Annotated in this window: 55 protein-coding genes and 1 pseudogene (1 of these 56 running past the window's edge); 24 read left to right on the plus strand and 32 right to left on the minus strand. The window is 71.9% G+C overall.

Annotated features, from left to right (window positions below; genetic code table 11):
• Positions 1-238: 238 nt before the first annotated feature.
• Entirely contained in the window at positions 239-949 is a 711-nt protein-coding gene (locus AQI94_RS19940; RefSeq protein WP_031049109.1) for a dienelactone hydrolase family protein, read from the minus strand.
• A gap of 178 nt (positions 950-1127) precedes the next feature.
• Between AQI94_RS19940 and AQI94_RS19945 the strand changes: the two genes are divergently transcribed.
• Both AQI94_RS19945 and AQI94_RS19950 read left to right on the plus strand, forming a co-directional pair.
• On the plus strand, positions 1128-1520 hold the full coding sequence (locus tag AQI94_RS19945; protein ID WP_031049107.1) for a VOC family protein: 393 nt from the start codon (positions 1128-1130) through the stop codon (positions 1518-1520).
• A gap of 42 nt (positions 1521-1562) precedes the next feature.
• Positions 1563-2627, plus strand: coding sequence for an adenosine deaminase (locus tag AQI94_RS19950; RefSeq protein WP_031049105.1), 1065 nt, complete (start codon positions 1563-1565; stop codon positions 2625-2627).
• On the opposite strand, the gene AQI94_RS19955 is transcribed toward AQI94_RS19950, so the two are convergent.
• From AQI94_RS19955 to AQI94_RS19965, 3 genes are all read right to left on the minus strand, one after another.
• The gene (locus AQI94_RS19955; protein WP_031049104.1) at positions 2615-3124 is read right to left on the minus strand and encodes a mycothiol transferase; all 510 of its coding nucleotides are present in this window, start codon (positions 3122-3124) and stop codon (positions 2615-2617) included. The two genes, AQI94_RS19950 and AQI94_RS19955, sit on opposite strands and share 13 nt — an antisense overlap.
• Before the next feature lie 80 nt (positions 3125-3204).
• Entirely contained in the window at positions 3205-4728 is a 1524-nt protein-coding gene (locus tag AQI94_RS19960) for a carotenoid oxygenase family protein (protein ID WP_031049098.1), read from the minus strand.
• A 130-nt stretch (positions 4729-4858) separates the two neighbouring features.
• Complete coding sequence (locus tag AQI94_RS19965) at positions 4859-5737, minus strand: LysR family transcriptional regulator (RefSeq protein ID WP_031049096.1); 879 nt, start codon at positions 5735-5737, stop codon at positions 4859-4861.
• 124 nt (positions 5738-5861) lie between these two features.
• Here AQI94_RS19965 and mgrA point away from each other — a divergent pair, with 124 nt between their 5' ends.
• Positions 5862-6857, plus strand: a complete 996-nt coding sequence (gene mgrA, locus AQI94_RS19970) for an L-glyceraldehyde 3-phosphate reductase (RefSeq protein ID WP_031049093.1) — start codon at positions 5862-5864, stop codon at positions 6855-6857.
• A 120-nt stretch (positions 6858-6977) separates the two neighbouring features.
• Here mgrA and AQI94_RS19975 read toward each other — a convergent pair whose 3' ends face one another.
• Positions 6978-7262 carry a DUF1905 domain-containing protein gene (locus AQI94_RS19975; RefSeq protein WP_031049091.1) on the minus strand — a complete coding sequence of 95 codons (285 nt, stop codon included), beginning with the start codon at positions 7260-7262 and terminating at the stop codon, positions 6978-6980.
• 72 nt (positions 7263-7334) lie between these two features.
• A complete protein-coding gene (locus AQI94_RS19980; protein WP_031049089.1) occupies positions 7335-7718 on the minus strand; it encodes a nuclear transport factor 2 family protein in 384 nt (127 codons plus the stop codon).
• Positions 7719-8049: 331 nt separating this feature from the next.
• Between AQI94_RS19980 and AQI94_RS19985 the strand changes: the two genes are divergently transcribed.
• The 4 genes from AQI94_RS19985 to AQI94_RS20000 all read left to right on the plus strand — a co-directional run bounded on the left by AQI94_RS19985 (position 8050) and on the right by AQI94_RS20000 (position 12392).
• Positions 8050-8460, plus strand: a complete 411-nt coding sequence (locus AQI94_RS19985; protein WP_031049088.1) for a hypothetical protein — start codon at positions 8050-8052, stop codon at positions 8458-8460.
• 78 nt (positions 8461-8538) lie between these two features.
• The gene (locus tag AQI94_RS19990; protein WP_031049086.1) at positions 8539-10872 is read left to right on the plus strand and encodes an ABC transporter ATP-binding protein/permease; all 2334 of its coding nucleotides are present in this window, start codon (positions 8539-8541) and stop codon (positions 10870-10872) included.
• A 7-nt stretch (positions 10873-10879) separates the two neighbouring features.
• Entirely contained in the window at positions 10880-11425 is a 546-nt protein-coding gene (locus AQI94_RS19995) for a hypothetical protein (protein ID WP_062229851.1), read from the plus strand.
• Entirely contained in the window at positions 11415-12392 is a 978-nt protein-coding gene (locus AQI94_RS20000) for a serine/threonine-protein kinase (RefSeq protein ID WP_062229852.1), read from the plus strand. The genes AQI94_RS19995 and AQI94_RS20000 overlap by 11 nt, the downstream gene beginning before the upstream one ends.
• A gap of 228 nt (positions 12393-12620) precedes the next feature.
• Here the strand turns inward: AQI94_RS20000 and AQI94_RS20005 are convergent, their stop codons facing one another.
• Complete coding sequence (locus AQI94_RS20005; protein ID WP_031053949.1) at positions 12621-13889, minus strand: streptophobe family protein; 1269 nt, start codon at positions 13887-13889, stop codon at positions 12621-12623.
• Positions 13890-14060: 171 nt separating this feature from the next.
• Between AQI94_RS20005 and AQI94_RS20010 the strand changes: the two genes are divergently transcribed.
• Together AQI94_RS20010 and AQI94_RS20015 are read left to right on the plus strand one after the other, a co-directional pair.
• Positions 14061-15284: a DUF6777 domain-containing protein gene (locus AQI94_RS20010; protein ID WP_062229853.1), complete on the plus strand. Its 1224-nt coding sequence runs from the start codon at positions 14061-14063 to the stop codon at positions 15282-15284.
• An 87-nt stretch (positions 15285-15371) separates the two neighbouring features.
• Complete coding sequence (locus tag AQI94_RS20015) at positions 15372-15833, plus strand: ATP-binding protein (protein WP_031039687.1); 462 nt, start codon at positions 15372-15374, stop codon at positions 15831-15833.
• Positions 15834-15949: 116 nt separating this feature from the next.
• On the opposite strand, the gene AQI94_RS20020 is transcribed toward AQI94_RS20015, so the two are convergent.
• Positions 15950-16846, minus strand: a complete 897-nt coding sequence (locus tag AQI94_RS20020; protein WP_031039689.1) for an RNA polymerase sigma factor SigF — start codon at positions 16844-16846, stop codon at positions 15950-15952.
• A 218-nt stretch (positions 16847-17064) separates the two neighbouring features.
• On the minus strand, positions 17065-17844 hold the full coding sequence (locus tag AQI94_RS20025; protein ID WP_031039691.1) for a class I SAM-dependent methyltransferase: 780 nt from the start codon (positions 17842-17844) through the stop codon (positions 17065-17067).
• Positions 17845-17931: 87 nt separating this feature from the next.
• Here AQI94_RS20025 and AQI94_RS46410 point away from each other — a divergent pair, with 87 nt between their 5' ends.
• On the plus strand, positions 17932-18369 hold the full coding sequence (locus tag AQI94_RS46410; protein WP_031039695.1) for a helix-turn-helix domain-containing protein: 438 nt from the start codon (positions 17932-17934) through the stop codon (positions 18367-18369).
• Between the two features lie 18 nt (positions 18370-18387).
• On the opposite strand, the gene AQI94_RS20035 is transcribed toward AQI94_RS46410, so the two are convergent.
• The 3 genes from AQI94_RS20035 to AQI94_RS20045 all read right to left on the minus strand — a co-directional run bounded on the left by AQI94_RS20035 (position 18388) and on the right by AQI94_RS20045 (position 20935).
• Entirely contained in the window at positions 18388-18990 is a 603-nt protein-coding gene (locus tag AQI94_RS20035; protein WP_031039697.1) for a ClpP family protease, read from the minus strand.
• Position 18991: 1 nt separating this feature from the next.
• A complete protein-coding gene (locus tag AQI94_RS20040) occupies positions 18992-19615 on the minus strand; it encodes a ClpP family protease (protein WP_031039700.1) in 624 nt (207 codons plus the stop codon).
• Positions 19616-19738: 123 nt separating this feature from the next.
• The gene (locus AQI94_RS20045; protein ID WP_031039704.1) at positions 19739-20935 is read right to left on the minus strand and encodes an epoxide hydrolase family protein; all 1197 of its coding nucleotides are present in this window, start codon (positions 20933-20935) and stop codon (positions 19739-19741) included.
• A 123-nt stretch (positions 20936-21058) separates the two neighbouring features.
• Here AQI94_RS20045 and AQI94_RS20050 point away from each other — a divergent pair, with 123 nt between their 5' ends.
• Positions 21059-21541 (plus strand): VOC family protein, encoded by a 483-nt coding sequence (locus AQI94_RS20050; protein ID WP_031039706.1) that lies wholly within the window; start codon positions 21059-21061, stop codon positions 21539-21541.
• A 3-nt stretch (positions 21542-21544) separates the two neighbouring features.
• On the opposite strand, the gene AQI94_RS20055 is transcribed toward AQI94_RS20050, so the two are convergent.
• From AQI94_RS20055 to AQI94_RS20065, 3 genes are all read right to left on the minus strand, one after another.
• On the minus strand, positions 21545-22453 hold the full coding sequence (locus AQI94_RS20055) for an SGNH/GDSL hydrolase family protein (protein WP_031039708.1): 909 nt from the start codon (positions 22451-22453) through the stop codon (positions 21545-21547).
• 82 nt (positions 22454-22535) lie between these two features.
• Positions 22536-24197: a hybrid sensor histidine kinase/response regulator gene (locus AQI94_RS20060; protein ID WP_031039711.1), complete on the minus strand. Its 1662-nt coding sequence runs from the start codon at positions 24195-24197 to the stop codon at positions 22536-22538.
• Between the two features lie 70 nt (positions 24198-24267).
• Entirely contained in the window at positions 24268-24942 is a 675-nt protein-coding gene (locus tag AQI94_RS20065) for a response regulator transcription factor (protein WP_031039715.1), read from the minus strand.
• A gap of 239 nt (positions 24943-25181) precedes the next feature.
• Between AQI94_RS20065 and AQI94_RS20070 the strand changes: the two genes are divergently transcribed.
• Complete coding sequence (locus AQI94_RS20070) at positions 25182-25565, plus strand: STAS domain-containing protein (protein WP_031039718.1); 384 nt, start codon at positions 25182-25184, stop codon at positions 25563-25565.
• A 10-nt stretch (positions 25566-25575) separates the two neighbouring features.
• Here AQI94_RS20070 and AQI94_RS42915 read toward each other — a convergent pair.
• Positions 25576-25755, minus strand: a pseudogene (locus AQI94_RS42915) (SAM-dependent methyltransferase); the annotation flags it as partial.
• Between the two features lie 264 nt (positions 25756-26019).
• Here AQI94_RS42915 and AQI94_RS20080 point away from each other — a divergent pair.
• A complete protein-coding gene (locus tag AQI94_RS20080; protein WP_051831945.1) occupies positions 26020-26820 on the plus strand; it encodes a VOC family protein in 801 nt (266 codons plus the stop codon).
• On the opposite strand, the gene AQI94_RS20085 is transcribed toward AQI94_RS20080, so the two are convergent.
• Entirely contained in the window at positions 26817-27602 is a 786-nt protein-coding gene (locus tag AQI94_RS20085; protein ID WP_031039724.1) for a class I SAM-dependent methyltransferase, read from the minus strand. The two genes, AQI94_RS20080 and AQI94_RS20085, sit on opposite strands and share 4 nt — an antisense overlap.
• Before the next feature lie 74 nt (positions 27603-27676).
• On the opposite strand from AQI94_RS20085, the gene AQI94_RS20090 reads away from it, so the two are divergent.
• Positions 27677-28285 (plus strand): TetR/AcrR family transcriptional regulator, encoded by a 609-nt coding sequence (locus tag AQI94_RS20090; RefSeq protein WP_031039726.1) that lies wholly within the window; start codon positions 27677-27679, stop codon positions 28283-28285.
• Positions 28282-28980 (plus strand): ribonuclease H family protein, encoded by a 699-nt coding sequence (locus tag AQI94_RS20095; protein WP_031039727.1) that lies wholly within the window; start codon positions 28282-28284, stop codon positions 28978-28980. The genes AQI94_RS20090 and AQI94_RS20095 overlap by 4 nt, the downstream gene beginning before the upstream one ends.
• A gap of 21 nt (positions 28981-29001) precedes the next feature.
• Here the strand turns inward: AQI94_RS20095 and AQI94_RS20100 are convergent, their stop codons facing one another.
• From AQI94_RS20100 to melC1, 3 genes are all read right to left on the minus strand, one after another.
• Positions 29002-29454: an SRPBCC family protein gene (locus AQI94_RS20100; RefSeq protein ID WP_031039729.1), complete on the minus strand. Its 453-nt coding sequence runs from the start codon at positions 29452-29454 to the stop codon at positions 29002-29004.
• A gap of 82 nt (positions 29455-29536) precedes the next feature.
• Positions 29537-30361, minus strand: a complete 825-nt coding sequence (gene melC2, locus AQI94_RS20105; RefSeq protein ID WP_031039731.1) for a tyrosinase MelC2 — start codon at positions 30359-30361, stop codon at positions 29537-29539.
• Between the two features lie 32 nt (positions 30362-30393).
• On the minus strand, positions 30394-30738 hold the full coding sequence (melC1, locus tag AQI94_RS20110; protein WP_031039732.1) for an apotyrosinase chaperone MelC1: 345 nt from the start codon (positions 30736-30738) through the stop codon (positions 30394-30396).
• Positions 30739-31078: 340 nt separating this feature from the next.
• On the opposite strand from melC1, the gene AQI94_RS20115 reads away from it, so the two are divergent.
• The 3 genes from AQI94_RS20115 to AQI94_RS20125 all read left to right on the plus strand — a co-directional run bounded on the left by AQI94_RS20115 (position 31079) and on the right by AQI94_RS20125 (position 34444).
• A complete protein-coding gene (locus AQI94_RS20115) occupies positions 31079-32290 on the plus strand; it encodes an FAD-dependent monooxygenase (RefSeq protein WP_031039733.1) in 1212 nt (403 codons plus the stop codon).
• A gap of 94 nt (positions 32291-32384) precedes the next feature.
• Positions 32385-33863, plus strand: coding sequence for an MFS transporter (locus AQI94_RS20120; protein ID WP_031039735.1), 1479 nt, complete (start codon positions 32385-32387; stop codon positions 33861-33863).
• A complete protein-coding gene (locus tag AQI94_RS20125; RefSeq protein ID WP_031039739.1) occupies positions 33860-34444 on the plus strand; it encodes a TetR/AcrR family transcriptional regulator in 585 nt (194 codons plus the stop codon). Before AQI94_RS20120 ends, AQI94_RS20125 begins: the two co-directional genes overlap by 4 nt.
• Here the strand turns inward: AQI94_RS20125 and AQI94_RS20130 are convergent.
• Positions 34441-36138, minus strand: coding sequence for a cholesterol oxidase substrate-binding domain-containing protein (locus tag AQI94_RS20130; protein ID WP_031039741.1), 1698 nt, complete (start codon positions 36136-36138; stop codon positions 34441-34443). The two genes, AQI94_RS20125 and AQI94_RS20130, sit on opposite strands and share 4 nt — an antisense overlap.
• Before the next feature lie 151 nt (positions 36139-36289).
• On the opposite strand from AQI94_RS20130, the gene AQI94_RS20135 reads away from it, so the two are divergent.
• Both AQI94_RS20135 and AQI94_RS20140 read left to right on the plus strand, forming a co-directional pair.
• Positions 36290-37273, plus strand: a complete 984-nt coding sequence (locus AQI94_RS20135) for an aldo/keto reductase (RefSeq protein WP_031039744.1) — start codon at positions 36290-36292, stop codon at positions 37271-37273.
• A gap of 83 nt (positions 37274-37356) precedes the next feature.
• The gene (locus tag AQI94_RS20140; protein ID WP_031039749.1) at positions 37357-37842 is read left to right on the plus strand and encodes a DUF6328 family protein; all 486 of its coding nucleotides are present in this window, start codon (positions 37357-37359) and stop codon (positions 37840-37842) included.
• Here the strand turns inward: AQI94_RS20140 and AQI94_RS20145 are convergent.
• From AQI94_RS20145 to AQI94_RS20160, 4 genes are all read right to left on the minus strand, one after another.
• Complete coding sequence (locus AQI94_RS20145; protein ID WP_031039753.1) at positions 37763-38455, minus strand: DUF2238 domain-containing protein; 693 nt, start codon at positions 38453-38455, stop codon at positions 37763-37765. The two genes, AQI94_RS20140 and AQI94_RS20145, sit on opposite strands and share 80 nt — an antisense overlap.
• Before the next feature lie 95 nt (positions 38456-38550).
• Complete coding sequence (locus tag AQI94_RS20150; RefSeq protein ID WP_031039757.1) at positions 38551-38988, minus strand: SsgA family sporulation/cell division regulator; 438 nt, start codon at positions 38986-38988, stop codon at positions 38551-38553.
• Positions 38989-39049: 61 nt separating this feature from the next.
• The gene (locus tag AQI94_RS20155) at positions 39050-40114 is read right to left on the minus strand and encodes a hypothetical protein (RefSeq protein WP_031039762.1); all 1065 of its coding nucleotides are present in this window, start codon (positions 40112-40114) and stop codon (positions 39050-39052) included.
• Between the two features lie 94 nt (positions 40115-40208).
• Positions 40209-41180: an LLM class F420-dependent oxidoreductase gene (locus tag AQI94_RS20160; RefSeq protein ID WP_031039765.1), complete on the minus strand. Its 972-nt coding sequence runs from the start codon at positions 41178-41180 to the stop codon at positions 40209-40211.
• Positions 41181-41266: 86 nt separating this feature from the next.
• On the opposite strand from AQI94_RS20160, the gene AQI94_RS20165 reads away from it, so the two are divergent.
• Entirely contained in the window at positions 41267-42694 is a 1428-nt protein-coding gene (locus tag AQI94_RS20165) for a serine hydrolase domain-containing protein (protein ID WP_031039768.1), read from the plus strand.
• On the opposite strand, the gene AQI94_RS20170 is transcribed toward AQI94_RS20165, so the two are convergent.
• The 7 genes from AQI94_RS20170 to AQI94_RS20200 all read right to left on the minus strand — a co-directional run bounded on the left by AQI94_RS20170 (position 42686) and on the right by AQI94_RS20200 (position 51095).
• Positions 42686-44326 (minus strand): serine/threonine-protein kinase, encoded by a 1641-nt coding sequence (locus AQI94_RS20170; protein WP_031039772.1) that lies wholly within the window; start codon positions 44324-44326, stop codon positions 42686-42688. The genes AQI94_RS20165 and AQI94_RS20170 overlap by 9 nt on opposite strands.
• Positions 44327-44478: 152 nt before the next feature.
• On the minus strand, positions 44479-45441 hold the full coding sequence (locus tag AQI94_RS20175) for a threonine/serine dehydratase (RefSeq protein ID WP_031039776.1): 963 nt from the start codon (positions 45439-45441) through the stop codon (positions 44479-44481).
• A 69-nt stretch (positions 45442-45510) separates the two neighbouring features.
• Positions 45511-46485 (minus strand): polyprenyl synthetase family protein, encoded by a 975-nt coding sequence (locus AQI94_RS20180; protein WP_062229854.1) that lies wholly within the window; start codon positions 46483-46485, stop codon positions 45511-45513.
• Positions 46482-47522 carry a tetratricopeptide repeat protein gene (locus AQI94_RS20185; protein ID WP_031059566.1) on the minus strand — a complete coding sequence of 347 codons (1041 nt, stop codon included), beginning with the start codon at positions 47520-47522 and terminating at the stop codon, positions 46482-46484. Before AQI94_RS20185 ends, AQI94_RS20180 begins: the two co-directional genes overlap by 4 nt.
• 171 nt (positions 47523-47693) lie before the next feature.
• Complete coding sequence (locus AQI94_RS20190; protein WP_031059568.1) at positions 47694-48371, minus strand: AIM24 family protein; 678 nt, start codon at positions 48369-48371, stop codon at positions 47694-47696.
• A 70-nt stretch (positions 48372-48441) separates the two neighbouring features.
• The gene (locus AQI94_RS20195) at positions 48442-49827 is read right to left on the minus strand and encodes a CAP domain-containing protein (RefSeq protein ID WP_031059571.1); all 1386 of its coding nucleotides are present in this window, start codon (positions 49825-49827) and stop codon (positions 48442-48444) included.
• Between the two features lie 68 nt (positions 49828-49895).
• Entirely contained in the window at positions 49896-51095 is a 1200-nt protein-coding gene (locus AQI94_RS20200; RefSeq protein WP_031059573.1) for a serine hydrolase domain-containing protein, read from the minus strand.
• Between the two features lie 176 nt (positions 51096-51271).
• Here AQI94_RS20200 and AQI94_RS20205 point away from each other — a divergent pair, with 176 nt between their 5' ends.
• The 3 genes in view from AQI94_RS20205 to AQI94_RS20215 are tightly spaced (at most 29 nt apart) and all read left to right on the plus strand, a layout consistent with a single transcriptional unit that may run on beyond the window.
• Positions 51272-52450: an ROK family transcriptional regulator gene (locus AQI94_RS20205; RefSeq protein ID WP_031059575.1), complete on the plus strand. Its 1179-nt coding sequence runs from the start codon at positions 51272-51274 to the stop codon at positions 52448-52450.
• A 29-nt stretch (positions 52451-52479) separates the two neighbouring features.
• Entirely contained in the window at positions 52480-54258 is a 1779-nt protein-coding gene (locus AQI94_RS20210) for an alpha-galactosidase D (RefSeq protein WP_031059578.1), read from the plus strand.
• A gap of 20 nt (positions 54259-54278) precedes the next feature.
• Positions 54279-55146 carry the start of a glycosyl hydrolase family 95 catalytic domain-containing protein gene (locus tag AQI94_RS20215; protein WP_031059581.1) on the plus strand. The gene runs 1475 nt beyond the window's last position, so only the first 868 of its 2343 coding nucleotides appear in the window; the start codon lies at positions 54279-54281; its stop codon lies off the right edge, out of view.

A 55146-nucleotide genomic window follows, 5' to 3' on the forward strand; every position in this document is an offset into this window, starting at 1 on the left:
CCCGCACGTCCCCCGGGCCGACGTCCGGAAAGCGGGCCGCACGGCGGATCATGCCGACGACCCCGTGGGACTGACCCGCCCCCTCGACACGGTCCTCGGCCGGGTCGTCGTCGCCCTTCCCGACCAGACCCCGCCGTCCCCCGCCGTCCGCGCACCGCGACCCACGGCGCGGCCCCCGCCACCTCGCGGTCGACCGCGCCGGATCCGGCTCACCCGTGCCGACAGATTCCCCCGCGCCTCACCCCAGCCGCGCGTGCAGGAAGGGCACCGTCCGCTCCCAGGCGCGGGTGGCCGACTCGGCGTCGTGGACCTCGGGGCGGCCGTCGTTGAAGAAGGCGTGGTTCGCCGGGTACAGGTGCAGGTCCGGGGTGATGCCGGACTGCTCGCGCACGGTCTCGCGCAGGGCCTGCAGGCTTTCCGCCGGGATGGTCTCGTCGAGCTCGCCGTAGTGGCCGAGGATCTCCGCCTTCAGGTTCGAGAAGTCGGGCAGCTCGCCCTGGATCACGCCGTAGAACGGCACCGCGGCACTCACCCGCGGGTCCGCCGCCGCCAGGTACAGGACGAATCCGCCGCCCATGCAGAAGCCGACCGCGCCCACGGTGTCCGAGGTGACCTCGTCCAGCGACAGCAGGTGGTCGACCGCGCCGGCCAGCAGCTCCACGCCCCGCGAGACCGGCAGCGCCTGCATCATCCGCAGGGCCTCGGCGCTCTCGTGGGCGACATTGCCGCCGTACAGGTCGGGAGCGAGCGCGACGAAGCCCTCCGCCGCCAGCCGGTCGGCGACGTCGGCGATGTGGTCGGTCAGCCCCCACCACTCCTGGATCACGATGACCCCCGGCCCGCTCCCGGACGGCGGCAGCGCCAGATAGCCGTGCGCGGTGGTGCCGCCGCTCGGGAAGGTGACGTTCTGGTGGGCGGGTGCTCCGGTCGACTTCGGCAGTTCGGCCATGGTGCTCGACTCCTGTGCGGTCCGGTGGACGGGGGGCGCCGGAGCCATGACCCCGGCGGTGATCACCAGCCTGCCACGCGCCGTACGGCCCGCCGACACAGGCCCCGGGGACCGGACTGGCGCCCTCGACGTTTTACGTATAACCTCTCCCGTCAACCACCCGTCCCGAGAGGTTCCGATGAGACGCGTCGCCCTGGTCACCCTCGTCGTCGACGACTACGACGAGGCGATCCGCTTCTACACCGAAGCCCTCGGCTTCCGGCTCGTCGAGGACGCCCCCCGCCCCGACGGCTCCCGCTGGGTCGTCGTGCGGCCGGACGAGCGCGAGGCCGGCACCGACCTGCTGCTCGCCCGCGCCAAGGACGAGGCCCAGCAGGGCCGGGTGGGGAACCAGACCGGCGGCCGCGTCGGCTTCTTCCTGCACACCGACGACTTCGCCCGCGACCACGCCCGCATGCTCGCCGCGGGCGTGACCTTCCTGGAGGAGCCCCGCCACGAGCCCTACGGCTCGGTCGCCGTCTTCCAGGACCTCTACGGAAACCGCTGGGATTTGCTCCAGCCCGCCGACTGACCCTCCCGCCACCCTGCTCGACGTTCGAAGAAAGACCTCGCCATGACCGCTACGCGCGTAGACGCCGACCTGATCCGCCGCCTCCCCAAGGCCGTCCTGCACGACCACCTCGACGGCGGCCTGCGCCCCGCCACCGTGGTGGAGCTCGCGGCCGAGGTCGGCCACACCCTGCCCACCACCGACCCGGACGAGCTCGCCGCCTGGTACTTCGACGCCGCCAACTCCGGCGACCTGGTGCGCTACATAGCCACCTTCGAGCACACCCTCGCCGTCATGCAGACCCGCGAGGGCCTGCTGCGCACGGCCGAGGAGTACGTCCTGGACCTGGCCGCGGACGGGGTCGTGTACGGCGAGGTGCGCTACGCCCCCGAGCTGAACACCAACGGCGGGCTGGCCATGGCCGAGGTCGTCGAGACCGTCCAGGAGGGCCTGGCCGCCGGTATGGCGAAGGCCGCCGCCGCGGGCACCCCGGTGCGGGTCGGCACCCTGCTGTGCGGGATGCGGATGTTCGACCGGGTGCGCGAGGCCGCCGACCTGGCCGTGGCCTTCCGCGACGCCGGTGTCGTCGGCTTCGACATCGCGGGCGCCGAGGACGGCTTCCCGGCCGCCGACCACCTGGCCGCCTTCGAGCACCTGCGCCGCGAGAGCGTGCCCTTCACCATCCACGCCGGTGAGGCCCACGGGCTGCCGAGCATCCACCAGGCAGTGCAGGTGTGCGGGGCCCAGCGGCTGGGCCACGGTGTGCGGATCACCGAGGACATCGTCGAGGGCAAGCTCGGCCGGCTCGCGGGCTGGGTCCGGGACCGCCGTATCGCCCTGGAGATGTGCCCGACCTCCAACCTCCAGACCGGCGCGGCCGGCTCGATCGCCGAGCACCCCATCACGGCTCTGAAGGACCTGGGCTTCCGGGTCACCCTCAACACCGACAACCGGCTGGTGTCGGGGACGACGATGACCCGGGAGATGTCCCTGCTGGTCGAGGAGGGCGGCTGGACGGTCGAGGACCTGCGCACGGTCACGGTGAACGCGCTCAAGAGCGCCTTCATCCCGTTCGACGAGGGCAAGGCCCTCATCGACGACGTCGTCCTGCCGGGCTACGCGCTCTGAAGCAGCCCCCGCAGATAGGCGGCCTGTCCGACGTGCTGGAGATCGTCGGACAGGACGCTGACCAGCCGTACCCCCAGGGTGACCGGCGGATCCCAGTTCTCGTCCACCACGCGCTCCAGGTCCCCGGCCGTCAGCCCGCGCAGGGCTTCGAGACTCTGGGCGTGCACGGCGTCGTAGTAGCCGGTGAGCAGGTCCGCCGAGTCGACCCGCACCTTGGCGACCTGCGCGGAGGTGTGGCCGTAGCCGAGGTCGCGCGGTTTCAGGTCGAGGCCGAACCGCTTCTCCCAGTCCTGCGTCAGCCACACCTGGTCGAGGCCGAACGCACCGGCGACATGGTCGTCCTGGACGCGTGTGAGATGCCAGATCAGCCAGGCGAGGGAGTTGGCGTCGGGGCCGGGTCGGTGGTTGAGGTCGTCGGGACCCAGGCCCTCGACGGCGGCGTGGACTTCTTCCTGGATGCGGCTGAAGCCGTCGATGAGGATGTCCTTTGCATGCATGCCATCCACCATCGCGCATCGCACCGCGTCCCGCGTCGGAATCCAGCTCTGGTGTCATGCGCCGGAATCCGGCTCCCGTGTCACGCGTCGGGAATCCAGCTCCCGTGGAAGCCGAGCGGCACCCGGCCCGGCAGATGGATCCGGGCCACCGGCTCGCCCGTGAAGTCCTGGGCCGCGAGGATCACCAGGTCCGAGGCCCCGCGCTCGGGGTTGTGGACATACGCGATCGCGTACCCGTCGTCCTCGGCGGCCCGGCCGTCGCACGGGTCCGACGGCACGAACACGGCCTCGCTCGCCGCCGCCCCCCGGGGCAGCCGGTGCACCTGCGAGGTGCCGCGCAGCAGGTCGTGCTTGATGAGCGCGTTGCTGAACGCCCGGTCGGGCGGCGGATTGCCGTCGACCGCCTGATAGGCCACCGCCATCTCCGCGGCTGCCGCCGAGTAGCCGTAACGGTGCCGACGCGACACCAACGCCTCGTTGACACGCGGGAATTCCTGGGGGCGGTCGTCGAGGGTCCGGGTCCGCACCCGCCCCTGACGCAGGTCGACCGTCCAGCGGTCAAGGCGGGGGGTGCCCGGCGAGTACGGCCCGCCCGAGCCGTTGCCCGCGACAAGGAAGGGCGCGTCGAAGTTGGTCATGTCGACGACCAGGTTCGAGCCCTCCTCGTACGCGTTGAGGGTGTGCGAGTAGTACACCGGGTCGACCTCGAACCAGCGGACCGTGCCTCCCGCGCGCGGCAGTACGCCGACCCGTGCCGGATGCCGGTCGTTCCAGACGTAGGGCACGATGTCGCCGCGCTCGGCGCCCGCCGGGTCGAAGGTGACCGGCATGTCGAGGATGATCACGTAGTGCTCGGTGAGGGCGAAGTCGTGGATCATCGGGGCGTCGGCCACCGGGATCCGCGTGCTGCGCGAGACACGGCCCGCCGGGTCCACGACCAGGTGCCGCACATGGTCCCAGGTCGGGTAGTAGGCGATCGCGTGCAGCTCACCGGCGTGGACGTCGAACTTGGTGTGCGCGGTGAACGCGCCCTCCAGGGTGCCCCGGAAGTCGTAGGTGCCCACGGTGTTCAGCTCGTCGTCGAGCTCGTACGGCAGGGGGCCGCTCTCCTGGAGCGCAAGGATGCGCCCCCGGTGCGGGATCACATGGGTGTTGCACGGGAAGTCGTCCGGCGGCACCGGTCCCGGGTAGGGCTCGCCGAGTTTCCTCGCCACCTGGGAGGAGCGCACCCAGCGGTTGCGGTACCACTCGGCGCGTCCCTCGCGCAGCCGGACGCCGTGCACCATGCCGTCGCCGAGCATCCAGTGGTGGGCGCGAGGATCCTCCAGGCCCAGCACGTTGGGGCCGGTGCGCAGGTAGCGGCCGCTCAGCTCGCGCGGGATGCGCCCGGTGACCGGCAGGTCGAAGGCCGTGAGTTCCTCGGTGACCGGCTTGAAGGCGCCCTCCAGGAACGGGAAGTGGCGCGTCCGGGCCGGGCGCTGCGCCGCGGCGGCGGGTCCCGCGCCCACTCCCGTGCCGGACAGTCCGCCCGCGGCCGCGACCGCCGCCGCGCCACGCAGTACGTTCCGTCGGGTGGGGCTCGTCGTGCGTGTGGAGTCTGTCATCTTCCCTGCTCCTGACCGCAGTTGTCTTCGGGGACGGTCATGAGTCTGGGGTGTGCGGCGGCTCGGGTCAGGAGGGGTGGGCCCCGTCCTGGGGGTGGTGCCAGGCCCCCTGTTCTTCCGGCGCGGTGGCTCAGCCGTCCAGCAGCGCCATCAACGCCCGCGCCGCCGGACTGGTGGCCTGCGGGGGCGGCAGCAGGGCGACCGTCTCGTACACGGTCTCGCCGGTGCCCTTGACGGGCAGGGCCGTCAGCGAGGGACGCTTGTGCCGGAAGTGCTGCGGGACGACCGCCACCCCGAGGTTCTCGTCCACCAGGTCGAGAAGGCTGTGCACGTCGTTGACCTCAAGGGCGACCGTCCGGCGCACGCCCGCCCCGGCGAAGACGGCGTCGGTGGTGCGGCGCGGCCCCCAGTCCGGGTGGAAGTCGACGAAGACCTCGCCGCCCAGGTCCTCCGGGGTCACGGCCGCGCCGGCCGCCGCGAGCGGGTGGCTGGGATGGCACAGCACGGTCATCGGCTCGCTGGTCAGCGGTACGGCCCGCAGCTGGTCGCTCTCCTCCCGCGTCCCCCGCACGGCGAACGCCAGGTCCAGACGCCCCGCGGCGACCTCCTCGGCGAGCGCGCCCGAGCCCGCCTGCCGCAGACAGATCTCCACGTCCGGATGCTGCCGCCGGAACGCGGCCAGCAGCCCCGCCACATGCACCCCGGCGATGCACTGCTCGGAGCCCAGCGCGAGCATCCCGCGCAGCACCCCCTGCACCGCGGCCACCGCCTCGTGGGCGGAACGCACCTGTGCGAGGATCCGCTCGGCCTCGCCGAGCAGGGCGCGCCCCGCGGGGGTGAGCGTCACCCGGCGGGTGGTGCGCACGAACAGCGGGGTCTGCAGCTCCCGCTCCAGCGCCCGGATGGACGCGGACAGCCCGGACTGCGACACCAGGAGCCGTTCGGCGGCCCGGGTGAAGTGCTGGTCCTCGGCGACCGCCACGAAGTGCTGAAGATGGCGCAGTTCCATGATTGAGAAGCCTAACCGCTGAATTCCATCGGATTCTTCTGTTGGACCAATGCCCCCAGGTCGCGAAAGAGTGGTGGGGGATTCACGACTTTGGTTCCACCGTGCCAACCCCTCTGGAGTCGCGTTGTACACCGCACACCCCGACCGCTACGCGGAGATGCCCTACCGGCGCACCGGACGCAGCGGCCTGAAGCTTCCCGCGATCTCGCTCGGTCTGTGGCACAACTTCGGCCCGGCGGACCGCACGGTCGAGACCCAGCGGGCCATCCTGCGCCGCGCCTTCGACCTCGGTGTCACCCACTTCGACCTCGCCAACAACTACGGCCCGCCGCCCGGCGCCGCCGAGTCGGCGTTCGGCGAGGCCCTCAAGGCGGACCTCGCGGCCCACCGCGACGAGCTGATCATCTCCACCAAGGCCGGCTATCTGATGTGGCCCGGTCCGTACGGCGAGTGGGGCTCCCGCAAGTACCTGCTGTCCTCGCTGGACCAGAGCCTGACCCGGATGGGCCTGGACTACGTCGACATCTTCTACTCGCACCGCCCCGACCCGGACACCCCTCTCGAAGAGACCATGGGGGCCCTGCACACCGCGGTCCAGCAGGGCAAGGCGCTCTACGTCGGCATCTCCAACTACTCCGCCGAGCAGACCCGCGAGGCCGCCCGCATCCTCGGCGAACTCGGCACCCCGCTCCTCATCCACCAGCCGCGCTACTCGATGCTGGACCGGCGCCCCGAGGACGGCGGCCTGCTGGACGCGCTGGACGAGCTCCAGGTCGGCTCGATCGTCTTCTCCCCGCTGGAGCAGGGCCTGCTCACCGGCCGCTACCTCGACGGCATCCCGGAGGACTCCCGGGCCGCGAGCGACAGCCCCTTCCTGAACTCCGACGCGGTCACCGAGGACCTGGTCCAGCAGCTCCGCGAGCTCAACGAGGTCGCCGAGGGCCGCGGCCAGACCCTCGCCCAGATGGCCCTGGCCTGGGTCCTGCGCGGCGGCCGCGTCACCTCGGCCCTCGTCGGCGCCAGCAGCCCGAAGCAGATCGAGGACAGCGTGGGCACGATCGCCAACCTGGACTTCGCGCCGGAGGAACTGGCCAGGATCGACGCGATCCTCAAGGCGTGACCGACGCGGCCCTCATGGCCGCGAGCAGTCGTACGGCCCGGGCGCCGGCCTCCTCGGCCGGCGCCCGGGCCCTTCGCGTCCGGCGACCCCGGCTGGTCGTGGCCACTTCCGGGAGCCCGCTCAGCCGGTCCGCTCCTCGATGCGCACGGTCACCGTGTCACCCACGTCCTTGCCGATGGCCTTCCGCACGTCGGCCTTGACCGGCAGCATGTGGGTGCCGTCCCCGAGGGCCATGAAGGAGCTCCGGAAAGGGTGCCCGTCGATCGTCCCGCGGACCTTGACGAGACCCCGGGTGCCGAAGAACTCCACCGAGGCGGGCCAGTGGACACAGGTCCAGCCGCCCTTCCCCGGGTTCCTGCTGAGGACCGCGGTGAACTCCGCGTCCGCCCTTCCGGTCGTGGCCATGGTGCTCTCCCTCGCCGACGGCTTCCTCTTCAGGAGACCACCGGCGAGGGGAGAACTCATCGCGGCCGTCCCTCACGCACCGGTGGGCACCCGGTCCAGGAAGCCGTGCACGGTCCTGATCCGGCCGTCCCCGGCCAGGGTGACGACGTCGGATCCCGCGACCGGCGCCGACCCGTCGGCCTCGCTCACCAGCTCCCAGGAGAACCGCGCGGTGTCGTGATGGCCGTCGACGGGGCCGGTGATCCGGAAGGCGAACCCCGGGAACTGCTCGTGGGCCGCCGCGATCACCGCGGCGATCCCGTCATGGCCCGTGACGTCGGCGAGCGGGTCCGTGTACCCGCCGCCGACCGCCCAGGCGGCGGCCACGGCCTTGGCGCGTGCCTCCGGCTCGCGGGCGTTCCAGGCTTCGAAGTAGCGGGCGACGGCACTCTCGTAGCGGTCGGTGTTCGCGGGCATGGGAAATCAGCCTCCATCGAGGTCGTCTGTGCTGGTGGGACCTGCTGAGGCAACCCTGCCCGCGATGCCGGGAGCCGTCGATTACTTCCCGGGTCATGGCGTTTGAACGGGTACCCGTCAGATTTCGGCCAGGAGGAGGGGGGAATATGCCAGGAGACTGGCCAAAAAGACGTGGTGACAGTGTTTCAGTAGTGAACATACTCGACTGACAGGACCTTCACATCGAGCGAAGTGTTCGTCACGTACCGCAGCGAGAACCGAGTACCGCACATGAGGCGCACGGAAAGCGAGGCCCTGCCGGCAGGCGAACCAGCAAGCGGGGGAGTGGATCGTGCACGACGAATTCCTGTGCCACGTCACGGGGTACGGCATCTGTGACGGACGGCGTATCGGTGTACCCCTCGGGACCTACCGTGCGCCCACCCTCGCCCTCGCCCTGTGGTGGCTGCGCGACCGGGCCTCGTGGATCGCCGACCGATTAGACCCCCAGCCCGAGGCCGAGTACTTCCCGGCGGGCGCCCTCGCCCCCGTCGCCGCGACCGTGCTCGACGTGCCCGCCGTGATGCGGGCCTGGTGTGCCGACCTGTACCAACAGGATCTGGTCGCCGACGAGTTGGCGGCCGGCCGGCTGGTGCGGATCGCCGCGAGCGACGACACCACGGAGTACGAACTGCTCGCCGAGTCCGTGGACGCCGTACGCATGCACCGGATGGCCTCGGCGCTCTTCACCCCCGTGGCCTGAGCCGCCCCCCGCTCCTCGCCCTGTGCCCCCGGTCCGCGTCACCAGGCGACCAAAGGGGTGAATCGGTAGAATTCTGGCATGGCGGACCGGTCGATCGCACCGACGGCACCCGAACTCGTCCTGGAGACCGACACCGGCTCCACGGTGATGAGCCCGGGCCACGACTACCACGTCGGGCGCGACCCGTTGAGCGACATCGTCATCGACGATGCCCGGGTCTCCTGGCACCACGCGGTGCTGCGGCCCGAGGCCGACCACTGGACCCTCCAGGACGAGAACAGCACCAACGGCACCTATGCCGACGGCCGCCGCGTCCACGAGTGGGACGTCGGCCCCGGCAGCGTCATCCGCTTCGGCAGCGCCTCCGACGGCCCCTGCGCGGTCCTGCTGGGCATCCCCGCCCCCGAGCGCCCCTCGGCCGTCTCGATGCCGGGCCTCACCGGCACCTTCCGCCGGCCCACCGCCGTACGCCCGCTGCCCACCCGCACGGTCCGGATCGGGCGCGCCGACGACAACGACCTCGTCATCGACGACCTGGTCGTCTCCCGCCACCACGCCGAACTGCGCGCCCAGCCCGACGGCAGCTACGAGATCGCCGACCTGGGCAGCCACAACGGCACCTACCTCAACGGCCGGCCCGTCACGAGCGCCCCCCTCGGCCCCGGCGACATCGTCGGCATCGGCCACTCGGCGTTCTGCCTGGTCGGCGACACGCTCCAGGAGTACGTCGACACCGGCGAGGTCTCCCTCGACGTCCAGGACCTCACGGTCGCCGTCGACCGCGGCCGCAAGACCCTGCTCGACCACGTGTCCTTCCCGGTGGGGGAGAAGTGCCTGCTCGCGGTCGTCGGCCCGAGCGGCGCCGGCAAGTCCACGCTCCTGAACGCCCTCACCGGCCAGCGTCCCGCCGACCACGGCACGGTCCTCTACGACGGCCGCGACCTCTACCGCGACTACGCCGAACTGCGCCAGCGCATCGGCCTGGTCCCGCAGGACGACATCCTGCACGCCCAGCTGACCGTCCGCAGCGCCCTGTCCTACGCCGCCGAGCTGCGCTTCCCGCAGGACACCGCGAAGGCCGAACGCCGTGAACGGGTGGACGAGGTCATCCGCGAACTCGGCCTGGAACAGCGCGCCCGGCAGCCCGTGCACAGCCTCTCGGGCGGCCAGCGCAAGCGGGTCAGCGTGGCCCTCGAACTGCTCACCAAACCGTCCCTGCTCTTCCTGGACGAACCGACCTCCGGCCTGGACCCCGGCATGGACCGCTCCGTGATGCACATGCTGCGCGGCCTCGCCGACGACGGCCGCACGGTCATCGTCGTCACCCACAGCGTCCTGAGCCTCGACGTCTGCGACCGCCTTCTCGTCCTCGCCCCCGGCGGCAGGATCGCCTACTACGGCCCGCCCGAGGACGCCCTCGCCTACTTCGGCTTCACCCAGTGGCCCGAGGCGTTCGAGGCCTTCGAACGCGACCAGGACCGTGACTGGGCGGGCGACTTCCACTCCTCGGCCTTCCAGCACCAGTACGTCACCGAGGCCACCGCTCAGCCCCGCACACCCCGCTCCGAACCGGTCATCATTGCGCCGCCGCCCAGGCCCCGCAGCCGCGGAGCCCAGCTCGGCACCCTGATCCGCCGCTACACCGCCGCCCTCGGCGCCGACCGCACCTTCCTCGCCATCATGATCGCCCTCCCCTTCGTCATGGGCGCCATGGCCCGGGCCCTCGCGGGCAGTCAACTCACCCGGGACACCGCGATGAACGCCCTGCTCATCCTGTGTGTCGGAGGCGTCCTCACCGGCGCCGCGAACGCCGTGCGCGAACTGGTGAAGGAACGGGTCATCTACCAGCGGGAGCGGGCCGTGGGCCTGTCCAGATCGGCGTACCTGATGTCCAAGGTGGTCGTCCTGGGCACGATCACCGTCGTCCAGGCGGTCGTGCTGACCCTGGTCGCCCTGCTCGGCGTCGACCTCAACGCGCCCGGCGGCGAAGGCGTGCTGATGCCGCCCCTTGTGGAGATCACCCTCGCGGTCGCCCTGCTGGCGTTCACCGCGATGATGCTGGGCCTGCTGGTGTCCGCGCTGGTGCGCAAGGAGGAGGTGACGATGCCGCTGCTGGTGCTGCTCGCGATCGTCCAGGTCGTCTTCTGCGGCGCCCTGCTGAAGCTCGACGGCGTGCCCGGCCTGGAACAGCTGTCCTGGCTGGTGCCCTCCCGGTGGGCGCTCGGCGCGATGGCCGGCACCATCGGCCTGGCCCGGATCGTGCCCGGCGACCTCACCGGCGATCCGCTGTTCAAGCACTCGACGGGCGTGTGGCTGCTGAACATCGCCATGCTCGTCGTCCTCTCGGTGTTCTTCGGATACCTCGTCTCCCGGCTGCTGCGCCGCCACGAACCCGCCGTCATGCGGAAGTAGGCCGCCGATGACGACCCCCGGCTTCCGGCCCACCCATGTCGTCCCCGGGTACGGCATGCCCGCCTGGGACGCCCCCGACCCCGCCCGCCCCACCGTGCCCCTCGACCCCCTGCTGCCCGTCCAGCTCACCGAGCGGCGCGGCGACTGGGCGTACGTCCTGTGCGCCAACGGCTGGGCGGCCTGGGTCGACGGCCGCCACCTGGTCGCCGTGCCCCAGGACCCGCCCGCCCCCGACAGCCCGCTCACCCGCGCCGCCGACCCGCGCCCCCTGCTGGCCCGCGCCGACGAGACCCTCGCCCGCTACCGGGCCGCCGTCGAGGAGCTGGCCCGCGGCGACCTCGACGGGGAGGCCTTCCACGGCCGCACGCGGGGACTGCGGACCGGGGTGGTCGTCGACGGGGAGCACATGTGGCTGTACGACGCCCAGCACGGACGCTGGGTCTACGCGGACGGCACCCGGCTCAGCACCTACGCCACCGACGAGGCGCCCCGCGCGAGCGCCGACAGCCCCGGGCACGCCCCCACCCAGGTGGTGACCCCCGATGGCCCGTGAGAGCAGCCTCTTCTCCGGCAACCCCTCCGAACTCGTCGGCCGGCAGGTCGCGGCCTACCGCATCGAGCAGGAGATCGGGCGCGGCGGCATGGCCGTCGTCTACCGGGCCCGGGACCTGCGGCTGGACCGCACGGTGGCGCTGAAGCTGCTGGCCCCCGAGCTCGCCCGAAACGACACCTTCCGCAACCGCTTCAGCCACGAGTCCCGGGTGGCCGCCGCGATCGACCACCCGCACATCGTCCCGGTCTTCGAGGCCGGCGAGACGGACGGCGTGCTGTACATCGCCATGCGGTACGTCGCCGGCAGCGACCTGCGTCATCTCCTGGACCGCCAGGGGCCGTTGCCGCTCCCGACCGCGCTGCGGATCGCCGCCCAGGTGGCCTCCGCGCTCGACGCGGCCCACGAGCACGGGCTTGTCCACCGGGACGTGAAACCCGGCAACATCCTGGTCGCCCGCGGCACCGACAGCGACCACCCCGAGCACACCTACCTCACCGACTTCGGCCTCACGAAGAAGTCCCTGTCGCTGACCGGGTTCACGACGGTGGGCCAGTTCGTCGGCACGCTCGACTACGTGGCTCCCGAGCAGATCTCGGGCCGCCCGGTCGACGGCCGCTGCGATGTGTACGGCTTCGCCTGCGTGGTCTACGAGTCCCTGACGGGTCACCCGCCCTTCCGCCGCGACGACGACATGGCCCTGCTGTGGGCCCACCAGTACGACGCCCCGCCGGCGCTCTCCGAGTCCCGCCCCGGCCTGCCCGCACCGCTCGACGCGGTGTTCGCCAGGGCCCTCGCCAAGAGCCCCGACGACCGCCACGACTCCTGCCTCGACTTCGTCGCCGACCTCCGCTCCACGACGACGGGCGGCCACCCGCCGACGCAGGTCGCCCCGCGGACCGTGGAACCGCCCGAGACCCGGCCGAAGCCTCCGCCGCGCTGGGCGGAGCCGGTGGTCCGGGGCCGGTAGCGGCCCAGCTCGTCGCGGAGTGTCACGCCGATCCGTGACTCTTGACGCGACTTCGTCGCCGACCTCCGCTCGACGACTGCGGGCGGAGGTCGGCCGACGCAGGTCGCCCCGCGGACCGTGGAACCGCCCGAGACCCGGCCGAAGCCTCCGCCGCGCTGGGCGGAGCCGGTGGTCCGGGGCCGGTAGCGGCCCAGCTCGTCGCGGAGTGTCACGCCGAGCCGTCCGGCGTCAGACGGTTCGGTCCGCTCTGCGTTGCACCGGCCGTGCCGACAGTGCGCCCAGGAAGCCGGCCACCAGGCCCCACAGCGCGCCGAGGCCCACCGCCGGCCACAGTTGCGGGTCGAGGAACAGCTGCCCGCCCAGGCCGCCGCCGAGGTCGCCGATGCCGAGTACCGACAGGCCGTAGTGGGCGGAGATCCGGCCCATGAGGCAGATCGTGAGCACCGTCAGGGCGAGCGCGACCGCCAGGCGTACGGCGTGCTGCCAGGCGCGGACATGGGCGGGGGAGCGGGCCGCCAGCAGGAAGGCGACCGCGAGCAGCAGGACCGCGTCGACGACCACCAGCCACCAGACCCGGCCGTCGTGCTCGGCGAGGGTGTGCAGATTGAGCGTGGTGGTGTCCTTGGAGCGCAGGACCTCGTCGAGGAGATGCGGCATGGGCAGCCCGAAGGGGCCCTCCACCCGGCCGTTCCAGGTGGCGCCGAGGCCGATGGTCAGGGCGAGCCAGACCAGGTTCGGCAGGCCCAGCAGGATCACCGCGAGGGTCTCGGACGCATGGCCGCGGGTCACGGCGACGACCAGGGCGACGAGGGCGCCGAGGACGACGAAGGAGAGGAGGAACACGACCATGGCGTGCGCGGCGGGTCGCACGGACTCCTGGAGGGGCAGCAGCCGCCCCGGCAGGGGAGCCCGGCGGGAGACCAGCAGGGCCAGCACCAGGACGCCGGCCATCCACAGCAGGCCGAACAGGACGGTCCTCGGCACATCCGTGGTGAAGCCGACCTCGGGGGAGACGCCGAACAGATCGCCCAGGTCGCCCAGCGTGTCGTCGCCGAGGGACAGCTTGAAGTCCTGGCGGGCCGCGTAGGCCAGGGCGAGGAGCGCGAGCAGCCACAGGACGGCGATCCGGGCGGCCCAGCCGGCCAGTTCCCGGCCGCCGGCGACGGCCCGGTGCCGCAGCGGCCGCAGGAAGCCCGCGCCGAGCACCAGCGCTCCGGCCAGCGTGACGGAGAGAGGGATCACCGTCAGCCCGGCCGTGCTGTCGGCGAGTCCTCCCGCGCTTCCCGACAGCTTGACCGTGCCGCCCACGGCGGTGACGACACTCGCCGCGACGACCCGGGGGAACGCGTGGTCCGGAAGGTCGCCCGCGCCCGCCGCCCACAGGCCCAGCGCGGCCACCACCCCCATGGAGACCAGCGCGACCAGGACCGTCGCCACGGCCCGGGGCCAGCCATGGTGAGCGACGACTGCCTGGTCGGAGCGGGGTTGCGGGATCACCCTGCCACGCTAAGCAGCCCCGGGACGGCGCGCCTGCCGGGAGGTCCGTCCGCGTCCGCTTGCGGGCGGCACCGGACCGGAGCAAACAATGGGTATGTCGCGGAAGAATGCGGCTGAATCGGGGCAATCGGATCGCACGTCGCAGGAGTCCCGCGTCGGGAAGAAGAGCTCGTGAGCGTCGAACCGCCCTCGTCGGGCCGCCCCACCGGGCCGCCCTCCGGCCCGCTGTCGGGCCCCGCGCAGCCGCCCTCGGGCCCGCCCTCGCAGCCCCCGGGCAGCAGCGGCGGAGCCCCCGCTCCCGAACCCCGCCGCCCCTGGTGGAGGTCGGCGCCCAGGGTCGCGCTGATCGCCACCGCGGTGGTCGCCGCGGTGGTCCTCGCGGTCGTCTTCACCCGCTCCGGCGGCGGCTCCGGCTCGGCCGGCGGCAACGGCGAGGTCTTCCTCCAGGCCGCCGCCAAGACCGGCCCCGAGCCCTTCACCGGGTCGACTGCCAAGGACAGCTCCGTGCCGCCGGTCGCCGCCTCCCCGACCGGCTCCTCCGAGCCCGCGAACGCCGTACGCGCCGTCGACGGCGCCGCCCCCGGTCTCTACGGAGGCACCCGCAACGTCTCCAGCTGCGACGTCGAGAAGCAGGTCAAGGCGCTCCAGGCGGACCAGGCGAAGAACAAGGTGTTCGCCTCGATCGCCGGAGTCCCGCCGTCCGGGGTCCCGGCCTTCCTGCGCTCGCTCACACCCGTCCAGCTGCGCATGGACACCCGCGTCACCAACCACGGCTACCGTGACGGCGCCGCCACCAGCTACCAGGCCGTCCTCCAGGCCGGTACCGCCGTGCTCGTCGACGACCGCGGAGTGCCCCGCACCCGCTGCGCCTGCGGCAACCCGCTGACCCCGCCGATCGCGCAGCAGACCACGCCGAAGCGCACCGGCGACACCTGGGCGTCGTACCGCCCCTCGAACGTGGTGGTGGTCGCGCCCTCGACGACGGTCATCAACATCTTCGTGATCTACGACCCCGACCACCACGACTGGATCGCCCGGCATCGCGGCGACACCGGGGGCAAGGACCACAAGACCCACCCGCCGGTCAGGCCCTCCCCGCCGGTGAGCGTGTCACCGCCGACGACACCGAGCACACCGTCGTCCCCGTCGCCGTGCGTATCCCTCTCGCCCGGAGCCACCCCCTCCGGATCGGCGAGCCCGTGCCCGCCGGGGCTCGTCACCCCGTCCTCGCCGACCCCGAGCTCGCCCTCCCCGCAGCCGCCCAGCAGCGAATCCCCAGGTGAGACCGTCACTCCGGGTTCCTCGGCACCGCAGCCGCCGCTGGCCTCCGACAGTACGTCCGAGTCGAATCAGTCGGCGCCCCTGTCCGGCGCTGTGGTGTCCTGGTCGGTGTGACGCGTCTCCTGGACTGCGTCGCGCGGCTCGGGGTACGAGCACAGATGCAGCAGCGTCCGGCCAGTCCGGCATCCGAGAGAGAAACGCATGATCGATCACCTGGACGGGGCAGTGATACCGACTGGTTTCGACGTGCCCGTGGAGCCCCTGCGGCAGGCGGCGCACTACACCGGCGAGCCGGGCAGCATCGCAGAGGCGCGGTCGTTCGCCGCGGATTTCCTCGGCAGGCTCCGAACCGAGTGGTGTGCCGTCATCGGGGACCGGGCCGAGGAGGAGGTGCTCCTCGTGGTGAGCGAACTCGTCACCAACGCCGACCGGCACAGCAACGGCCCGTACATCCTCGAACTGGAGGGCACCGACGTCGCGGTCGCCGTCACGGTCTACGACAGCAGTGCGGCCCTGCCCCGCAGGTTCCCGCGGGATCCCCAGCGCGTCGGCCGGCACGGCCTGGAGATCGTGCACGTCCTGGCGCAGGAGGTCGCGGCGGAACGCGTACCGGTGGGCAAGCGGGTCCGTGCCGTGCTGGGCTTCGGCGCCAAGAAGGAGTGAGCGCCCCCCGAGCCTCCGTCAAGAGCCGCCACCACGGCCTCCGGTGAACGCGCCGGATCGTGCAGCAGCGGGTGCCGTCCGGAGACGACACCCGCTTTTTTCGCTGTCCTTGTGTGTCAGGCGCAGCCCAGCTCGCCCAGCATGCCCTCACGCAGTCGCGTGATGATCCGCTTGATCAGCCGGGACACGTGCATCTGCGAGCAGCCGAGCCGTTCACCGATCTCCGACTGCGTGGCCTCCTCCACGAACCGCATGTGGATGATCTGCCGGTCGCGGTCGCTGAGCTCGGCCATCAGCGGGGCGAGGGACTGGAAGTCCTCGACCAGCCGCAGCCCGTCCTCCTCCACGCCGATGAAGTCGGCGAGCACCGCTTCGCCGCCCTCGGGGCCGTCTCCGGTCAGGGCGGCGTCCAGGGACGAGGAGTTGTAGCCGTTCGAGGCGATCTGCGCCTCGATGACCTCGTTCTCGGAGATGTTCATCAGGGTGGCGAGTTCGGCCACCGTCGGGTCGCGGTCCAGCCGGCTGGCGAGTTCCTCACGCGCCTTGGCCAGCTCGACGCGCAGCTCCTGAAGGCGCCGCGGGACGTGCACGGCCCAGGTGGTGTCGCGGAAGAAACGCTTGATCTCACCGACGATGTAAGGCAGCGCGAACGACGTGAACTCGACCTCGCGGGACACCTCGAACCGGTCGATCGCCTTGATCAGGCCGATCATGCCGGTCTGGACGATGTCCTCCATGTCGTCCCCGCGGCCCCGGAACCGTCCGGCCGCGAACCGTACGAGCGACATGTTCATCTCAATGAGGGTGTTGCGCGCGTACTGGTACTCGTGCGTCCCCTCCTCGAGCTCGGTGAGGCGCCGGAAGAACTGGCGGGACAGCTCCCGTGCGTCCCGCGGCGCGACGGCCCGCGGTTCTTCGACTCCCGGCAGGGGTGTCCCACCCGTCCTGGTCCCGCTGGCGTGCTCGGTGACCTGTGCCTCCGAACGATTCACGGCGGTGACGACGGTATGCATTACCTCTCCCACGAAAGTCACGGCTCGACGTCTGCCTCTTCGGCCTGGGTTGTCTCGGGTCCTGCAGGTGTGGCCTGCCGTGTACCCGGAACGCGACGACATATGCGTCCCCGGACCACCGGCCTGACCAATTGCCCGCAGCACCCTCGCTCTGCGCGTACCCGGGGAGTGACGACCCATGCCCATGAAGTTGTGCGGTGGCGTGAAATCGCCGTTCCTCAGGGAGCGAGTCGGGTAGCGAGGATCAGTTCGTGGAGGTAGCGCTTGGTGATCCTGCCGCCGTGGCCCTTCTCGATCAGGTCGCGGACGCAGGTCAGCAGGCCCGCGCGGCGGGTGCTGTCGAGAGCCCGGTGGCCCGAGTAGGTGCGCAGGACGTCGAGGTACTGGTCGGCCGTGTAGGTGATGTCCTGTTCGAAACGGGTCACCGTGACGTCACCCAGGCGCGGACAGCTCTCGAACTCCTCCGTGTCCGGGACGATCTCGGAGGACGGCCGGAGCCGCACACCGGGAGGTGTGGCCGGATCATGGCGTTCGTAGCAGTTCTGGACCCGGGTGAAGAAGCCGGTCGTGCCGCCCGCCACGTGGTGGGTGACCACGACAGCGAGGCGGCCCCCGACGCGGAGTGCGTCCGCCGCCTTCTCCACCCGGACCGCCGGGTCGATCCAGTGGAAGGCGGTGGCGCAGGCCACCAGGTCGAAAGGCTCCTGCGGCAGCGGCCAGCGCTCGAACTCCGCGTTGCGTACCTGGACCCGGGGAAAACGGGCCAGCCGCCGCCGGGCCACCGCGGCCATCGCGTCGCCCAGCTCCACCGCGGTGATGTGGCAGCCGAACCCGGCCAGAGAACGGGTGAGCTGCCCGGTCCCCGGCCCCACCTCCAGGACCCGGCTCTCCGGGGCGAGCCCCGCCACCCGGGCCAGCTCCCCGACCAGAGCGGGCGGATAGCCCGGCCGAGCCTTGTCGTACAACTCCGCGTCGTCGTTGAACGTCTCGCGCAGCACCCGGTCCCGCACCTTCCCCTCGTCGATTCCACCCAGGGCAGAATGCCGACCTCTTCCCCTGACGGCCACGGAATTTAGGCTGATCCGGTGAGCAACGAAGCGCCGAACCAAGCCCGCGTGATCCCGCTGCGCCCGCAGTCCGCGCGCCCGGGGTCCGTCCGCCCGCTGTCCGACCGCCCCGCCACCGCGCCGCCGGGGAATCCCGCCCCCCGGGAGACCCGGCAGACCCGGGAGCCCCTGTGGCGCGACCTCGTCGGAGACGTCCTGCGCCGCGAGCGCCTCGCCCAGGAGCGCACGCTCAAGGACGTGGCCGACGCGGCCCGGATCTCGATGCCCTACCTCTCGGAGGTGGAGCGCGGCCGCAAGGAGGCCTCCTCGGAGGTCCTCGCGGCCGCCGCCCACGCCTTGGGCCTCGGTCTCGGTGATCTGCTCTCGCTGGCCCAGGGGGAGCTCACCCGGCACTCCGCGCAAAGCCGCCGGGCGGTGCCGGGATCGCCGTACAACGGGATGTGCCTGGCGGCCTGACGCGGCGGGGCCGGCGTCTCAGACCGTCACCAGGCGCCGGCTCACCACTTCGTCGGCGAGCCCGTAGGCCACCGCCTCCTCGGCGGTGAACACCTTGTCGCGGTCCATGTCCGCGCGCAGCGTCGCGATGTCGTGGCGGGTGTGCCGGGCCAGCACCTCCTCGACCTGGGAGCGGATGCGGACCATCTCCTTGGCCTGGAGGGCGAGATCGGAGATGGCGCCGCGGCTGCCACCGGAGGCGGGCTGGCCGAGCAGCACGCGCGCGTGCTCCAGCACGAGCCGCCGGCCGGGATCCCCGCCGGCCAGCAGAACGGCCGCCGTGGAGGCCGCCTGACCCACACAGAGCGTGGAGATCGGCGCCTGCACGTAGGTCATCGTGTCGTAGATCGCCATCAGCGAGGTGAAGGATCCGCCCGGGGAGTTGATGTAGATCGAGATCTCGTTCTCCGGCGCCGCCGACTCCAGATGCAGCAGCTGCGCGATCACGACGTTGGCCACCCCGTCGTCGATCTCGGTGCCGAGGAAGATGATCCGCTCCGAGAGCAGCCGGCTGAACACGTCGGAGGACCGCTCGCCGTGCGCGGTCCGCTCGACGACGTACGGAATCGTGTAGTTCGCCATGTCAGAGCCCCATCCGTCGCCTGGAGGCGGCCGGGCGGACGTCCGCGAGGGACTCCACGACCCGGTCCACCATGCCGTACTCCCTGGCCTCCTCGGCCGTGAACCAGCGGTCGCGGTCGCCGTCGCGGGCGATCGTCTCCGGCGTCTGGCCCGTGTTCTCGGCGAGGAGACGCTCCATGGTCTGCTTGCTGTGATCCAGGTTCTCCGCCTGGATCAGGATGTCGGCGGTGGTACCGCCGATGCCCGCGGACCCCTGGTGCATCATGATCCGCGCGTTCGGCAGGGCGTACCGCTTGCCGGGCGTGCCGCCGCAGAGCAGGAACTGGCCCATGCTCGCGGCGAAGCCCATGGCGAGCGTCGAGACGTCGTTGGGGATCAGCCGCATCGTGTCGTAGATGGCCAGGCCCGCGTACACGGAGCCGCCCGGACTGTTGATGTACAGGCTGATGTCGGTGCGCGGGTCCTCCGCGGACAGGACCAGCAGCTGGGAGCAGACCCGGTTGGCGGAGACCTCGTCGACCTGGGTGCCCAGCAGCACGATGCGCTGGGCGAGGAGCTGGGCGGCCAGTTGGTCGTCGAAGCGGGTGGGAGGGGTGTCGCCCTCCTCGGCCCGGATGGAAGTCATGGGCGGTCCTCGTGGTCGTAGGGATGCCGTCGGCTCCACTCTTGACCTCGGACGATGCCCCGAAGCGGTTTCTCTGCCGGTGGCAGATTCGCCACCGGCAGAGCGCGGGCCCGCAGGGGTTGCTCAGCCCGTCTCGCGCAGCTGCCGGAAGAACGCCCGCACGTCCTCCACCAGCAGGTCCGGTTCCTCCATCGCCGCGAAATGGCCGCCCCGGTCGAACTCGGTCCACCGCACGATGTTCTCGGTGCGCTCCGCCTTGTGCCGCAGCGGGAGCTGGATCTCGGCCGGGAAGACGGCGAGCGCGGTCGGCGCGGTCGACGGTTCGGTGGGCCGGGCCGCCCTCTCGCCGGTGGCGTGCGCCCGCTCGTAGTAGATCCGGGCCGCCGAACCGGCGGTCCCGGTCAGCCAGTACAGCATCACGTTGGTCAGCAGCCGGTCCCGGTCCACGGCCTCCTCGGGCAGTTCGGCGGAGTCGGTCCATTCCTGGAACTTCTCGACGATCCAGGCGAGTTGGCCGACCGGCGAGTCGGTGAGCGCGTAGGCGAGGGTCTGCGGGCGGGTGGAGTGCAGGACGGCGTACCCGGTGCCCTCGCCCGACCAGGCGCTCCACCGGCGCCACGACTCGACAGCGCGCTCCCGCTCCTCGGGCTCCAGCGCGGCGAGCTCCTCCTCGGTCGGCTCACGGGTGGCCTGCGCGCCCGGCAGCAGGTTGAGGTGGACGCCGATGATCCGCTCCGGGTGGGCGCGGCCCAGCTCACGGGAGATCGCCGAGCCCCAGTCGCCGCCCTGCGCGCCGAACCGCTCGTAGCCGAGCCGGGTCATCAGCTCGGCCCACGCGTCGGCGATCCGGCCCGCCTCCCAGCCCGTGTCGGCGGGCGGCCCGGACAGCCCGAAGCCGGGGATGCCCGGTACGACGACATGGAAGGCGTCGGCCGGGTCGCCGCCGTGGGCCACCGGATCGGTCAACGGGCCGACCACATCCAGGAATTCGACGATCGAGCCGGGCCAGCCGTGGGTGAGCACCAGCGCGGTGGCGTCCGGCTCGGGGGAGCGGATGTGGGCGAAGTGCACGGTCGAGCCGTCGATGACGGTCGTGAACTGCGGCCACTCGTTCAACCGCGCCTCGGCCGCGCGCCAGTCGTAGGTGTGCCGCCAGTGGTGGGCGAGCTCGCGCAGATAGCCGGCCGGTACGCCGTACGACCAGCCCGTGGCCGAGAGGTCGTCGGGCCAGCGGGTGCGGTCGAGACGGTCGTGGAGGTCGTCGAGGTCGTGCTGCGGAATGTCGACACGGAACGGCGTGATGGTGTCGGTTGACGTCATACGGGGATGCTAGGTCGCACCGGTGTATGAGCCACCTGGATTAGCCGGCCGCCCGACCGATGAGTTCCGCGCCGAGGATCGGTCCACAGAGATGACCGCACCACGACCCTTCGGGAGGAACCCATGGCGAGCAAGCCTTTCACCACGTGTCTCTGGTTCGACGGCCAGGCCGAGGAAGCCGCGCACTTCTACGTCTCGGTGTTCAAGGACTCCACCGTCGGGAGGGTCACCCACTATCCCGAGGGCGCGATGCAGCCCGCGGGGACCGTCCTGACGGTCGACTTCACGGCCAACGGGCAGCACTTCGTCGCCCTCAACGGCGGACCGCAGTTCAAGTTCACCGAAGCCGTCTCCTTCCAGATCTTCTGCGCGGACCAGGAGGAGATCGACTACTACTGGACCAAGCTCACCGAGAACGGCGGCGAGCCCGGCCCCTGTGGCTGGCTCAAGGACCGTTACGGGCTGTCGTGGCAGGTCGTGCCCGAGGGGCTCGCCGACATGGTGGGCGACCCGGACCCGGAGAAGGCGGCCCGCGTCACCAAGGCGTTCATGGCGATGAGCAAGTTCGACGTCGCGGCCCTGGAGAAGGCGTACGCCGGAGAGTGAGCGTCAGACGGCGGGCGTCCGGCCGATCACCCGAGTGATCTCGCGGGCGATCCGCAGGATGCCCGGGGAGCGGACCGGGCAGGGCCGGGGCCTGGACGTCGTGGGCGCCAGACAGAAGTGCAGATAGTCCTTGTCGAGGTGCAGGGCGGTGCGGTCGCGGTCCGGCTGGGTGCAGTAACCGGGATGCTCGTGCTCGTACGGGGTGCACGGCAGGTACTGCACCCAGGAGTAGCGCGATCCGGCGGGCGCCACCGTCGCGCCCGCGTCGGCGACGACGTCGCCCGAGGCGGCCGCCCGCTCCTCGTACAGCTCGTTCACACGGCGGACCCGGTCGGGCGTGATCGGGTCCGGGCCCTGCGCCACCCACACGATCCGCGGCCGGTGCCCACCACCCGCCGTCGCGATCTGCTCGGTCAGCCTTCGCAGGTCCGCCCGGTACCTGCTGAAGTACTTCTGCGGCGCGGCGGCATGGCTGATCCCGTCCATGCACCAGGTGTAGCCCCACGCGTTGCCCCAGAACTGCAGCACCACGAAGTCCGGGTGCAGCGCCCGGACCAGCGCGGCCGCCTTGTCCCGGTCGGGCACCAGCGACTTCTTCCCGGTGCCCTCCAGGTAGTCGCACGGTGTGGTCCCCGAGTACGGCGCGCTCGTGTACCGCGCCCGCAGATCCCGGCGCAGTTCCTGCCCGAGGACCCGCTGCGCCTCCGTCGCGAGGGAGTCGCCCAGATACAGCACCCGCGGGGCGACCACGGACGGGGAGGCGCTCGGGGAGGACTGGGCGCGCTGGTGCGTGGTGGCCGCACGGGAGACGTCCGGGGTCGGTGGCGGCGTCTCCGGCCCGTCCGTGGGGTCGCCGCAGCCACCGAGCAGCAACACCGCGGTCACCCACCCCACGATCCACGGTGTCCGCATGCGCGACTCCCGCCCCGGTCGCCGAAAAACGGTTCCCCAGGCAAGCACAGCCGGGCCCAGGGGGGAAGACACGCGGCACGGTTCACTCGCCGTCCCGGCGCTCCAGGACCTCCATCAGTTCGGTCAGCGGCAGCGGCTTGGTGAGATGGGCGTCGAAGCCCGCGGCCCGGGACATCGCGAGGTCGGTGCCCTGGCTGAATCCGGACACCGCGATGAGCCGGAGCCGCTCACCGCCCGGCCTCTCCCGCACCCGGCGGGCGACCGTGTGGCCGTCGATGTCCGGCAGCCCCAGGTCGCACAGCACCACGTCGAAGATGTGCGCCTCGGTCGCGGTGAGCGCGGCGGTGCCGGTGTGGACCGTCGTCACCCGGTGGCCCTGCCGCTCCAGCAGCGTGTGGTAGGTCGCCGCCAGGTCCTCGTTGTCCTCCACGATCAGCACGGCCAGCCCGCGGGGCGTGGACCGGACGGCCGTGGACCGGGACGCGGGCGGGGCCGGGGAGCCGGTCGTCGGCAGGACCACGGTGAACGTCGCTCCCTCACCGGGCCCGGCACTGTGCGCACCGACCCGGCCGTGGTGCAGTTCCGCGATCGTCCGCGCGACGGCCAGCCCCAGCCCCAGGCCCTCCGGCGTGTCGGGGCCGGCGGGCGCCGCCCGCATGAACACCCCGAACAGCTCCTCGGCCTGGCCCGGCGCGAAGCCGATGCCGTCGTCCCGGACGGTCAGCCGCGCCTCACCGTCCCCGGCCGTGAGCTCCACCTCGGTGCGCCCGCCGGGCCGGGTGTACTTGAGCGCGTTCGACAGCAGGTTCGTCAGCACCTGCGCGAGCCGCAGCCGGTCGCCGTCCACGACGAGGGGCACGGCGGGCAGCCGTACGTCGAGCGTGCGGCCGTCGTGCGCGAACAGACCGCGGATGTCCGCGCAGGCTCCCTCGACGACCGAGCGCAGGTCGACCGGCTCGCGCACCAGCTCCAGCCGCCCGGTCACCGCGCGGGTGCCGTCCAGCAGGTCGTTGCTCATCCGGGCCAGGGTGCCGAGCTGCCGCTCCAGGACGGCGAGCGCCGGATGCCCCTCCGGCATGTCGAGGGCGAGCAGTTCGGTGGCCGCGGTCGCGGCCGCGAGGGGGTTGCGCAGCTCGTGCGAGAGCGTGGCGATGAACCGGTCCTTGGCCCGCTGCTCCTCCCGCAGCCGGCGGCCGGCCGCGTCCAGCTCGGCGTTGACCCGGCTCAACTGCTCGTTCACCTCGCGGATCTCCCGCGCCCGCACGAACAGGTCGATCTCCATGCCCTCCGCGCGCATCTGCGCGTCGGCCACCGCCCGCTGCTGCTCCCGCCCCACCCGGCGCAGATGCACGAACTCCGTGACGTCCTCGACCCGGTGGATGATGTGCGTCACCCGCCCCTCGCCGTCCAGCACCGGCGCGTTGACCGGACTCCACCAGCGCTCCGCGAAGACACCCGCCCGGTCCGTCGGGATGTCGTAGCGCTGCAGGGCCATGGTGTCCGTACGGCCGCTCGCCACGACCGTCTCCAGCGAGCGGCGCAGGTTGGCCACGCCGTCGGCCGAGGGGTCCTCGGGATTGTCCGGGAACACGTCGAAGACCGGCCGTCCCACGATGCCGCGCCCGGTGCGGGTGGCCGTCAGATAGGCGCGGTTGACCTCGACGATGACGAAGTCGGTGGTCAGGACGAGCAGCGGGGACAGGTTCGCGTCGAACAGGCGCCGGAAGTCCGGGGCGTCGGGCACGGTCGGACCTCCTGGCCGGGACGGGTCTCGGGAATCCCCCGGCGGGGGTCCCGTCGGAAAGAGCCCCGTGTCAGGGGTCGAGGCGGTAGCCGTAGCCGCGGACGGTGACGATCCGCGGTGCGGGGGCGGGCAGTTCGGCGAGCTTGCCGCGCAGCCGGTACACATGCTCGACGACGGTCGCGGGCTGCTGCCAGGACGAACCCCAGATCCGCTCCAGCAACTGATCCGCCGAGAACACCCGGCCGGGCGCGGCGGCCAGCATCTCCAGCAGGGCGAACTCCTTGGGGCGCAGGGTCAGCAGGACCCCGTCGACGGAGACCTGGCGGGCCGCCGTGTCGACGAGCAGGGAGCCGGCCTGGATCACCGTCGGCAGGTCCGGCGGCTGCGAGCGGCGCAGCACGGCATGGATCCGGGCCACCAGCTCGCGCTGGGAGAACGGCTTGACCAGGTAGTCGTCCGCGCCGATCTCCAGTCCCGCCACCCGGTCCGCCTCCGCGCCGCGGCCGGAGACCACGATGACGGGGAGCCGGCTCGTCGACCGGAGCGCCCGCAGCAGTTCGAGCCCGCTGCCGTCCGGGAGGCCCAGGTCCAGGATCGCCAGGTCGACGCGGCTCTCGTACAGCACGGACTTTCCGGCGCGGGCGTCCATGGCCCAGGTGACGGTGAATCCGGCCCGCTCCAGATAGGAACGGCACATCAGTGCGAAGTCGGGCTCGTCCTCGATCAGGGCGAGGTGCGGGCGCATTCCGCATCACCTGGCCCGCCCGGTACCCGCTCGTTGTGTCGCTGATGAGCGGGCGTTGATGCCCAGACCATGTGGCGAAGGTAGAACAGTAAGCACCACGGTTCAAGGGGGGAGCCGCCCGGGGGAGGTCCGGCGCGGACATGTGCGGTGCGGGGATCGTGAAACCGCCGCACGTGTCCGCGCCGGAACGAAAGGCCCCGGCGCGGAGGGAACAGGCACGACAGCGGGGACGTGACACGGTGCGCGACAACGACCTGCGGCCCGTCATCACCGCCTCCTGGCCGCCCCCGCCCGCGGGCCACGGCCTCAAGCGCGGCACGGACGGCCTGGTGCTCGCCGAACTGCACGGCGAGATCGACCTCGCGACCGCCCATCAGCTGCGCAGCTGGCTCGACTCCCTCGTGGCCCTCGCCGCACCCGCGTACGTCGTGGACCTGCGCCCGGTCTCCTTCGTCGACTCCACCGGACTGAACCTGCTGCTGCGCCTGCGCCGCCGGGTGCTGGAGGGCGGCGGAACGTTCTCCGTGCTGTGCGCCCCTGACACCCGGCGGCTGCTGTGGGCGCACGGCACGCTCGACGTGTTCGACCCGGCGACCCCGTGCGAGGAACCGGCGGGCGGCTGACTCACTCGCGGTCGGCGTGGCAGCCGTAGCTGAGATGCGCCACCACGCTGCCGCCGCCGCGCCCGCAACTGGCGTCGAACACCCGGTCCACGGGCGTGAGCGGGCCGAGCCGGGCGGCGAGGTACTCGGCCCGGGTGTGTTCAAGGCGGTGCAGTTCGGCGGTGATCCGCTCGCGCCGCCGCAGTGGATCATCGAGGTGTGTCCCGCTGATCGCCGAGGTCGGGTTGAGGGCCTGGCGTGACCCGCCGAGGCTGGTCGCGGGTCGAGGCCCCCGGCGCCACCCGCCGGCGCGGTGGCGCCCGAGGGGTCCCGCGCACAACAGGGGAGCGGCACCCTCTCACAGATCATCCCTTCTGTCCGCCCTGGGGTGGAAACGTCCGTTCGGCGCGCGGTCGGGCGCGCCCGTGACTAGCGTGTGGACGGACCGACCACCGATTCGGGAAGGGCCGCGATCATGGCCGTACAACCTGAGGGAACCCCCTGCTGGGCCGATGCGATGTTCAGTGATGTCGAGGGAGCCAAGAGCTTCTACAGCGACGTCCTCGGCTGGACCTTCGGCGAGTCGTCGTCGGAGTACGGCAACTACACGCAGGCCTACGCGGACGGCAAGGCCGTCGCCGCCGTCGTTCCGCCGATGCCCGGTCAGGAGGGTCAGTCGCAGTGGTGCCTGTACCTCGCGTCGCCGGACGCGGCCGCCACCGCCGGCAAGATCCGTGACAACGGCGGCGAGGTGCTCATGGAGCCGATGCAGGTCGGCGACTTCGGCACGATGTGCCTGGCGCGCGACCCGAGCGGCGTGGCCTTCGGAGTGTGGCAGGGCGGCACCCACGAGGGCTTCGAGGCGCCGCCCGAGCAGGCCGGGGCGTTCTGCTGGGCGGAGATCTACACCCGCGATCCCGGGAAGTCCGACGCGTTCTTCCCGGCGGTCTTCGGCTACAGCGCCAAGCAGATGCAGGACGACGCGATCGACTTCCGCATGTTCAACCTCGGTGACCACACCGTCCTCGGCCGCATGAAGATGACCGACGACTTCCCGCCCGAGGTGCCGGCGTACATCAACGTCTACTTCACGGTCCCCGACTGCGACGACGCCGTGGCCCGCGCCACCAAGCTCGGTGCCGTCGTGCGGTTCGGGCCGATGGACTCGCCCTTCGGCCGGTTCGCCGCCCTCAGCGACCCGCAGGGCGCGAGCTTCTCGGTCATCGACGTGACGACGACCCAGGGCGACATGCCCCAGATCTCCGACGTGTCCTAGCCGGTGCGCACCGCCGTGAGCACCACGGCGGTGTAGCGCATCGAGAGGCTCCCGCCCAGCGCGTCGACGGCGTCCCCGATGCTGTCGAGCAGGGTGCCGAGCTTCCCGGCGGGCAACTGCCCGTGGCCGCCGAAGGTGGGTACCTGGTCCAGCCACTCCTCGCGGGTGTAGACCCGGTCCCACCCGAAGTGCCACTCCTCCGGCTCCCCGAACGCGGCCGCCGCCCGGATCCCGTCGGCCGCCGGGGCGAGGACGCTCGCGTGGCTGTCCGCGCCGGTCAGCCGACGCCAGTCGAACGGCAGCTCGGGCACGGCCCGGGCGTAGGCCTCGGTGAGCGCCTCGGCCACCTCGGGCGCGGGCTGGAAGGCGTTCCAGAACAGGGCCAGCCGTCCTGCCGGCCGCAGCACCCGGGCGGCCTGGGCGGCACCGGCGACCGGGTCGACCCAGTGCCAGACCGTTCCCGCGACGACCGTGTCGAAGTCCCGGCCCGTCGGTTCCCACTCCTCGAACCGGGCGATCTCGACGTCGAGTCCTTTCCGGCGGGCGAACGCGGCCATCCGTGCGTCGGGCTCGATCCCGAGGACCCGGCAGCCGCGCGCCCGGAACGCCAGCCCGGCGATACCGGTGCCCGCCCCCACGTCCAGGACGTCCCGGCCGGGACTCCCGTCGACGATCCGCTCCACCAGGGCGTCGGGGTAGCGGGGGCGGGTCCGGTCATAGCGCTCGGCGTCCGAGCCGTACGACTCCGCGATGTCGCGGTGGTCTCCAGCGGAAGTGGGCATGCGCCCACTCTAAGTGGGCGCATGCCCACTCGACAAGAATCAGGGAGGATGTCCGAGGAGGAGCGAGGTGGGCCGTGCCGACAGGGATCGCCATCAGTGATGTGCGCCGGCAGTTGTTCGACGCCGCCGAGCGGATCCTGCTGAGGGCCGGGGCGAACGCGCTGACCAGCCGGGCCGTCACCACCGAGGCGGGCGTCGCCAAGGGGGTGCTGCATCGGCACTTCGAGGACTTCGACGCCTTCCTCGCCGAGCTCGTGCTGGACCGTGTCGGCCGGATCGAGATCCGTTCCCGGGCTCTGCGCGAGTCCGCGGGCACCGGTGACGTCGTCGGCAACCTCGCCGCCGCCCTGACCGACCTCTTCGGCACGATCGCCCTGCGGATCGTCGGCCTGGTCATCGCGCGGGACGCCCTGCGGGCCCGGCTGCGCGAGGCCGGGGGCCCGGGAGTGCCGGTGCTGCGGGAGGCCACGGCGATGGTGGCCGGCTATCTCGCCGCCGAGCGCGACCTGGGGCGGATTCCGGCCGGCGCCGACGTGGACCTGCTCGCCCCCACGCTGATCGGGGCCGCGCACCTGCTCTTCGCCGACGCGGACGGCCCGGCACCCGGGGCCGGGGAACTCCGCCGGGTCGTGGCCACGGTCGTCCCGGCGGGGGGAACGGACGCCCGTCCGCTCATGGCATGATCGAGCACATGCGTGAACGACTGGTGGCCGCGTGCGACGGGGCTTCGAAGGGAAATCCGGGACCCGCGGCCTGGGCCTGGGTCATCGCGGACGAGTCGGAGACGCCCGACCGCTGGGAGGCCGGCCCGCTCGGCCGGGCCACCAACAACGTCGCCGAACTCACCGCGCTGGAACGGCTGCTCACCGCCACCGAGCCGGATGTGCCGCTGGAGATCCGGATGGACTCCCAGTACGCGATGAAGGCCGTCACCACCTGGCTGCCCGGCTGGAAGCGCAACGGCTGGAAGACCTCCGCGGGCAAGCCGGTCGCCAACCAGGACCTCGTCGTGCGGATCGACGAACTGCTCGACGGGCGTTCCGTCGAGTTCCGTTACGTCCCCGCCCACCAGGTCGACGGCGACCCGCTCAACGACTTCGCCGACCGCGCGGCCAGCCAGGCGGCGATCGTCCAGGAGCCCGCGAGCAGCGAACTGGGCTCCCCGCAGCCGCCGCCGTCGCCTGACACCCCGAAAAACACCGACCGCCCCGCCCGGGCCAAGTCGCCCAAGCGGAGCGGTGGTTCGTCCTCTCGTACGATCAAGGCCAAGTTCCCCGGCCGCTGTCTGTGCGGACGTCCCTACGCGGCGGGCGAGCCCATCGCGAAGAATGCCCAGGGCTGGGGGCACCCGGAGTGCCGTACGGAAGCGGCCGGATAGCGGCCGGCCGGAGCGCGGCGGTCAGATGACCGCCCCGCGCCACTCGCCGGTCTCCCGACCGCGCTCCTCGATGAACGTCTTGAAGCGCTCCAGGTCGCCCTTGGTCTGCCGCTTCACGAACCCGAGCTTGTCGCCGACCTTCTCGGTGACGGTGTCCGGATGGAAGTCCATCTGGAGCATCACCTTGGTGTGGCTCTCGTCGAGCCGGTGGAAGGTCACCGCACCGGCCTGCTTGGCCTCGCCGGCGATCGTGGTCCACGCGACCCGCTCGTCCGGGATCTGCTCGGTGATCTCCGCGTCGAACTCCCTGTGCACCCCGTTGACGTTGGTCACCCAGTGCGTGAGCGTGTCGGTGCGCTGCTCGATGCGCTCGACCCCGCTCATGAACTCGGGGAAGGTCTCGAACTGCGTCCACTGGTTGTAGGCGGTGTGCACCGGCACGCCGACCTCGATGGATTCCTCGACCTGCGACACGGGTGAATCCCTCCTTCGTCCTCTCGGTGTGTGCGGCGCGGGTACCGCACGGCCCGGAGGGCAAACCGGCGCGAGTCGACTCCTACGCGGTGTCGAAGGTGTAGTGGCGGGTGTGGTCCAGCAGATCCGCGGGGCGCACGTCGTTCCACGGCCTCATGGTCTCGTCGAGGTCCACGACCTGGGGTGTTCCGGCGGCCGGGACATAGCGGGAGTCCGGATGCCGCCGCTGCCAGCGGGCCCACAGCTTGTCCACGTAGGCGTGGTGGAGCCAGAACACCGGATCGTTGGGGGAGACCCCGGTCGCCATCTGCCCGCCCACCCAGACATGGACCCGGTTGTGCAGGTTGACCCCGCGCCAGCCCTCCAGATGGTTGCGGAAGCCGTCCGACGCGCTGTTCCAGGGCGGCATGTCGTACGTCGCCATGGACAGCACCGACTCCACCTCGCCCGGGGTCGGCAACTCCCGTACGCCGTCGCCGAGGGCGCGTCTGAGATACGTACGGCCGTCGACCCGCACGTTGATCGGCCAGTTGCCGGTGTCCGCGGCGAACGGGCCGTCCATCACCCGCCCGTCCCGGCTGTGCCCGGTGCCGCCGAGGAAGTCGGGGCCCCACAGCGAGGCCCGGGGCGTGCGGTCGGTGCTCCAGTCCCAGTAGGGGAGCGTCACCGAGGCGTCCACGGACTGCAGGGCCTGCTCGAAGTCGAGCAGGAATCTGCGATGCCAGGGCAGGAAGGAGGGCGAACGATGGCCGGTGCGCTCGCCGTTGTCGGTGTCGGCCATGATGAAGCCGTTGTGCGTGGTGACGAACGCGTCGTAGCGGCCGCTGCGCTTCAGCTCCAGGACGGCGGCGACGAACCGCCGCTTCTCGTCGGCGGTCAGGGTCGCTTGGTTCTTGCGGACGGTCATGTGCGGATGCTCCAAGGAGACGTACGGGGCGGTCAGTTGGCGGGGAACGGCAGCAGCCGTGCGCCCTGGAGCTCGTCGACGGCGGCCCGTGCGGCGGCGCGCCGGGTGGGCACGGGGTCGTAATGGCTGACGACGCTGATCCAGGTGCCGTCGGCGTTGCGCATCACGTGCAGCTCCACGCCGTCGACCGTCACCCGGTATCCGCCGTGGTGGCCGCCGGTGGACCGGCCCTGTATCCGGCGGCCCCGGTAGACCTCGTCGAAGGAATCGGGTGACGCGTGATGGTGGTCCTCGGCGGCTGCGCGGGGAGCGGCGACTGCCCCCGCGGCGAGGGCGGCCGTCGCGGTGAGCGCGGTACGGCGGGTGAGTTCCGGCATGCGGTGTGCCTCCTGGGTTGACGGACTCCGCATGCCTATCGGCCCTGCCGAGAGCGGGAGAAATCCCTCGTGACCGGTTGGCTGTGATCCAGACAATTCCCTACATGTCGTGCAGCGTTGAACAAAGATGATCTTGCTGTAGAGAGGGCTTTCGGGAACCCGGACGGAGGAATTCCTTCTCCGGCGGACCGCGAATCCGATGATCCTTTGCGGGTGAACGCGCTGGCAGTGGCCCGTCTCACGTGCGGAAAGTGACGTGATCCGGTGCGCGGGTGGCGCCCTCCCCGGCTGCTACCCTGCGTTGCCAATTGAACGCTTTGGGTAATTCCTAGGGGTGTGTGTGAAGGTCGCCTGTGTCGGTGGCGGGCCCGCCGGCCTGTATCTCTCGATCCTGCTGAAGCGGCAGGACCCGTCCCACGACATCACGGTCCACGAGCGCGACCCGGAGGGCTCGACCTACGGCTGGGGCGTCACCTACTGGCGCGGACTGCTCGACAAACTGCACGCCCACGACCCCGAGTCGGCCCGCGCTATCGAGGAGGCCTCGGTCACCTGGAACAAGGGCGAGGCCCGGGTGCGCGACCTGGTCGCCCGGCGCAGCAGCGACGAGGGCTTCGGCATTGGCCGCCACCGGCTGCTGGAGATCCTCGCCGCACGGGCCCGCTCCCTGGGTGTACGCCTGGAGTTCGAACACGAGATCACCCCCGGGAACCTTCCGGCGGCCGACCTCGTCGTGGCCGGCGACGGCGTGCGCAGCGCCCTGCGCTCCGGGCATGCCGACCACTTCGGCGCCGGGACCGCAGAGGGCCGCAACCGCTACATCTGGCTCGGCACGAGCAGGGTCTTCGACGCCTTCACCTTCGCCTTCGTCGAGACCGATCACGGCTGGATCTGGTGCTACGGCTACGCCTTCAGCCCGGAGCGAAGCACCGTCGTCGTCGAGTGCGACCCCCGGACCTGGACCGGCCTCGGCCTCGACAGCGCCGACGAGGCCGACGGACTCGCCCTGCTGGAGAAGCTGTTCGCGGACGTCCTCGACGGCCACCCGCTGATCGGCCGCTCCGCCGGCTCGGGCAGCGCCCAGTGGCTGACCTTCCGCACCCTCACCAACCGCACCTGGCACCGCGACCACCTCGTCCTGCTCGGCGACGCCGCCCACACCACCCACTACTCCGTCGGCGCCGGCACCACCCTCGCCCTGGAGGACGCCATCGCCCTGGCCGGCGCCCTGCACGCGCACGGCGAGCTTCCGCAGGCGCTCGCCCGCTACGAGCGACAGCGCAAGTCGGAGCTGCTCTCCGTCCAGAGCGCGGCCCGCTACAGCGCCCAGTGGTACGAGAACCTGCCCCGCTACATCGACCTGCCCCCGGAGCAGATGTTCGCCCTGCTCGGCCAGCGGCACTCGCCCCTGCTGCCCTATGTCCCGCCCCAGCTGTACTACCGGATCGACAAGGCCGCCGGGCAACTGGAGGCACTGCGCAGGTTCAAGCGCTGGCTCGGCCCGAAGGTCGCGCGCAGCGTGCACGCGCGGGAACTGGCCTCGCGCAAGTAGCCGCCGGATCCGGAAAGGGTTGGGTGAATGGCGATTCACCGGTAAAGTGAATTGTCATTCACCCACTGTTTTCCTTGTCGTATGCGGAGCGCCGATGGACCAGCAGGGCCCGATATCCCCGCCTCGCGGAGCCGGTCTGCGGACCCGCCTCACCGTGCCGGTGCTGGCGATGTGCGGCACGCTCATGGCCGTCATGCAGACCGTGGTCGTCCCCCTGCTGCCGGATCTGCCCCGGCTGACGCACTCCTCGCCCGGCGCGGTCTCCTGGATGGTCACGGCGACCCTCCTGGCCGGAGCGGTCCTGACCCCGGTGCTCGGCCGCGCCGGTGACATGTACGGCAAGCGCAAGGTGCTGACCGGCGCCCTCGTCCTCATGACGCTCGGCTCGGTGCTGTGCGCCCTGTCGTCCGACATCACCGTGCTCATCGCGGCCCGCGCCCTCCAGGGCGCCGCCGCTGCCGTGGTGCCGCTGTCGATCAGCATCCTGCGGGACGAACTGCCGCCAGCCCGCCGGGGGTCCGCGGTCGCGATGATGAGTTCCACCGTCGGCATCGGGGCCGCGCTCGGTCTGCCGCTGGCCGCGATGGTCGTCCAGTACGCCGACTGGCACACCATGTTCTGGATGACCAGCGCCCTCGGCGCCCTCGGGGTGGCGGCCGTGTCGTGGGCGGTCCGCGAGTCGCCGGTACGCCAGCCGGGCCGCTTCGACGTGGTGGGCGCCCTGGGACTGGCCGTGGGCCTGGTCAGTCTGCTGCTCGCGGTGTCCCAGGGCGGCCAGTGGGGCTGGGGCAGCCCCCGCGTCCTGGGTCTGTTCCTGGTGTCCGTGGCGGTCCTGGCCCTGTGGTGGTGGCGCCAGCTGCGCACCGAGCAGCCCCTGGTCGACCTGCGGCTCGTCAGCCGCCCCCGCGTGGGCCTCTCCCATGTGGCCGCCCTGCTCACCGGGTTCGCGTTCTACGCCAACTCCCTGGTGACGGCCCAGCTGGTCCAGGCACCGAAGGCCACCGGCTACGGGCTCGGCCTGTCGATCGTGGCCACCGGCCTGTGCCTGCTGCCGGGCGGTGTCACCATGCTGCTGTTCTCACCGCTCTCCGCCCGGATCTCCGCGTCCCGCGGCCCGCGCGTCACCCTCGCCCTCGGCGCCGCCGTCATCGCGTGCGGCTACGCGGTACGCATCGCGGACAGCCGCGACCTGTGGATGGTCATCGTGGGCGCGACCGTGGTCTCCACCGGCACCACCCTCGCCTACTCGGCCCTGCCCACGCTGATCCTGCGTGCCGTCCCGGCCGAGCAGACGGCCTCCGCCAACGGCGTCAACGTCCTGATGCGCACCATCGGCCAGGCCACCTCCAGCGCGGCGGTCGCGGCGGTGCTGGTCCACCACACCAGCCTGGTCGGCGGCGCCCCGGTGCCCACCCTGCACGGCTACCTGCTGGCCTTCGCCATGGCCGGAGCGGTCGCCCTCGCGGCGTGCGCGGCCGCCCTGACCATCCCCGGCGACGCCACGCCCGATGACACCCGCCGGGCAAAGGGCCGCACCCGGGGGGCGCGGGACGAGGCGATGGAGGGAGCATGAGTGCCGTGAGCACAACGCCCCCCACCGCCGTACCCGCCCGCCGCGACGCCGAGGCGACCAGGGCAGCCATCCTCAGGGCGGCCCGCTATCTCCTGGCCCGCACTCCGCACGCCGACATCACCCTCAAGGCGGTCGGCGAACGAGCGGGCGTCAGCCCGCCGCTGATCGTGAAGTACTTCGGCAACAAGGACGCCCTTCTTGCCCGCGTCATGTCCTTCGAGTCCGACGCGACGGCCCTGCTCGACGCCCCCCTGGACGAACTGGGCCGCCACATGGTCCGCCACGTCCTCACCGGCCAGATCGAACGCGGCGCCGACCCCCTGCTCCGGATCGCCTTCGCCCCCGTCCAGGGCGAACACGGTGACATCCTGCGCGTCAACTTCCGCTCCCAGGTGGTCGAACGCCTCGCGCAGCGCCTGCGGGGCCCCGACGCCGGCCTGCGCGCCGAACTCGCCGTGGGCACCCTCCTCGGCCTGGGCGTGATGTACGGCATCGCCCGGGGCACCGAGCTGAGGGCGACCGCGGTGGAGGACCTGGTGGACCGGTACGCCCCCACCGTGCAGGCCCACCTGACGCCCTAGCGGAACAGCCGGTCCAGGAAGGCGTTGCCGAACACGCCGTGCGGATCGAGCCGGTCCAGCACGCCCGCCGCCTGCCCCCACACCGCCTCACCGAACGACCCGGGAATCGTCGTCCCCAGCACCTCCTCGTCCGCCCACGCCGCGTCGTCCGTGTAGGCCCAGCCCTTGGACCACTCGACCCGCGTCCCCTCGTAGCCCTCGAACAGGAACCGCTCGATCTCCCTGAGGAAGGCCTCCGCGTACGGCGTCCCCGGCAGCGTCAGGATGTCCAGCCACACCGCGGTGTCCCGCTCGGGACGCGCCGGATCCGCCCGCAGCGCCGACAGCAGCGGGGCCCGCGCGCCGGCCAGCTCGGCCTCGGCCGGATCGTCGAGCCCGGTCACCCTGATCTCCACCGTCCCGTTGACCGGGAACTTCCCCTGAGCGGTGTACGCGGCCAGCCGCTCCCGGTAGAACTCCGTGAACTCGGAGACCACCCGCTGCACCTGGTCCCGGCCGGTGAGGACCGCGTATCCGTTCGCCGTCACCCGCAGCGTCGTCGGCTTGACGTAGAGCAGTGTGTTCTTCGACGGACCCCAGATGTCCGCCGAGAGCGTCGCCGTGAGCCCCACCGTCGCCACGTCGAGCTGCGCGTTGCCGAGCACCGGTGCCAGGTACCAGGCCGCGTCCGACACCATCCGCCCGGCCAGATCCGCCACCAGGGTCGGCACGTTGTCGGAGAAGGGATAGTTGTACGGCGAGGTCACGCGCCGCGAGGTCAGCGGCTTCGCCGGCGCCACGCTCCACACCTTCAGCCACGGGAACTCCGTGTAGGCGAACCAGATCGCCTCGACCCGCCCGGACTTCTCCAGGAAGCTCGCGAAGGTCCGCCCGTCACCGCCGGGCGCCGCGAAGAGCTCCGCCGCCGGGATGTCGACCCGGCTCACACACCGCAGATTGCTGTTCACGCCCACCCGCAGGACGACCTCGGTGACGAAGGTCCGCCCCAGATGGGTGAGCAGGGCCGCGCTGTCGGCCTCGGCGCGGCTGAAGGTGCGCAGCGCGTACGCCCCGCTGTCCTCGTCCCACACCACCGCCGTCAGCGACAGGATGCGATTGCTCAGCGAGCCGTACGTCTGGCCCGGCAGCCGGTGCTCCCCGTCGGCCGGAACGGCGGAGCCGTGCGCGTCGATCGCCAGCGCGCCGCCCAGGGTGAGGTCGCCGGGCGCCGGCGCGGCGGTGACGCCGAGTCCGTGCTCCTCCAGGTAGGTGAGCAGCGCCTCCAGCGTGACGCCGGTGCCGGCCCGCACGGCGGAGGCCGAGTCCAGGGACAGACCGGTGAGGTGGGAGGCGGTGTCGACGAGGAGGACGGGCGCGTCCGGCGCCGTGCCCTCGGTGACGGTGAGGGGCGACCAGCCGTGCGAGGAACCGCGGGCGCGGACCCGCCAGCCGTGCCGCCAGGCCCAGTTGACGACGTCGACGACCTGGTCCGGGCCGGTGGGAGCGCAGGCCCACAGGCCGTCGGCGGTGATCTCGCCGACCCAGTTGCGGTACGCCGAGCGGTGCAGGGCCACGCCCGCCGGGAAATCGGGCAGCTCCTCGGCCGCCTCCGCCGGATCGGCCGGCAGCAGAATCGGTGCGGCGGCGAGCGCGGCGGCGCTCACGAGGAAGCCGCGACGGGTCCAGGACGGCGTGTCCTGCGGGTGGTTGCTCACGGAACGATCAGTCACGGGGTCACGCTAGGCGGATGTTGACACGTGCATGCCCTTCGCCGAAACGTGTCACCCGTGCGAGTGAACAATTCACAGGTCCCACCCCGGAGCGACCAGTTCCGCGCAGGTCGGCGACAGATGACAGACTGACGGCATGGACGAGCGCACATTCGGCAGGTCGCAGCAGCACGCATCCGTCGTCGGACTCGGCACCTGGCAACTGGGGGCCGACTGGGGAGACGTCGACGACAAGGAAGCCCTCTCGGTGCTGGAGGCGGCCGCCGAGTCGGGAGTCACCTTCTTCGACACGGCGGACGTGTACGGCGACGGACGCAGCGAACAGACCATCGCCACGTTCCTGAGCGGCAGGCCCGACCTGCACGTGCTGGTCGCGACGAAGATGGGCCGCCGCGTCGACCAGATCCCCGAGAACTACGTCCTCGACAACTTCCGCGCCTGGAACGACCGTTCGCGCCGCAACCTCGGCGTCGACCGCATCGACCTGGTCCAGCTGCACTGCCCGCCGACCCCTGTCTACTCCAGCGACGAGGTGTTCGACGCCCTGGACACCCTGGTCGAGGAGGAGCGCATCGCCCACTACGGCGTCAGCGTCGAGACCTGCGAGGAGGCGCTGACCGCGATCGCCCGGCCAGGAGTGGCGAGCGTCCAGATCATCTTCAACGCCTTCCGCATGAAGCCGCTGCGCGAGGTGCTGCCCGCCGCACAGGAGGCGGGCGTCGGCATCATCGCCCGGGTTCCGCTGGCCTCCGGCCTGCTGTCCGGCAAGTACACCCGGGACACCGTCTTCCCGGAGAACGACCACCGTGCCTACAACCGGCACGGCGAAGCGTTCGACGTCGGTGAGACCTTCTCCGGCGTGGACTACACGACCGGTGTCGAGGCCGCCGCCGAGTTCTCCGCACTGGCACCCGAGGGCTGCACCCCGGCGCAGCTCGCCCTGCGCTGGATCATCCAGCAGCCCGGCGTCACCACCGTCATCCCCGGCGCCCGCAACCCCGAGCAGGCGCGCGCCAACGCGGCCGCCGCCAAGCTGCCTCCCCTGTCCGAGGAGACCCTCGCGGCCGTCCGCGACCTCTACGACCGACGCGTCAAGGACCAGGTGGAGAACCGCTGGTGACCCCGCCCGGCTCCGGGAACCGGCCGCTCGCCGCTCCCGGAGCCGCGCTGTTTGAAAGATCAGTCACCGGATACCCGTAGCGCATGGTCGACACGGAGAGACGGACAGGCCGCGACGAGACTCAGGATGAGCGCGCGGACCGCATGTGGGGCGAACTGATCCAGGAGATCCGCGTCGCGCAGACAGGCGTACAGATCCTGTTCGGCTTCCTGCTCACCGTGGTGTTCACCCCGAAGTACGACGACCTGGCCCACACCGACCAGGTCATCTACATCGTCACCGTCGTCCTCGGCTCCTGCGCCACCGGAGCCCTCATAGGCCCGGTCTCCCTGCACCGCCTGGTCTCGGGACGGCGCATCAAACCCCAGGCCGTACGGATCGCCTCCCGGCTGACCTTCGTCGGGCTGGTCCTGCTGCTCACCACCATGACGGCGGCCCTGCTGCTGATCCTGCGCGTCGCGACCCATGACGGCTGGGTGCCCTGGCTCGTCACGGGAGTAGTGGCCTGGTACCTGCTGTGCTGGTTCGGCCTCCCCCTGTGGACCCGGCGCCGCCACACGACGCAGTGACCCGCGGCCCGTCCAGCTGACGGTCGTGCAGACGGCTCAGCGTGAGCACCGACAGCGTGGCACCGATCAGCGCGCAGAACATGTCCCACTGGGTGTCCCACACATCGCCCTGGGTGGCCAGGAAGGCGTCCGCCGCCTGACCTCCGATCACGGCGGCCGCCCACTCCAGCATCTCGAAGACGGCACTGAAGGCCAGGCACGCGCACACCGTCAGCGGCGCCAGCCAACGACTGCCCCGCAGCGGGGACGTACGGCTGAGCAGCTCCCGGACGAGCACCGCCGGCACGAACCCCTGCATGAGGTGGCCGAGACGGTCGTACGGATTGCGGTCGAGCCCGAACGTGTCGCGCACCCAGTCGCCGAGCGGGACCTGCGCGTAGGTGTAGTGGCCGCCCACGATCAGCACGAGCGCGTGCACCGCCAGCAGAGAGCACACCAGGTCGGTCAACGGGAAGCGGCGCCACGTCAGCACGATCAGCGGCAGCCCGACCAGGACCCACACGGTCTCCAGGAACCAGGTGGTGCGGTCGCGCGGGCCCCGGGCGGACAGGGCCAGCGCCGCGACCACGGCCCAGGCGAGCAGGACGGGCAGACGCCGTCGCACAGCGGTCATGAGCACTCCTCGTCGTAGGAGCCCCCATCGTCGGGCCGGGCGCCGGCGGTGGCATGAGTACGGCTACTCAGGCCATGTGCGCTCAGGAACCCGTCTCAGCCGCCGGCGATGACCGAGGCCAGGAAGTCGTCCACGCTGACCTCTTCCCGGCCCGGCGGCACGAGCTCACGGGTCTCGCGCAGGAAGGACGCCAGCGCCGGAGCCCACGCGAAGACCACGGCGTGCTGGCGGCCCCCGTCGGAGCGGGCGTCGCCGAAGAACTCCATGCGCAGTTCCTCCCAGACACCGCTCGACACGGGGCTGAACCGCACGTCCCCGATCCCGACCGGGCCGCGCAGGCCCTCGGCGAGCATCTCCCGGTCCAGCCGCCACCGCGCCAGCACCCGGCCGTCATGGCTGAACACCGCGGTGACGGCGAACGGGTCCGCCGCGTCGTACCCCAGGTGGGCGAGCACAGGGCACCGGGCCGTGCCGCCCGCCTGCAGTTGCACGACGAGGGTCTTGTGGGCGGTCCTGTGGACGAAGGAGTTCACCTGGGGGCCTCCGGGGAGAACGACGTAGAGCCCTCTAGTACCCCTCACACGGCCAAGATGCTCAGCCGACCGGGTGATTCCCCTTCGCGGTGCGCAGAGCCGTGATGCACGAGGCGATCGCCTGCTGGAGTTCCTCCAGTTGCTGGACCATGTCGTCCTCGTAGAAGTCCTGGGCGTCGTCGAAGGTCAGCTCCTCGAACACCTTGGTGGCCCTCTGGAGGCTGCTGTAGAACTTCGTCCGCCGCTCCTGGACCCGGAGTTCGGGATCCGCCTCCACGGCCTCGGCGACGAGGGACTTCATGGTGTCGAACGCCTCGGCGGCCCACTCGCCGGTGTCCTCGTCCTCCTCCAGCTCCTCCAGGAGGGACAGGTGCCGCTCGGCCTCCTGACGCAGGTCGACCGGAGCGTCGATGGTCTGCCCGGCCGGGGTCTTGACCTGCCCGGACTCGGCGATCTGGCGCACGTACCCGATCCGGTCGGCCGCCCTGCTCTCGGTGGCCACGGCCTTCTTCAGGTCGTCCGTGCGCACCACGTCCCGGGCCAGGGACGCCTGCAGCTCCGGGTCCTCCTTGATCCGGTCGAGCAGCGCGCTGCGCGCGGCCCGGGCGGTGGAGGGGTCGGCGAGGATCGCGGCACGCAGCGCGGTCGGGTTCTCGGCGACCTCCAGGGCCTTTGTCGGCCGGATGCCCTCGGCCTCCGCGGCCTCGGCGATGGCCGTGCCGCGCTCGGAGGCGGCGCTGCTGCGGGAGACGTAGTAGCTCAGCCACACGTCCGCGTCCGGCAGCTCCACCTCCTGGCCCGGCGCGAGCGCCTCGAAGTGCGGGACCATGCCGTCGTCGGCGGCCCGGTCCCAGGCCTTGTAGTAGCGCATGACGCGCTCGGCCGAGCAGCCGGCGAGCTCGGCGAACTCCTTCGCGGACACCTTCGGCGTCTCGTCGGCGCTCTGGCCGCCGGGCCGCACGCTGCGCGCCACCATCAGGCCGAAGGCCCATCCGCCGGTCCGCGCGTACACCCCGAACTCGCGGGCGTCCCGCGCGACGAGGTCGGACAAGGGCGCGCCGGACATCTCGGCCGAGACCTCCGGGGCCTCGGAGGTCGTGTCGGACGGGTCGATCGCTAGGGTCACGGGTGCTTCTCCTGGGCAGGCTCGTTCAAACCGCATGATGTGCGGCTCGGAAGCCTATTGCACCGTCGGGTGCCGCCCCGGCAGCACCGCCCGCTCAGGCGAACGCGTCGCGCAGCGCGGGCAGCAGCGTCTTGTCCGACCAGTCCAGGAACCCGGGCTGGGAGTCGCCGCCGATCTGCACCAGCGCGATCTCGGTGAACCCGGCTTCCGCGTACGGACGTACGGCTTCGACGAAGGCGTCGGGGTCGTCGCCGCACGGGATCGACGCCGCCACGTCCTCGGGGGTGACGAACTGGGTGGCCGACTCGAAGGAATCCGGGTGCGGCAGCTCGGAGTTGACCTTCCAGCCGTTGCCGAACCAGCGGAACTGGGAGTGCGCCCGCCTGATCGCGGTGTCCCGGTCGGGGTCGTAGCAGACGGGCAGCTGGCCGATGCGCGGCTTGCCCTCGCCGCCGTTGCGGTCGAACGCGTCGAGCAGCCCCGCCTTGGGCTCGGTGGCGATGACGAGGTCGGCCAGGCGGCCGGCCAGGGCGCACGACTGCTCGCCGGAGACGGCCAGTCCGATCTGCGGCGGCTCGTCCGGCAGATCCCACAGCCGGGCGGACTCCACGTCGAAGTGGGTCCCGCGGTGGTTCACATGGCCGTCCCCGAACAGCGCGCGGATGATCTCCACCGCCTCCTCCAGCATCTCGTGCCGGACGTCGGCCGACGGCCAGCCGCCGCCCACCACATGCTCGTTGAGGTTCTCGCCCGAGCCAAGCCCCAGCCGGAACCGGCCCTCGGAGAGCAGCTGCATGGTCGCCGCCTTCTGCGCCACCACCGCCGGGTGGTACCGGAAGGAGGGACAGGTCACGTACGTCATCAACGGGATCCGCGAGGTCGCCTGGGCGGCCGCCCCGAGCACGCTCCACGCGTACGGCGAGTGGCCCTGCGACCGCAGCCACGGAAAGTAGTGGTCCGAGGTCACGGAGAAGTCGTAGCCCACCTCCTCGGCCCGCACCACATGGCCCACCAGCTCACGGGGGCCGGCCTGCTCGGTCATCATCGTGTATCCGATTTGCACCATGGGGTCCGGGTCCCCGGTGACCGGAGGGGAAAACGGGCTTCCCGGTCCCTCTCGATCAAGACCGGCGCACGGGGCAGGATGCGGGTATGAGTTCCCTGCCCACGAGCACCCCCGCCGCCCAGGGCGTCGACGCCGCCGGCATACAGGCCTTCCTCGACGCCCTCGAAGCCGAGCCGCACCTCGAACCGCACAGTGTGATGCTGCTGCGCCACGGCCAGGTCGTGGCCTCGGGCTGGTGGGCGCCGTACGCCCCGGACCGGCCCCAGCTCCTCTACTCGCTCAGCAAGAGCTTCACGGCCACGGCCGCCGGGTTCGCCGTCGCCGAGGGGCTGATCCGGCTGGACGACCCGGTGATCTCGTACTTCCCGGAGTTCGAGGCCGAGGTCACCGACCCGCGCAGCCGGGCGATGCTGGTACGGCATGTGGCGTCGATGGCCAGCGGCCACGAGGAGGAGACGCTGGACCGGGCCCGCGCTCTGGACCGCGACGAACTCGTCCGGGGCTTTCTGCTGGTCCCGCCGGACCGGGACCCGGGCACCGTCTTCGCCTACAACCAGCCCGCCACCTACACCCTCGCCGCGATCGTCCAGCGGGTCACCGGCCAGAGACTCACCGAGTACCTGCGGCCCCGGCTGTTCGAGCCGCTCGGAATCGGCGAGGCGGCCTGGATCTCCGACCGCCGGGGCCGTGAGCTCGGCTTCAGCGGGCTGCACGCCACGACCGACGCCGTCGCCCGGCTCGGCCAGCTGTATCTGCGGGGCGGGGTGTGGGAGGGCGAGCGGCTGCTGCCCGAGTCGTGGGTGGCCGAGGCGACACGGGTGCAGATCGCGCACGAGGCACCGCCGGTGGGCGGCTGGTCGGACTGGCAGCAGGGCTACGGCTTCCAGTTCTGGATGGCCCGCCACGGTTACCGCGGGGACGGGGCGTACGGGCAGTTCTGCGTGGTGCTGCCCGAGCAGGACGCGGTGCTCGCGATCACCTCGGAGACCGTGGACATGCAGAAGGTCCTGGATCTGGCGTGGGAGCATCTGCTGCCCGCCTTCGGCGCCGATCCGCTGCCCGGCGGTGAGGCGGCGGACGCGGCCCTGGCCGAGCGTCTGGCACGGCTCGCGGTGCCGCCCACCGAGGGCAAGCCCGCCCCCGCCGACCGGACGCGGGACTGGAACACCGCCTTCACGCCCCATGGCGGCACCTGCGCCGACCAGCCGACCCTGACCGCGGTCGAGGTGGACCCGGGCGGCCGGGTGACCCTCGTGGACGACGGCGACCGGCTGGAACTGGAACTCGGAGCCGGGGACGGCGGCTGGACGGTCGCCGACGAGCCCGTGCCGGTCGCGGTGAGCGGTGGCTGGAGCGACGCGGAGACCCTCGTCGTCGACCTGGCGTTCCTGGAGACCCCGCACCACCTGCTGGTGACCTGCTCGCCGGGGGACCGGACGTTCACCGCGCGCTGGCGCACCCAGCCCCTGCACGCCGGTCCGCTGCGGCGGATGCGGGCGCCGCGCTCAGGATGAGGGCACCCGGAAGGTGCGCAGGAAGGTGTCCAGCGCCTCCTGGTTGGCGTCGTCGTTCCAGTCGGCCGCAGGGGTCGTCCAGCGCAGTGAGTAGCCGCGGCCCTCGCCGATGAGGAAGCCGCGGCCGAAGGTGCGCACCCGGGTGCCGTCGACCTCCTCGACCCACTGCATGTCGGCGGCCTGGCGGCCCTGGTAGCTCGTGGCGCGGATGTCGCCGAGGCGTTCGTAGCCGGGGTTGTCCCGCAGCCCCGGCTCCACGTCGTCGCGCCACACGGCCACGGCGTCCGTGCCGACGGCCTTGCTGTAGGTGACGGCGAGCGTGCGCGGGTCACCGGAGGCGCCGAAGGTGACGCGGTACGCCAGGTCCTCCTGGCGTGAGGTCTCCAGCGGTTTCCAGCCCTTGGGCAGGGCGAGGGAGAAGCCCTCGGGGGAGTGGTATTCGCGATAGCCGGCCGGCAGCCCGGTGCCCGCGGTGGGAGTGGCCGACCTGCTAGGGCTCGGGGTGGGCGCCGGCGAGGAGGGCGGGCGCGGGCTCTCGTCGGTGCGGTTTCCGGGCGCGGTGACCGACGGGGAGGGGGCCGGGGGTACCGGGGCGGGCGCGGAGGCGGAGGCCGAAGCGGACGGGGCGGGTGCCTCGCCGGTCGTCGAACTGTCGCTGCCGGGCAGCGCCTTGGTGACCACCAGGACGGCGGCGGCCACGGTGACGACGGCCAGGGCGGTCCCCGCGACGAGGAGTCGGCTGCCGCGGCCCGGGGCGACGCCGTGCAGGACGCGCCTGCTCCTCGGCTGCTCCTCCTGCAGAGCCGCCTGCGGATCCTCGTCGAGGACCCGCAGGAGCGCGCTGCGCGCGGACGCGCGGCTCATGCGTTCCTGGGAGCTCTTGCGCAGCAGGCCCTGCACGACGGGCGTGAGCGGCCCGGCCCGCACCGGGGCCCGCAGCGGCAGCCGGTCGACCCCCTTCAGGGTGGCCGCGGGACGGTCGCGGTCACGGAACGGCGGCCGCCCCTCGACCAGCGTGTAGAGGATCGCGCCGAGCGCCCACAGGTCGGCGGCCGGCCCGATGCGCTCGTCACGGGCCTGCTCGGGGGAGGCGTACGAGGGTGCCGACAGCCTCGGGGCGAGGGTCGCGCCGGCCAGGCCGAAGCCGGTGACGACCACGGAGCCCTGGTGGTGCACGAACACCTGGCCGGGGCTGAGTTCACCGTGGGTGATGCCCTCGCCGTGCGCCGCCTCCAGCACCTCCAGCAGTTCCAGGCCGACGCGGGCCGCCCGCACATGGTCGAACGTCCCCTGCCGGCCGAGGAGTTCGCCCAGCGGGATGCCGTCGACCGGCTCGGTGACGGTCCACAGGACCCCGTCCTGCGCCACGGCGTCCACGACAGCGGCGATCCGGCCGGGCGAGAGCACCCGCATGGTCTTGGACATCCGGACGACTCCCGCGGCGGTGCGCAGCGAGGTCTCCTCGTCGGTGCCGGCCGGCAGTGCGATCTCGGTGAGCAGGCAGGGGCGTTCGGAGCCGACATCCTCGCCGTACCAGCAGGTCCGGTTGGTCTCGCGGTGCAGGACGTCCAGGGGCCGGTACCGTCCGGCGACCAACTCGTGTGTGGAGACGTGCGCCTTGACCATGGTCATCCCTCGCTGAACCCCTGGCTCTCACCTTTCACAGAGGTACGGCGGGTGCGGCGGGGTGTGTTCAATGAAATCGGCAACCGATGGAATCCGCTTTCCGGTTGCTCGGTTTCTGACTCACAGGTCAGTAGAACCACCGCGCTCGGGCCCGTCCCTCAGCGCAGCCCGAACCGTCCGGCCCAGGCCATCACGTCGGCCGTGGTCGCGTTGCCGCCGCAGACGACGAGGCCCAGCCGGCAGCCGTCGCCGACCCGCTCCAGCACCCGGCGGGCAGCGGGCAGCAGACACCCGGCCGCGGGTTCGCCCCACACCTTGGCGTGGTCGGCGAGATCGAGACAGCCCTGGACGGCCTCCCGGTCCGGCACCACGAGGACCTCGGTGACCAGAGCCGCCACATGGTCGTACGTCAGCTGCGAGACGGCCGGGGCGCTCAGCGTGGTCACGAGGGAGGACAGCGCGACCGGCACCGGCCCGCCCGCGGCGAGTGCCCGGGACATGGCCTCGGCGCCCTCGGTCTCCACACCCCAGACCCTGACCCCCGGGCGGCGCGCCCGCAGGGCTGCCGCGACGCCCGCGATCAGGCCGCCGCCCCCGACGCTGACGAGGACGTCGGTGAGCTCGCCGTCCGCGTCCTCGGCGAGCTCCGACCCGACCGTCCCCTGCCCCGCGATCACCAGAGGGTCGTCGAAGGGATGGACCAGCGTCAGCCCCTTGTCGCGCAAGCGCCGCACGAGCGAGAAGGCGCCGTCCATGTCGTCCGTCAGCCGCAGCGTGGCCCCGGCCGCCTCGACGAGCTCCACGGACCGGGCCGGCGCCGAACGCGGCATGACCACCGTCGCCTTGACGTCGAGGGCCGCCGCCATGTGCGCGAGGGCGATCCCGTGGTTGCCGCCGCTGACCGCCACGACCCCGGCCGCCCGCTCCGCCGCGCTCAGCGACAGCAGCTTGGCCGTCGCCCCGCGCGCCTTGAACGAGCCGGTGCGCTGGAGCAGTTCGAGCTTGACGGTGACGGGAGCACCGAGCAGCGCGGACAGACCGGGGCTGGGCAGGGTCGGTGTGCGCACGACGTGTCCGGCGATCAGTCCGGCCTGCTGCTCGATGTCCGTGATCCCGATCAAGACGGTTCCTTCCGGCGGGGGAGCTCTTCTCGAACCCTGTCCCCAGGGACGGCCCAGGTCAACTCGGTGTCAGAGATCGCGCCGCAGGAGGTAGTCCACCAGGGGCCGCAGCTCGTACGCCGTCTCCGCGCGGGCCATGCGACGGCGTGCCTCGGCGAGGGCGGCCGCTCTGCCGCCGCACTCCTCGACCAGGGCCGCGATCTCCTGAGGGGCCCCGTCCGACTCCAGCAGCCGGGCCAGACGGGCCGCGGCAGGACTCGGCGAGTCGAGGGCGGCGAGCACCGGGAAGGTCTTCTTCCGCTCCCGCAGATCGCCGTGCACGGGCTTGCCCGTGACCAGGGGATCGCCCCAGATGCCCAGGACGTCGTCGACGATCTGGAAGGCGACCCCCAGATGCCGTCCGGCCCGGTCCAGCGAGGCCACCGCGGCCGGGGACGCCCCGCCGAGCAGGGCGCCCAGCGCCGCCGCGCAGCCCAACAGCGCGCCGGTCTTGTGCTCGGCCATGATCCGGTACTCGTCCGGCCGCACCCGCTCCGGTCCGGTCCAGGGGCGCGTGGCGAACAGCAGGTCGTCCGCCTGCCCCCGCACCAGGTCGGACAGGGCCGCGGACAGCAGACGCAGGGCGCCGGAGCCGGCGTCGGCCAGGGTCTCGACGGCGAGGGCTAACAGGGCGTCGCCCGCGAGGACGGCGGGTCCGGTGCCGTACGCCTTCCACACCGTGGGGCGGCCGCGCCGGGCCGGGTCGCCGTCCATGATGTCGTCGTGGAGCAGCGAGAAGACGTGCACCAGCTCCACCGCGACCGCCGCGGGCACCCCCGCCCGGCCGGGCGCGCCGGCCGCCTCGGCACCCAGCACGGCGAGCGCCTGCCGCACGCCCTTGCCGCCGGACGCCTCGGCCGGGGCGCCGCCGACCTCGCACCAGCCGAAGGAGTAGGCGGCCATCTCGCCCACCCAGGGGTGCAGTCGGCCGACCGCTTCCTGGAGTGCCGGTCGCACCAACGCGCGGGAGCGGGTGAGGACTTCGGGAGCGGTGAGGGTCGTCACCGTACCGCCTCCGCCCGCACGCCGAACTCCTCCTGGGCCCGGGTCACCATCTCCCGCGCGTGCCGCAGTCCGGTGCGCTCCAGCATCCGGGCCAGCTCGTGCAGTTCGGCCGCGGTCTCGGCGCGGTCGCGGCCCAGGTGGGCCAGGGCCTTGGCGAGCCCGAGCCGGGCCAGGGCCTCACCGCGCGGTTCGCTCATGGCACGGAACTCGGCGAGCGCCTGCTCGTACAGGTCACGGGCCTCGGAGTGACGCCCGGCGCGGTAGAGGACGTTGCCGCGCATCTTGTGGTTGTAGGCCAGCGCGCTGGACAGGTTCATCTCCCGGCACATCGTCTCCGCCTCGGACAGCAGGGCGAGGGCCCGTTCGGTGTCGCCGTCGCGGACGGAGGCGAGGTCGGCGAGCCCGCGCAGCGCCCAGGCGTGACCGCGCCGGTCGTCGGCGCCGGCGGCGATCCGGGCCGCCTCCTCGAACATGGCGAACGCGCTGTCGTAGGACCCGGTGTTGCGGTGCATCTGCGCGATGCCGGACAGTGCCCACACCGTGTGCCGTGCCTCGCCGCGCCGCCGGGCCTCCGCCAGCAGTTGCTCGTGCAGCCGCCCGACGGCCTCGTAGTCGCCCTGGATACGGCCGGTCTCCGCAAGACCCGCCAGCGAGTAGCCGCGCACGACGACATCCCCGCCCCGCTCGCCGAGTTCGGCCGCGAGCCCCAACAGCCGCCGGGCCAGGGAGAACCGGCCCCGCTGTCGGGCCAGTGTGCCTCCGCTCCACAGCGCCCAGGCCATGGCCGCGGTGTCCTCGGCCCGACGGGCGGCCCGGTAACTCGCCTTCCAGGCCCGGTCGGCGTCGGCGACCCGGCCGAGCCTGCGCTGTGCCTCGGCGACCGCGAGTCCGGAGCGCGCGGCCTCCCCGTGCCGTCCCGCCCGCTCGGCCGCTCTCAACTGCTCGGTGCCGGCGGCCAGCACGTCGTCCAGCGAGGAGTTCACGGAGAGAGCGGTGAGCGCGCCCTGGTACTCCGGGGCGAATGCCTTGCCGTACATGTATGCCTTTCCGTCCGTATACACCTCATCTATACGTGCTGTGTATACATGGTGTGCATAGTGCCTCGAAAATGAGCCCCGACCCTGGGGTCGGGGCGTCATCCGTTGCCGGTCAAGACGAGGACGGAGCCGGACGGGTTGCCTGTGAGGCGCAGATCACTGCCTGGGACCTCAGTGCTGCTGCGCCTTCTGCGGGGTCGCCTCGCTCGGCCGCACGACGACGTATCCCGAGCCCTGGAGCATCAGTTGCACCGCCTCCCCGGAGCCGCCGCGCAGCATCGACCCGATGGACTGCGAACGGTGCAGCGAGGTGCCCAGGCCCGCCGTCCAGCCGACGACCGCGTCCGTGTCGACGTACACCGGGAAGTCCGGTGAGACCGGGATCACCAGCGGGTTGCCCTCACAGACCAGCCCGAGCCTGCCGTGCCCCGTGAAGACACTGTTGAACAGGCCGCCACCGGCGATGCCTGCGCCCTTCACGGTCGATATCCGGTACGCCAACGAGGCGTCGAAACACAGGACGTTGCGGCCGTTGACCGTGAACTCGTCGCCCGGCTCCACGTCGACGATGAAGCAGTTCTGGGCCTCGTGCGCGAACCAGGCCTCGCCCTGTCCGCGCACCGCCATGAGCGGCAGTCCCTCACCCGTGACGGCCCGCTTGAGCATGCCGCCCACGCCCTGGCCCTTGCGCTCGAACTGGAGATTGCCGCGGTAGGCGACCATCGCCCCCTGACGGGCGAGCATCTCGCCCTGCACCGCGTACCTGATGCACTTGGCGTTCTCGACCGTCATGCCCGGCGCCGTGGCCGGCTGCACCATGTGCTCGTTGGAAAACAGGTCACCCTTCATGGGGGCATCCTGTCCCGGAGGGATCCCCTCCGCCAAGATCGCGGACCGACTCTCCTCGCGGCGGCCCGTCTCAGGCGCCGAACAGCTGCGTCCAGTACGTGCCCGAGGGGCCCCCGCCCGCGAAGCCGATCCCGATGTGGGTGAAGTCGGGCTTGAGGATGTTGGCGCGGTGACCGGGGCTGTTCATCCAGCCCTCGACGACCTCGGCGGCCGAGCGCTGGCCGCAGGCGATGTTCTCCCCGATCGAGCGCCGGGTGGAGCCGGCCGCGGCGGCACGGTCCCAGGGCTGGGTGCCCTCGGGTGAGGTGTGGGAGTAGAAGGCGCGGACCGCCATGTCGGTGCTGTACGCCTGCGCGGCGCGGGCCAGCAGGGGATCGACGGCGAGCGGCGGCAGGCCGGCCCGGGCGCGCTCGCGGTTGGTGAGGACGACGACCTCGTCGGCGGTCCTCGCCAGGGCCTCGGGGGTGAACGGCCTGGTCCACAGCGCCGTCCAGTACGTGTCACCGGAGCGGCCGTCGGCGTGCGCCAGACCGACGTGGCTGAAGGCCGGGTCGAGCAGGATCCGCCGGGGCTGCTCGGTGCGCAGACAGTACTCGACGAGCTCGGAGGGGTTGCGGGGCCCGGACACGAGGTGCTCGCCGACGGTGATGTACGTGTGTCCGGTGGCGGTGAGCCGCTGGAAGACGGAGACGCCGTCCGCGCCCTCGACGCCGAGCCGGCCCGCGGAGGCCATGGCCGAGGCGTGGGCACGGGCGGCTTCGGTGAGCCGGGGGTCGAGAGCGACGGGAGCCGAACCGGCTTTGGAACGGGCGGAGTTGACCAGGGCGAGAAAGGCGGCCGCGTCGGGGGAGGGGGCGGGCGGGCGGAGCGCGGGTGCCGGGTGTGCCGTGGCGGATGCCGGTGCCGCCCGGAACGCGGGAGCGGGGACAGGGCGTGCCCCCGGCGCCGTCGACGGCACGGAAGGCGCCGGCGGGGGGTCGTCCACGACGTCCACCCCGAAGTCCCGTGCCAGCCCCGCGAGTCCGTCCGCGTAGCCCTGCCCCAGTGCCCGCAGCTTCCAGCCGTCGCCCCGCCGGTAGATCTCCGCGAGCAGAAGCACGGTCTCCTGTCCTGGCGGGGGTGGCGTGAACCGGGCGAGCGGGCGGCCGCCCGCACCCGTGACCTGGAGGACCGGGGCGGGCAGCCGGGCCAGGGGAGTGCCCGCATCCGCCGGGCTGACGACCACCGTGATCCTGTCGGCGCCCGCGCGCAGTCGCCGGGGATCGACGGTCAGCGCGTCTCCGGAGAGCCGGGCGCCGGGTGCGGAGGGCTGGTTGTAGAACACGAAATCCGCGTCGCCGCGTACCTTGCCGCCCCCGTCCGTGACGAGGGCGGACACGTCGAAGGGGCCGGGCACCCGCACGGTGACGGCCCCTTCGGGGAGGGGAAGATTGCCCCCGGGGACCAACTCGCTCATCGTGCCGCCCTGATGTCGTCGTTCTGCGGGAGAACGCACGCCGGGGCGCCGGGGTTCCCGGTCCGCGCTCAGTCCAGCGTGAGCGCCGGCGCCATGTCCTCGTGCCGCTCGACCGGAGCCTTCCCGCGCGGAGCCCTGACCGTCTTGCCGCAGAACGCGGAGTCCAGGGTGCGCAGCATCGTGTTGAGGACCGTGCCGTTGTTGGACGTGTTGGCGACCGCGGCCAGCGCGCGCTTGCCGTCCTTCGAGGCGAACGCGTACGTGTAGAAGCCCTGTACGGCACCGGTGTGGCCGTACACCGAGATCCCGCACGACAGATCGCGGCGGCGCAGCCCGAGGCCGTACCCCTGACCGCTGCCCGAGGACGGCAGCCACCGCTCCATCTGCGCCAGTTGCGCGGCCGAGGTGAGCCGGCCGCCGAGCAGGGCGGACAGGAAGGTGTTCAGGTCCCGGGTGCTGGAGATGAGCGCGCCCGCGCTCTGCGCCCACGACACGGTCTGTTCGGTCGCGTCGACCAGCGGGGCGCCCGCCTGGTCCGGGGTGAGATAGCCGCGGGCGTGACGGCCGGGGATCTTCGTGCCGGGGTGCACATAGAAGGTGTCGCTCAGCTTCAGCGGCTGGATGATCCGGTTCTCGTACTCGGTCCGCACCGGGTTCCCGGTCAGCTTCTCGATGAGCATTCCGGCGACGACGAAGTTGGTGTTCGAGTACGAGTACGCCGCGCCCGGCGCGTTGGTGCGCGGGCGGCCGAGCGAGAGCTTCACCAGTTCCCGGGGGGTGAAGACCTTCTTGCGGACCGCCTCGAAGCCGGGAACCGTCTTGGCGAACATGTCGTTCGTGTAGTCGTACAGGCCGCTGCGATGGCCCAGGACGTGCCGCACCGTGATCCGGTCGTCCGGCAGCAGCCCCGGCAGATAGCGGTTGACCGGCGCGTCGAGACTCAGCTTCTTCTCGTCGACCAGTTGGAGCAGCACGACGGCGGTGAACGTCTTGGTGACGCTGCCGATGCGGAACCGGTCGGCGTCGCCCATCGCGCGCCCGCTCCCTCGGTCCGCGACGCCGGCGGCGGCCCGGTACACCGTGCCCCCGTCGTCGATCCGGGCCATGGAACCCGGCGCGCCCTGCGCCAGGGCGGAACGCAATACGCCGCGCACACCTGCGAGATCCACCGCCGGGGCGGTGGGTGAACCGGCGTGGGCGGGGACCGCGAGAAGGGGCAGCAGTACCGCTCCGGCCACCGCCCCGACCACCACTCGTGCTGATGCCATCCGACTGATCTCCTGTCGCTTCGTCAGTTCCGGTACGGATGCGGAGAGTATCGCCGTGAAAAGTGCGAAAAGTGATGATTGGACGGCCCAGTCGGCACAGGAGTCTCTTCGGGAACGCACAGCCGATCCTGCTTCTTTTATTGACGAAGGAAAAGAATCCCTCTAAGTTCCCGGCCATGCGCCCCACCCCTCGCGCCGAGACGTTTCCCGCCAACACACCCGCCGCCTCGCAGGTGTTCACCACCGTGCTGTCCCAGGGCCCCCTGCCCCGCCTGGAGGTGGCCCGGCGCGTGGGCCTGTCCCCGGCCGCCGTCACCAAGGCGGTGCGCCCGCTCATCGAGGCCGGATACCTGGTGGAGGGCGTGGACGAGGAGGCCCGCCCGGCGCTCGGCCGCCCCGCGAACCTCGTGCGGGTCGACGGAGGGCGAGCCCTGTTCATCGGCGTCAAGGTCACCGGCGACGAGATCATCGCGGTCCTCACCGACCTGTGCTGCCGTATCCGCGTCGCCCGCCATCTGCCGCTGTCCGAGCGCGAGCCCAAGGCGGTCCTCGCGGGCATCACGGACCTCGTCCAGCAGCTCCTCGCCGAGGCCGACGGCTCCTCGGCCCCGGTCCTCGGCCTCGGCATCGCGGTCTCCGGCGACGTGGACCGGGGCGAGGGCACGGTGCGTTACTCGCCGTTCCTGGAGTGGCGCGATGTCCCGCTCGCCGAACTCGCCGCCATGACCACGGGGTTGCCGGTCACCGTCGACAACGACGTACGCGCCCTGACGGTCGCCGAGCAGTGGTTCGGTGCCGGAGTGGGCCTGTCCGACTTCGCCGTGGTCACCGTGGGTGCGGGCATCGGCTGCGGTCTGGTGGTGCACGGCCGGGTGGTCGCCGGGGCGCACGGCGTGGCCGGGGAGATCGGCCATGTCACCGTCGACCCGGCCGGTCCGCTCTGCCACTGCGGCAACCGCGGCTGCGTCGAGGCGATCGCGGGGGAGGCCGCGATCGTCCGGCAGATCCGCGAGGCCACCGGCGCCGAACTCCCCGACGCCGAGGCGGCCCTGGCCCTGGCCCGCGAGGGCGTCGCCGCGGCCCGGGACGTCTACGCGCGCGCGGGGGAGGCGATCGGCCGGGGCATCGCCACCGTCGCCAACCTCCTCGGACCCGAACGCGTGATCATCTCCGGCGAGGGACTCGCCGCCTACGACCTGTTCGCCGAGCAGATCCGTGACGCCTTCGTCGCGGCCGCCTTCGGCTCCGCCGCCCGGTGCGACGTCCGCACCCACCCGCTGCCCTTCGACGAGTGGGCGCGCGGCGCCGCCGCCACCGCCATCCAGTCCTTCATCGGCCCGGACACGAGCCGATAACAACCCGCACCCCATTGGAGGTACGACCCATGCGGTCATCCTCGTACTTCGCCATGCCTGCCAGAGCCCTGCTGGTGCTCGCCCTCACCGCGGTCGCGGTCCCCGCCGCGCACGCCGCCGACACCCCCGCGCCGGCCCTCGCCGCCAAGCCCTACATGGGCTGGTCCAGTTGGAGCATGCAGTCCTCCAAGTACCCCGGCCTCAACCCGGACGGCGACTACAGCTACCTCACCGAGGCCAACGTCCTCAAGCAGACCGACGCGCTGGCCGCCAAGCTGAAGAAGTACGGCTACGCATACGTCAACATCGACGCCGGCTGGTGGATGGACAAGACCTGGAAGTCCGGCTTCGACCAGTACGGCCGCCAGAAGCCCGACCCGGTCCGCTTCCCCCACGGCATGAAGGCCGTCGCCGACCGCATCCACGCCAAGGGCCTCAAGGCCGGCATCTACCTCCCGGCCGGCCTGGAGAAGGGGGCCTACGGCGACGGGAAGACCCCGATCCTGAACGCCGAGGGCTGCACCACCGCCGACATCGTGTACGACGACCTGCGCACCACCAACGGCTGGGACAGCGCCTACAAGCTCGACTTCTCCAAGCCCTGCACGAGCAAGTACATCGACTCCCAGGCCCGGTTGATCGCCGGCTGGGGCTACGACTTCCTCAAGCTCGACGGCGTCGGCCCCGGATCCGGCAAGAGCGGCGACCAGTACGACAACGTTGCCGACGTGGCCGCCTGGCACCGGGCCATAGCCGACACCGGCCGCCCGATCCACCTCGAAGTCTCCTGGTCCCTCGACATCGGCCACGCCGCCGACTGGAAGAAGTACTCCCAGGGCTGGCGCATCGACACCGACGTCGAGTGCTACTGCAACACCCTCGTCAGCTGGGAGAACTCCGTCGACGACCGCTGGGACGACACCCCGGCCTGGACCCGGCACGCCGGCCCCGGAGGCTGGAACGACCTCGACTCCCTCGACGTCGGCAACGGGCAGATGGACGGCCTCACCAAGGCGGAACGGCAGAGCTACGCGACCCTGTGGGCCATCGCCAAGTCCCCCCTGTACACCGGCGACGACCTCACCCGCCTCGACTCCTACGGGCTCTCCCTGCTGACCAACCGCGAGGTCATCGCGATCGACCAGGGCCCCAACCCGCCCGCACAGCCGGTCACCCCGTCCGACCCGCAGCAGGTATGGGCCGCCAAGAACACCGACGGCACCTACACCGTCGCCCTGTTCAACCTCGCCGACACCCCCGCCGCCGTCACCGCCGACTGGACCACCCTCGGCTTCACCGGCAAGGCGTCCGTCCGCGATCTGTGGAACCACGAGAACCTCGGCACCTACCAGAGCAAGATCACCCAGGCGCTGCCCGCCCACGGCTCGCGCCTGTTCACGGTCACCCCGCGCGGCACCGCGGCCACCCTCACGGCATACGAGGCCGAGTCCCCCACCAACACCCTCGGCGGCAACGCCTCCGTCGCCGACTGCTCCGCCTGCTCCGACGGAAAGAAGGTCGGCAACTTGTACCTCGGCGGCAAACTGACCTTCAACGACGTGATCGTCGCCAAGGCCGGCACCTACCAGATCAAGGTCTCCTACATCAGCGGTGACGCCCGCTCGGTGGACATCTCGGCGAACGGCGGCGGCGCCACCCGCCACAAGCTCCCCGCCACCGGCGACTGGGGGACCGTGGCCAGCGTGTACGTGCCCGTGACGCTCAAGGCCGGCGCCAACACGATCACCTTCGACAGCGGCACCGGCTACGCGCCGGACATCGACCGGATCGACGTACCGAAGTCCTGACCGAGCCACCAGGAGCCGCCATGACCCCCGCACCTTCCAGACGCGGTGTCCTCGCAGTGACCGCCGCGCTCGCCGCCCTGCCCACCTTCAAGGCGACCGCGGCACCGCGGAGACCGGCCGCCGCACCCGCCCTCGACACCGACGCCCGCCACCGACTGTGGTGGCAGGCCCCCGCCGACGAGCACTCGATGATCGAACAGGGCCTGCCCGTCGGCAACGGCCGCCTCGGCGCCCTCGCGAGCAACGACCCCGGCCGTGAACTCCTCCTCGTCACCGACGCGACGATGTGGACCGGCGGCCTCAACGACACCCTCGACGCGGACGGCCAGTTCCCCTACGGACGACGGGACTTCGGCTCCTTCACCCTGCTGGCCCGGCTCACCGTGGAGATCCCCGACCACGACCTGTCCGCCGTCTCCGGCTACCGCCGCACCCTCGACCTCGCCCGGGGCGTGAACGAGACCTCGTACGTGCGCTCCGGGGTCACCTACCGACGCCAGATCTTCGCCAGCCACCCCGACGACGTAATCGTCCTGCACTTCACCCAGAGTGGCGGAGGCCGTTACACCGGCACGATCACGCTGCAGGGAACGCACGGCGAGGAGCCCGCGGTCTCCTTCGGCGCCACGCTGCCCAACGGTCTGCGATACGGGGCGGCGATCACGGCGTACGGCTCCGGCGGCAGCGTCACCGTCGACGGCCCGCACATCGGCTTCACCGGGTGCAGGGACCTCACCGTTGTCCTGAGCGGCGGCACCAACTACAGCCCCGACGCCGCCGCCCGGTTCCGCGACCCCTCCCTCGACCCGCACCAGCTCGCCCGTACCAAGGTCCGCGCGGCCGCCCGGCACTCGGCGGGCACCCTGCTGGCGACCCACACCGCCGACC

This window comes from Streptomyces pseudovenezuelae, from assembly GCF_001513955.1.
Classification (GTDB): domain Bacteria; phylum Actinomycetota; class Actinomycetes; order Streptomycetales; family Streptomycetaceae; genus Streptomyces; species Streptomyces pseudovenezuelae.

What these genes read in the sequence shown, in the direction of transcription:
- AQI94_RS20210 (WP_031059578.1), top strand. Translation starts at nt 52,480, where the DNA reads ATGCGGTCATCCTCGTACTTCGCCATGCCTGCCAGAGCCCTGCTGGTG.
- AQI94_RS20065 (WP_031039715.1), bottom strand. Translation starts at nt 24,942, where the DNA reads ATGCGCCCGCACCTCGCCCTGATCGAGGACGAGCCCGACTTCGCACTG.
- AQI94_RS19990 (WP_031049086.1), top strand. Translation starts at nt 8,539, where the DNA reads ATGGCGGACCGGTCGATCGCACCGACGGCACCCGAACTCGTCCTGGAG.
- melC1 (WP_031039732.1), bottom strand. Translation starts at nt 30,738, where the DNA reads ATGCCGGAACTCACCCGCCGTACCGCGCTCACCGCGACGGCCGCCCTC.
- AQI94_RS20165 (WP_031039768.1), top strand. Translation starts at nt 41,267, where the DNA reads ATGAGTTCCCTGCCCACGAGCACCCCCGCCGCCCAGGGCGTCGACGCC.
- AQI94_RS20145 (WP_031039753.1), bottom strand. Translation starts at nt 38,455, where the DNA reads ATGACCGCTGTGCGACGGCGTCTGCCCGTCCTGCTCGCCTGGGCCGTG.
- melC2 (WP_031039731.1), bottom strand. Translation starts at nt 30,361, where the DNA reads ATGACCGTCCGCAAGAACCAAGCGACCCTGACCGCCGACGAGAAGCGG.
- AQI94_RS19965 (WP_031049096.1), bottom strand. Translation starts at nt 5,737, where the DNA reads ATGGAACTGCGCCATCTTCAGCACTTCGTGGCGGTCGCCGAGGACCAG.
- AQI94_RS20020 (WP_031039689.1), bottom strand. Translation starts at nt 16,846, where the DNA reads ATGCATACCGTCGTCACCGCCGTGAATCGTTCGGAGGCACAGGTCACC.
- AQI94_RS20035 (WP_031039697.1), bottom strand. Translation starts at nt 18,990, where the DNA reads ATGGCGAACTACACGATTCCGTACGTCGTCGAGCGGACCGCGCACGGC.
- AQI94_RS19940 (WP_031049109.1), bottom strand. Translation starts at nt 949, where the DNA reads ATGGCCGAACTGCCGAAGTCGACCGGAGCACCCGCCCACCAGAACGTC.
- AQI94_RS20160 (WP_031039765.1), bottom strand. Translation starts at nt 41,180, where the DNA reads ATGGTGCAAATCGGATACACGATGATGACCGAGCAGGCCGGCCCCCGT.
- AQI94_RS20000 (WP_062229852.1), top strand. Translation starts at nt 11,415, where the DNA reads ATGGCCCGTGAGAGCAGCCTCTTCTCCGGCAACCCCTCCGAACTCGTC.
- AQI94_RS19995 (WP_062229851.1), top strand. Translation starts at nt 10,880, where the DNA reads ATGACGACCCCCGGCTTCCGGCCCACCCATGTCGTCCCCGGGTACGGC.
- AQI94_RS20050 (WP_031039706.1), top strand. Translation starts at nt 21,059, where the DNA reads ATGGCGAGCAAGCCTTTCACCACGTGTCTCTGGTTCGACGGCCAGGCC.
- AQI94_RS20045 (WP_031039704.1), bottom strand. Translation starts at nt 20,935, where the DNA reads ATGACGTCAACCGACACCATCACGCCGTTCCGTGTCGACATTCCGCAG.
- AQI94_RS20055 (WP_031039708.1), bottom strand. Translation starts at nt 22,453, where the DNA reads ATGCGGACACCGTGGATCGTGGGGTGGGTGACCGCGGTGTTGCTGCTC.
- AQI94_RS20015 (WP_031039687.1), top strand. Translation starts at nt 15,372, where the DNA reads ATGATCGATCACCTGGACGGGGCAGTGATACCGACTGGTTTCGACGTG.
- AQI94_RS19960 (WP_031049098.1), bottom strand. Translation starts at nt 4,728, where the DNA reads ATGACAGACTCCACACGCACGACGAGCCCCACCCGACGGAACGTACTG.
- AQI94_RS19950 (WP_031049105.1), top strand. Translation starts at nt 1,563, where the DNA reads ATGACCGCTACGCGCGTAGACGCCGACCTGATCCGCCGCCTCCCCAAG.
- AQI94_RS20040 (WP_031039700.1), bottom strand. Translation starts at nt 19,615, where the DNA reads ATGACTTCCATCCGGGCCGAGGAGGGCGACACCCCTCCCACCCGCTTC.
- AQI94_RS20190 (WP_031059568.1), bottom strand. Translation starts at nt 48,371, where the DNA reads ATGAAGGGTGACCTGTTTTCCAACGAGCACATGGTGCAGCCGGCCACG.
- AQI94_RS20195 (WP_031059571.1), bottom strand. Translation starts at nt 49,827, where the DNA reads ATGAGCGAGTTGGTCCCCGGGGGCAATCTTCCCCTCCCCGAAGGGGCC.
- AQI94_RS19945 (WP_031049107.1), top strand. Translation starts at nt 1,128, where the DNA reads ATGAGACGCGTCGCCCTGGTCACCCTCGTCGTCGACGACTACGACGAG.
- AQI94_RS20205 (WP_031059575.1), top strand. Translation starts at nt 51,272, where the DNA reads ATGCGCCCCACCCCTCGCGCCGAGACGTTTCCCGCCAACACACCCGCC.
- AQI94_RS20125 (WP_031039739.1), top strand. Translation starts at nt 33,860, where the DNA reads ATGAGTGCCGTGAGCACAACGCCCCCCACCGCCGTACCCGCCCGCCGC.
- AQI94_RS20170 (WP_031039772.1), bottom strand. Translation starts at nt 44,326, where the DNA reads ATGACCATGGTCAAGGCGCACGTCTCCACACACGAGTTGGTCGCCGGA.
- AQI94_RS20185 (WP_031059566.1), bottom strand. Translation starts at nt 47,522, where the DNA reads ATGTACGGCAAGGCATTCGCCCCGGAGTACCAGGGCGCGCTCACCGCT.
- AQI94_RS19955 (WP_031049104.1), bottom strand. Translation starts at nt 3,124, where the DNA reads ATGCATGCAAAGGACATCCTCATCGACGGCTTCAGCCGCATCCAGGAA.
- AQI94_RS20200 (WP_031059573.1), bottom strand. Translation starts at nt 51,095, where the DNA reads ATGGCATCAGCACGAGTGGTGGTCGGGGCGGTGGCCGGAGCGGTACTG.
- AQI94_RS20120 (WP_031039735.1), top strand. Translation starts at nt 32,385, where the DNA reads ATGGACCAGCAGGGCCCGATATCCCCGCCTCGCGGAGCCGGTCTGCGG.
- AQI94_RS20085 (WP_031039724.1), bottom strand. Translation starts at nt 27,602, where the DNA reads ATGCCCACTTCCGCTGGAGACCACCGCGACATCGCGGAGTCGTACGGC.
- AQI94_RS20140 (WP_031039749.1), top strand. Translation starts at nt 37,357, where the DNA reads ATGGTCGACACGGAGAGACGGACAGGCCGCGACGAGACTCAGGATGAG.
- AQI94_RS20080 (WP_051831945.1), top strand. Translation starts at nt 26,020, where the DNA reads ATGGCCGTACAACCTGAGGGAACCCCCTGCTGGGCCGATGCGATGTTC.
- AQI94_RS19975 (WP_031049091.1), bottom strand. Translation starts at nt 7,262, where the DNA reads ATGGCCACGACCGGAAGGGCGGACGCGGAGTTCACCGCGGTCCTCAGC.
- AQI94_RS20135 (WP_031039744.1), top strand. Translation starts at nt 36,290, where the DNA reads ATGGACGAGCGCACATTCGGCAGGTCGCAGCAGCACGCATCCGTCGTC.
- AQI94_RS20095 (WP_031039727.1), top strand. Translation starts at nt 28,282, where the DNA reads ATGATCGAGCACATGCGTGAACGACTGGTGGCCGCGTGCGACGGGGCT.
- AQI94_RS19980 (WP_031049089.1), bottom strand. Translation starts at nt 7,718, where the DNA reads ATGCCCGCGAACACCGACCGCTACGAGAGTGCCGTCGCCCGCTACTTC.